This is a genomic window from Jannaschia seohaensis (assembly GCF_900116765.1).
GTDB lineage: Bacteria > Pseudomonadota > Alphaproteobacteria > Rhodobacterales > Rhodobacteraceae > Jannaschia > Jannaschia seohaensis.
In genome coordinates, this window is sequence record NZ_UETC01000022.1 from 1 (window position 1) to 40396 (window position 40396).

The 40396-nt window shown below is 63.7% G+C and carries 38 protein-coding genes, 4 pseudogenes and 1 other annotated feature; of the genes and pseudogenes, 22 read left to right on the forward strand and 20 right to left on the reverse strand.

Going from position 1 to position 40396, the window contains the following annotated elements; all coding sequences use genetic code 11:
• A partial coding sequence (locus DTQ71_RS21950) for an IS3 family transposase (RefSeq protein ID WP_109566462.1) occupies nucleotides 1-953 on the forward strand: 953 nt, incomplete at its 5' end.
• Nucleotides 6-122, forward strand: a sequence feature (AL1L pseudoknot). Its footprint overlaps the gene before it by 117 nt.
• Before the next feature lie 304 nt (nucleotides 954-1257).
• Here DTQ71_RS21950 and DTQ71_RS21955 read toward each other — a convergent pair.
• On the reverse strand, nucleotides 1258-1776 hold the full coding sequence (locus DTQ71_RS21955; protein WP_170125543.1) for a GNAT family N-acetyltransferase: 519 nt from the start codon (nucleotides 1774-1776) through the stop codon (nucleotides 1258-1260).
• Entirely contained in the window at nucleotides 1773-2978 is a 1206-nt protein-coding gene (locus DTQ71_RS21960; RefSeq protein ID WP_109566436.1) for a GntT/GntP/DsdX family permease, read from the reverse strand. Before DTQ71_RS21960 ends, DTQ71_RS21955 begins: the two co-directional genes overlap by 4 nt.
• A gap of 83 nt (nucleotides 2979-3061) precedes the next feature.
• On the opposite strand from DTQ71_RS21960, the gene DTQ71_RS21965 reads away from it, so the two are divergent.
• Nucleotides 3062-3946 carry a LysR substrate-binding domain-containing protein gene (locus DTQ71_RS21965; protein ID WP_109566437.1) on the forward strand — a complete coding sequence of 295 codons (885 nt, stop codon included), beginning with the start codon at nucleotides 3062-3064 and terminating at the stop codon, nucleotides 3944-3946.
• Between the two features lie 76 nt (nucleotides 3947-4022).
• Here DTQ71_RS21965 and DTQ71_RS21970 read toward each other — a convergent pair.
• Nucleotides 4023-4457 (reverse strand): annotated as a pseudogene (locus DTQ71_RS21970) (integrase core domain-containing protein); the annotation flags it as partial.
• On the opposite strand from DTQ71_RS21970, the gene DTQ71_RS23725 reads away from it, so the two are divergent.
• Entirely contained in the window at nucleotides 4420-4557 is a 138-nt protein-coding gene (locus tag DTQ71_RS23725; RefSeq protein ID WP_170125542.1) for a hypothetical protein, read from the forward strand. The pseudogene DTQ71_RS21970 and the gene DTQ71_RS23725 overlap by 38 nt on opposite strands.
• A gap of 39 nt (nucleotides 4558-4596) precedes the next feature.
• Here DTQ71_RS23725 and DTQ71_RS21975 read toward each other — a convergent pair whose 3' ends face one another.
• The gene (locus DTQ71_RS21975; RefSeq protein ID WP_109566438.1) at nucleotides 4597-4989 is read right to left on the reverse strand and encodes a hypothetical protein; all 393 of its coding nucleotides are present in this window, start codon (nucleotides 4987-4989) and stop codon (nucleotides 4597-4599) included.
• Nucleotides 4989-5498, reverse strand: a complete 510-nt coding sequence (locus tag DTQ71_RS21980; RefSeq protein WP_245947695.1) for a CPBP family intramembrane glutamic endopeptidase — start codon at nucleotides 5496-5498, stop codon at nucleotides 4989-4991. The genes DTQ71_RS21975 and DTQ71_RS21980 overlap by 1 nt, the downstream gene beginning before the upstream one ends.
• Before the next feature lie 253 nt (nucleotides 5499-5751).
• On the opposite strand from DTQ71_RS21980, the gene DTQ71_RS24485 reads away from it, so the two are divergent.
• From DTQ71_RS24485 to DTQ71_RS21990, 3 genes are read left to right on the forward strand one after another with little or no spacing between them, the layout of a single operon-like run.
• The gene (locus DTQ71_RS24485; RefSeq protein ID WP_245947696.1) at nucleotides 5752-6132 is read left to right on the forward strand and encodes a hypothetical protein; all 381 of its coding nucleotides are present in this window, start codon (nucleotides 5752-5754) and stop codon (nucleotides 6130-6132) included.
• A complete protein-coding gene (locus tag DTQ71_RS24490) occupies nucleotides 6045-6422 on the forward strand; it encodes a type I restriction-modification enzyme R subunit C-terminal domain-containing protein (RefSeq protein WP_342768150.1) in 378 nt (125 codons plus the stop codon). The genes DTQ71_RS24485 and DTQ71_RS24490 overlap by 88 nt, the downstream gene beginning before the upstream one ends.
• A 48-nt stretch (nucleotides 6423-6470) precedes the next feature.
• Entirely contained in the window at nucleotides 6471-18416 is an 11946-nt protein-coding gene (locus DTQ71_RS21990; protein ID WP_109566440.1) for a hypothetical protein, read from the forward strand.
• A 217-nt stretch (nucleotides 18417-18633) separates the two neighbouring features.
• Here DTQ71_RS21990 and DTQ71_RS24495 read toward each other — a convergent pair.
• The 6 genes and pseudogenes from DTQ71_RS24495 to DTQ71_RS22020 form a co-directional block, all read right to left on the reverse strand.
• Nucleotides 18634-18866, reverse strand: a pseudogene (locus DTQ71_RS24495) (hypothetical protein); the annotation flags it as partial.
• 14 nt (nucleotides 18867-18880) lie between these two features.
• Complete coding sequence (locus tag DTQ71_RS24725; RefSeq protein ID WP_109566441.1) at nucleotides 18881-19147, reverse strand: recombinase family protein; 267 nt, start codon at nucleotides 19145-19147, stop codon at nucleotides 18881-18883.
• A pseudogene (locus tag DTQ71_RS22005) lies at nucleotides 19146-19455 on the reverse strand (IS110 family transposase); the annotation flags it as partial. The pseudogene DTQ71_RS22005 and the gene DTQ71_RS24725, both read right to left, overlap by 2 nt.
• A gap of 150 nt (nucleotides 19456-19605) precedes the next feature.
• The gene (locus DTQ71_RS22010; protein ID WP_109566442.1) at nucleotides 19606-19914 is read right to left on the reverse strand and encodes a type II toxin-antitoxin system RelE/ParE family toxin; all 309 of its coding nucleotides are present in this window, start codon (nucleotides 19912-19914) and stop codon (nucleotides 19606-19608) included.
• Nucleotides 19915-19918: 4 nt separating this feature from the next.
• Complete coding sequence (locus DTQ71_RS22015; RefSeq protein ID WP_109566443.1) at nucleotides 19919-20173, reverse strand: ribbon-helix-helix domain-containing protein; 255 nt, start codon at nucleotides 20171-20173, stop codon at nucleotides 19919-19921.
• Between the two features lie 83 nt (nucleotides 20174-20256).
• Complete coding sequence (locus DTQ71_RS22020) at nucleotides 20257-20580, reverse strand: hypothetical protein (RefSeq protein ID WP_109566444.1); 324 nt, start codon at nucleotides 20578-20580, stop codon at nucleotides 20257-20259.
• A gap of 105 nt (nucleotides 20581-20685) precedes the next feature.
• Between DTQ71_RS22020 and DTQ71_RS22025 the strand changes: the two genes are divergently transcribed.
• The 4 genes from DTQ71_RS22025 to DTQ71_RS22040 are packed head-to-tail and all read left to right on the forward strand — an operon-like array spanning nucleotide 20686 to nucleotide 24295.
• Nucleotides 20686-20886, forward strand: a complete 201-nt coding sequence (locus tag DTQ71_RS22025) for a hypothetical protein (protein WP_245947697.1) — start codon at nucleotides 20686-20688, stop codon at nucleotides 20884-20886.
• 15 nt (nucleotides 20887-20901) lie between these two features.
• On the forward strand, nucleotides 20902-22473 hold the full coding sequence (locus DTQ71_RS22030) for a recombinase family protein (protein ID WP_109566446.1): 1572 nt from the start codon (nucleotides 20902-20904) through the stop codon (nucleotides 22471-22473).
• Entirely contained in the window at nucleotides 22473-23381 is a 909-nt protein-coding gene (locus tag DTQ71_RS22035; protein WP_109566447.1) for a plasmid partitioning protein RepB C-terminal domain-containing protein, read from the forward strand. Before DTQ71_RS22030 ends, DTQ71_RS22035 begins: the two co-directional genes overlap by 1 nt.
• On the forward strand, nucleotides 23378-24295 hold the full coding sequence (locus DTQ71_RS22040; protein WP_109566448.1) for a plasmid partitioning protein RepB C-terminal domain-containing protein: 918 nt from the start codon (nucleotides 23378-23380) through the stop codon (nucleotides 24293-24295). The genes DTQ71_RS22035 and DTQ71_RS22040 overlap by 4 nt, the downstream gene beginning before the upstream one ends.
• A 327-nt stretch (nucleotides 24296-24622) precedes the next feature.
• Here the strand turns inward: DTQ71_RS22040 and DTQ71_RS22045 are convergent, their stop codons facing one another.
• The 8 genes from DTQ71_RS22045 to DTQ71_RS22080 form a co-directional block, all read right to left on the reverse strand.
• Nucleotides 24623-25489 carry a transglutaminase family protein gene (locus tag DTQ71_RS22045; protein ID WP_109566449.1) on the reverse strand — a complete coding sequence of 289 codons (867 nt, stop codon included), beginning with the start codon at nucleotides 25487-25489 and terminating at the stop codon, nucleotides 24623-24625.
• A gap of 221 nt (nucleotides 25490-25710) precedes the next feature.
• Complete coding sequence (locus tag DTQ71_RS22050; RefSeq protein WP_109566450.1) at nucleotides 25711-26019, reverse strand: hypothetical protein; 309 nt, start codon at nucleotides 26017-26019, stop codon at nucleotides 25711-25713.
• A 55-nt stretch (nucleotides 26020-26074) separates the two neighbouring features.
• Nucleotides 26075-26566, reverse strand: coding sequence for a hypothetical protein (locus tag DTQ71_RS22055; RefSeq protein ID WP_174900367.1), 492 nt, complete (start codon nucleotides 26564-26566; stop codon nucleotides 26075-26077).
• 118 nt (nucleotides 26567-26684) lie between these two features.
• On the reverse strand, nucleotides 26685-27527 hold the full coding sequence (locus DTQ71_RS22060; RefSeq protein WP_170125546.1) for a transglutaminase-like domain-containing protein: 843 nt from the start codon (nucleotides 27525-27527) through the stop codon (nucleotides 26685-26687).
• A 34-nt stretch (nucleotides 27528-27561) separates the two neighbouring features.
• Nucleotides 27562-28566, reverse strand: coding sequence for a hypothetical protein (locus tag DTQ71_RS22065; RefSeq protein WP_170125545.1), 1005 nt, complete (start codon nucleotides 28564-28566; stop codon nucleotides 27562-27564).
• Nucleotides 28563-29036, reverse strand: coding sequence for a hypothetical protein (locus DTQ71_RS22070; protein WP_245947699.1), 474 nt, complete (start codon nucleotides 29034-29036; stop codon nucleotides 28563-28565). The genes DTQ71_RS22065 and DTQ71_RS22070 overlap by 4 nt, the downstream gene beginning before the upstream one ends.
• On the reverse strand, nucleotides 29033-29419 hold the full coding sequence (locus DTQ71_RS22075; RefSeq protein ID WP_109566453.1) for a hypothetical protein: 387 nt from the start codon (nucleotides 29417-29419) through the stop codon (nucleotides 29033-29035). Before DTQ71_RS22075 ends, DTQ71_RS22070 begins: the two co-directional genes overlap by 4 nt.
• Nucleotides 29416-29730 carry a hypothetical protein gene (locus DTQ71_RS22080; RefSeq protein WP_245947700.1) on the reverse strand — a complete coding sequence of 105 codons (315 nt, stop codon included), beginning with the start codon at nucleotides 29728-29730 and terminating at the stop codon, nucleotides 29416-29418. Before DTQ71_RS22080 ends, DTQ71_RS22075 begins: the two co-directional genes overlap by 4 nt.
• A 272-nt stretch (nucleotides 29731-30002) precedes the next feature.
• Between DTQ71_RS22080 and DTQ71_RS22085 the strand changes: the two genes are divergently transcribed.
• From DTQ71_RS22085 to DTQ71_RS22095, 3 genes are all read left to right on the forward strand, one after another.
• Nucleotides 30003-30428 (forward strand): hypothetical protein, encoded by a 426-nt coding sequence (locus DTQ71_RS22085; protein WP_109566454.1) that lies wholly within the window; start codon nucleotides 30003-30005, stop codon nucleotides 30426-30428.
• The gene (locus DTQ71_RS22090) at nucleotides 30425-30838 is read left to right on the forward strand and encodes a hypothetical protein (protein WP_245947701.1); all 414 of its coding nucleotides are present in this window, start codon (nucleotides 30425-30427) and stop codon (nucleotides 30836-30838) included. Before DTQ71_RS22085 ends, DTQ71_RS22090 begins: the two co-directional genes overlap by 4 nt.
• Before the next feature lie 211 nt (nucleotides 30839-31049).
• Entirely contained in the window at nucleotides 31050-31238 is a 189-nt protein-coding gene (locus tag DTQ71_RS22095; protein ID WP_109566455.1) for a hypothetical protein, read from the forward strand.
• A 56-nt stretch (nucleotides 31239-31294) separates the two neighbouring features.
• On the opposite strand, the gene DTQ71_RS22100 is transcribed toward DTQ71_RS22095, so the two are convergent.
• Nucleotides 31295-32029, reverse strand: coding sequence for a Crp/Fnr family transcriptional regulator (locus DTQ71_RS22100; protein ID WP_109566456.1), 735 nt, complete (start codon nucleotides 32027-32029; stop codon nucleotides 31295-31297).
• Nucleotides 32030-32179: 150 nt separating this feature from the next.
• On the opposite strand from DTQ71_RS22100, the gene DTQ71_RS22105 reads away from it, so the two are divergent.
• From DTQ71_RS22105 to DTQ71_RS22140, 9 genes and pseudogenes are all read left to right on the forward strand, one after another.
• Nucleotides 32180-32416: a hypothetical protein gene (locus DTQ71_RS22105; protein WP_109566457.1), complete on the forward strand. Its 237-nt coding sequence runs from the start codon at nucleotides 32180-32182 to the stop codon at nucleotides 32414-32416.
• A gap of 133 nt (nucleotides 32417-32549) precedes the next feature.
• Nucleotides 32550-32837 carry a co-chaperone GroES gene (locus DTQ71_RS22110; protein ID WP_062563235.1) on the forward strand — a complete coding sequence of 96 codons (288 nt, stop codon included), beginning with the start codon at nucleotides 32550-32552 and terminating at the stop codon, nucleotides 32835-32837.
• Between the two features lie 44 nt (nucleotides 32838-32881).
• Complete coding sequence (gene groL / locus DTQ71_RS22115; protein ID WP_109566458.1) at nucleotides 32882-34510, forward strand: chaperonin GroEL; 1629 nt, start codon at nucleotides 32882-32884, stop codon at nucleotides 34508-34510.
• 106 nt (nucleotides 34511-34616) lie between these two features.
• Nucleotides 34617-34751, forward strand: coding sequence for a hypothetical protein (locus DTQ71_RS24730; RefSeq protein ID WP_263720905.1), 135 nt, complete (start codon nucleotides 34617-34619; stop codon nucleotides 34749-34751).
• 287 nt (nucleotides 34752-35038) lie between these two features.
• On the forward strand, nucleotides 35039-36349 hold the full coding sequence (nhaA, locus tag DTQ71_RS22125; protein ID WP_109566459.1) for a Na+/H+ antiporter NhaA: 1311 nt from the start codon (nucleotides 35039-35041) through the stop codon (nucleotides 36347-36349).
• 395 nt (nucleotides 36350-36744) lie between these two features.
• The gene (locus tag DTQ71_RS24735; protein ID WP_281271267.1) at nucleotides 36745-36870 is read left to right on the forward strand and encodes a hypothetical protein; all 126 of its coding nucleotides are present in this window, start codon (nucleotides 36745-36747) and stop codon (nucleotides 36868-36870) included.
• A gap of 16 nt (nucleotides 36871-36886) precedes the next feature.
• Complete coding sequence (locus tag DTQ71_RS22130; protein ID WP_109566460.1) at nucleotides 36887-37273, forward strand: DUF302 domain-containing protein; 387 nt, start codon at nucleotides 36887-36889, stop codon at nucleotides 37271-37273.
• A gap of 1 nt (nucleotide 37274) precedes the next feature.
• Nucleotides 37275-37970 carry a TVP38/TMEM64 family protein gene (locus DTQ71_RS22135; RefSeq protein WP_109566461.1) on the forward strand — a complete coding sequence of 232 codons (696 nt, stop codon included), beginning with the start codon at nucleotides 37275-37277 and terminating at the stop codon, nucleotides 37968-37970.
• 56 nt (nucleotides 37971-38026) lie between these two features.
• A pseudogene (locus DTQ71_RS22140) lies at nucleotides 38027-40309 on the forward strand (heavy metal translocating P-type ATPase).
• Nucleotides 40310-40396 lie beyond the last annotated feature (87 nt).

Below are 40396 nucleotides of genomic sequence, written 5' to 3' on the forward strand. Positions count from 1 at the left end.
GCCTCGGCGTATTTTGCGATGGCGGAGCTCGACCGCCGGTCGAAGTGATGGTGGATTTCATCGAGGCGCATCGTGATGCGCATGGGGTCGAGGCGATCTGCGCGGCGCTGCCGATCGCCCCCTCGACCTACTATGATCACTTGGCGAAGCGGGCTGACCCGTCACGCCTGTCGGATCGTGTCCGCCGCGATGAGGCCCTGCGGCCCGAGATCCGGCGGGTTTTCGAAGAAAACTGGCGGGTCTATGGCGTCCGTAAGGTCTGGCGGCAGCTCGTCCGGGAGGGCTTCGACGTCGCACGTTGCACGGTGGCAAGGCTGATGAAGGACATGGGCATCCAAGGCATCATCCGCGGCAAACCGCACCGGACGACGATCCCGGACAAGAAGGTCCCCTGCCCGCTGGACAAGGTGAACCGCGAGTTTCGCGTGCCGGCGCCTAATATGCTCTGGGTCAGCGATTTCACCTATGTCGCCACCTGGAAGGGCTTCGTCTATGGAGCTGTCGTCATCGACGCCTATGCGCGCAAGATCGTCGGCTGGCGCGTCAGCACCTCGGCATACGCGGGCTTCGTTCTGGATGCCTTGGAGCAGGCTGTCCATGACCGGAAACCGACGAAAGCCATGGGGCTGGTCCATCATAGCGATCGCGGCTCGCAATACCTGTCCATTCGCTACACCGAGCGGCTGGCAGAGGCCGGCATCGAACCTTCGGTGGGCAGCGTCGGCGACAGCTATGACAACGCCCTGGCCGAAACCATCAACGGACTCTTCAAAGCGGAAGTCATCCATCGCCGCGGCCCCTGGCGCAGCTTCGAGGCGGTCGAATACGCGACGTTGGAATGGGTCGACTGGTTCAACAATCGCCGCCTCCTCGAGCCTATCGGGAATATCCCGCCTGCCGAAGCTGAGGCCAACTTTTACGCAGCTCTGGAAACTGAAGGCATGGCCGCGTAACTAACCGAAATCAGCCCCCGGCAAACCCGGCGCGGTTCAAAGGTCTTCCTCTCAGCCATCTGCAACAGTCATGGTCTGGTTATGAACCCTGGCCACTAGCAGACCTCTCTTCAAGCGAAACCGTCCCGCCGCCCTATCGAATGGCGCGGTCACTGAGCTGAACAAGGCGCTGTTCCACGGCCCCGTCGGAGACGAATTCAAATTGATCTACCAGCACCGTCAAGCCGCCAAATCCGCTCAGCCGAAGTCGTTGACCAGACATTACGCGGTTTAATAAGGCGTACCACGCTGAGTTTCGCCCCCGCTATCGACCAACCAAGTCGCTGCGGCGTTCCATCATTATGACGTCGCGCCATTGACCCGCACACGGGCCATAGCTCATCAGCCCCAGCATGGCCCTTCTGCCAACAACCGAGAATCCCATTTTCGAATGAAGTGCTAGGCTGGCAGTGTTTTCGGGAAAGACCTGAGCTACCAATGTCCAGTATCCCGCTTTCTCCGAAGTTGAAATCATCTCCTGCAAAAGCTGACGACCCAAACCGCTTCGACGTTGATCGTTCGACACGTAGACAGAGATTTCACCGACGCCCCTATAGGTCATCCGCGTGGATGTTGAAGCAACGCCCGCCCAAGCCGCCGGAACGTTCCTATCTTCCGTAATCAGCGCCAATCCGCACCCTTTCATGTAGCTTGCCGAGAAACTGGTCCAATCATGAGGCTTATCGCTGAATGATGCGTGGCCAGTAGCGAGGCCCTGCGCATGGATTTCCGAAATTGCTGCGGCATCTTCTGGGACCGGTGTCCTGATTACTTCCGAGCTCATGCCAGAAATGCCAGGCACGCCAGCAATAGCGCCATCCCGAAACATGCTTGTGCGACAGCTCCTCCGGTGAGGACCCAGATCGCGCGACCTTCTGCTTCCGTTGCCAGAGCATCCTTGCGCACAAGCCAGTAAAAGCTGTCATTCGGCAAGATAGCGATGAAGGAGCCAAGGCATATCGCGAAAACGGCGCCGACCTCGCTAACGTTGCTACTGGCAACGATCGGAGCCGCAACTGGCGAAATGGCGGCAAATGTCGCCATAGATGAGCCCTGCGTAAGCTTGAACAGAACAGTTAGAAAAAAAAGGGCCAAGAGCGTCGCCGCACCACTGCCTTGTGGGGCAAGGCGATCGAATTCTACCATTTCGGTCAATACAGCACCAAATGCACTGGCCGCCCCGATCAGCAAGAGCAGCGACCCGGTGCGCCTTACAGCGCTGTCGAGACAGGCGCGCCTTGCATCAGGTGACGTTTGAATCAACGCAACGATTGCCGCAGTGACCAATGCTCCTTTGGGCATCAGCAGAAAGTCGAGGACACCGAAACCCGTTTGCCCTATCATACTGCCCGAGACTAACAGTCCGGCCATCACAAAGAACGGCGTGAATGCTTTCAACAGCAGATCGGCTCTGGCAGTTTCAAGTTCAGAGCTGTCCGCATGCTCAACTGCGACAAGACGGGCCCAGATCGCCCCAACGGCCCAAACAGGTAGCGCGAGGCCAATTCCAATAAGCATTAATGCAAGCGGATTTATCTCGGGCGAACCGAGAACGCCCAGCCCTGTGGCTACAATCAGCGGTCCAGCCGGGTAAATTAACTTAAAACCGGCATACGCGCCGAATGCCATGGATAGTTTGTAGCGCCCCGCAGCTGATGAAAGCGCCGCATAGGCGGTATCAGGGCAAATCATGCCAGCACCTGCAATGGGCGATGCGAGCGCCGTGGCCCGACCTGCTGTATCGGAAGCGATGTTTTGACGGGAAAGCGCCGCCGCCAACGTGAACGAAGGCAGCAGGATTAACGCGAATTCTCCCAAGGCGCGCCCGAAGCCAGCGTTAAACCCAGAGATAACCTGCTCCGCGCTGGACCCGCCTACCAGCCCTAGCGTTAGTGCCAGACTGACCATCCAGATGACTAGCGGCAAGTCCGGCAAGTGGGATTTCAAGCCCAAGGTCGTGTTCTGGGAGATCTGGCTGTCCGTCATTTTTTGCCCGCAATTCTGTTTGACTTCATGTCATGTTAAAGTGAGATATGATTCTGACATAATGAGAAAATCCGGGGATCAGCATGCCTTCTACTCATGCAAAGCCGCCGCTGCGATCTTTGCAAGTCTTCGAGGCCGCAGCGCGCTGCGGTAGTTTCACTGCCGCAGGAGCAGAGCTCGGGATCACACAAAGCGGCGTGTCGCGGCAGGTGGCGGACCTTGAGGCCACTCTGGGCATTGCGCTCTTTCTTCGGAATGGCGCCCGGCTGAAGGTTACATCTGCAGGCGAGAGACTGGCGGCTCAACTGGCTGATGCCCTTTACCGTATAAGCAACGCCGTAGCAGAAGCAGGACGATCAGAGCAGGTTGTGACCTTGTCGATGCTCCCATCGGTCGCTGTCCGTTGGTTTGCACCTCGTTTAGGCCAATTTCTTGCCGCACACCCCGATGTCGATCTTCGAATTTCCGCGTCGCGGCACATAGTGAATTTCGACACCGAGGGCATTGACGTAGCGATCCGCTATAGCCCGCATCCTGCGGGTGATGTCGAAGCCATCAGACTTGCAACCGAGACAGTTCAACCCGTTTGCTCACCCGAGTATGCGCGCACGCATGCATTGGAAACGCCAGATGACTTGTACCGCGCTACGCTTCTCTATGGTGATATTCCAGAAGGCTGGTCCGCGTGGTTCGAAGCCACAGGATACAATTCGCCCCCGCCCTGCGGCCCACGTTTGGGAGATGACGGGGCGATCCTCCAGGCAACCGTCGACCATCAGGGCGTGGCATTGGGTCGGTCACTCTTGGTTTCTGACGATATCGCGGCAGGAAGACTGGTGGCGCCGTTCTCCCTGGCACTGGATGCGAGCTACGCATACTGGTTGGTGACGCCTAAAGACACACCAAAAACGCATGCCATAAGCGTCGTGAAGACATGGCTTGTCGATCAGTTCGGGCAGGAGCGCTAGGTTTATCGCGTCGCAAAATGATCGTGAGATGGGGCATGACCTTGACCTGCCCCAAGGAAGTGGTCCGGTTTCAGTCTTAGTGCATGACGGGTTTGGGAGCTACGGTTGGTGTGACCGTCGAAGCGGCTCCGGATGGCGGAGCCGGCCACTGGACCACCTCCGGCGCTGGCGGTCGATAGCCGTGGGATGAGTGCGGGCGCTTGGTGTTGTAGTGCTGGCGCCAGCTCTCGATCACGATCTTCGCCTCGGCCAGGCTGTAGAATATCTCGCCGTTGAGCAGCTCGCCCCTCAGCTTCGCGTTGAAGCTCTCGCAATAGCCGTTCTCCCATGGGCTTCCCGGCTCGATGTAGGCGGTTCGGGCGCCGACGGCGGCGATCCACTCTCTCACGGCCTTGGCAACGAACTCCGGACCATTGTCGGATCTGATATGTTCGGGAACGCCGCGCAGGATGAACGGATCCGACAGCACGTCGATGACGTCGGTTGATCTCAAGCGCCTGTCGATCCGGATCCCCGGCAATTACGCGCCCCTCGTCGAGAACGACGGAGAGGGACCCGGGCGTGTGCCCCGGCGGGTGCAGGGCGCGCGCCGGAAATCCTCGGGCTTTTGACGAGCACGAGCATGGTGGTTCTTTCGCTGGTCTGACCGGTCAAGCAAAGGCCGCCAGTGCAATCAGCACGAATACGATTGGCAGACGCGCTAGCCCGATCCGTCGCCAGCCCTTGTCGGTGTCGATCCCGGACACGGCCTTGCGCCCCTCGGGATTGAAGACCACCGCCGCCCCTTTCAGCGCCCAGCCAAGCGGCACGCCTGCAATCAGCGCCCATCCGGCCCAGTTTCGGTCCGACGCCGCGAAGTCCGCAGCCGCAAGCGCCCAGATAATAAGGAGCCCGGCCGCCGCGGCCCAAAACCAAATCGGTCGACGGGCGCCGCCGTAAGCGGACGCCTCGATCACTTGCCAGCGGCGACCGAGGACAATCATGCCCGCGCTGGTGGCCAGCGCGAGCGCGGCAAGACCGTAGCCGAAGATCGCTATCCACATCAGCTCTGCCTCATTCCGATGTGCCAAAGCCGGAAAGCCGCAACCATGGCGGTCACGGTCAGAAGCACTTGAAAGACGGCCTCGGCTTCAACCGGCATGGGGATCGCCTCGCCCGTGGCGTCGATCATGAAGTGGAAGACCACCATCACGAGGAGCGATCTGTCGGAGGCGAGATAGCCCCATGTCATCACGATGGACTTCATCAGGATCGACCACATGAACAGCCAGAGCACCGGCGGCCCTCCGAACGCGTCGTAATAGCCGGGGATCGCAAAGAGCGGGAGATGCCACGCGTCCCAGACAAGGCCCAGAACACCCGCCGCCGCAAGGGGCGAGACCGCCGTCAGCAGCGCATCGAGCCCGTAGCCGCGCCAGCCGATTTCCTCGGGCAGCGGACCGAGCAGAAACAGGAAGACAGCCAGACCAAGCAAAGCAGCCCATTTGTCCCCAGGGATGGCGAACACCGGTCCCGGCGCGCCGCCGAGCCAGAGCACGCCATGCGCGATCATCCGCGTCGCGGAGGAAGGCGACCCGGGCGCCGCATTCATACTGCCAGAGATCGGGGCCGATGGGCTCGAACCGCGAAGGCACCGGGCCGGCGTTGGTGGGCAGGATCAGTGCGCCGTCCTCCAACGGTGTGACCAAGAGAGGTCCGAGCGCCCTGAACACCTTCGCCCTACCGGCAAACGGTCGACGGTTGGTCAGGGAGAGACCGGCGACCTCCGCCGCCATTTCTTCAGCACCTGGCGGCGGAGTGGTCGTTTGGTCGAACTGATCAAGCCAACAGAGCGCAAGATCGTCATCACCGACTTCGAGGACGAGATCGGCCACGGTGCCGGTATCGACTTGCCCAACGTTGGCTCCGGTGTGGACAAAGGGCGGTTCAAGATGAAGGTCCGTCGCTTCATCGAAGCCCACAGGGACCACATCACGCTCATCAAGCTGCGCAAGGCCGAGCCGTTGGCTGCGCAGGATTTGGAGGAACTGGAGCGCTTCTTCTTGGAGCAGGCATCGCCGCCCCCGAAGATCTGGAGGCCATTAAGGCCGAACAGGGGCTGGGTCGCTTTCCGCGATCTCTCACCGGTCTGGATCGTGCCGCCGCGAAACAGGCGTTCAGCGGCTTCATCGCCGACCGTCGGCTAACCGCCGGTCAGCTTGAGTTTCTTGACCGGATCATCGACGCGCTGTCGGAAACAGGCTTCGTCGATCCAAAGAACTTCTATGTAAGCCCCTACACCGATATCGATAGTCAGGGCAACCGAGGCGATTTGGGTGCGTCCAGGCTCGTTTTCGTGTCGGACGCGAAAATATTGGGCAGGGACCGGCGCGATGTTCCGCAAAACCCGGTCTCAGGGAAGCGCAAGCTGAAATTGCCTCGATCAAATGTAGACAACTCAGATTCCCAGATGGTTCGGTTAATTATGTGTGCGTAAGTCGGTCAAAGAGATCGGGCCCACGACATCAATCCGGGGGACCGTCCGATGACCAACGTTACCACGAATTCCAAGCTGAGCTTCGAGACTCCGACCCAACTGCTGTTTGGCGGCGGCGACCCGATCAGCCTGAGCTATGCCAGCGGCGACGACTTCGTTCTTCGCATCGACGAGCAGTTCTCGATCGTCGATGAGGATCTGGGGCCGCTCGGGGCGCTGTCGGTGGATGGCAAGATCGAACTGACGCTCGGCCTCGTTTTCGAGGCCTCGCTGGGCTCGCTGCCCACGTTCAACACCAGCGCCGACATCCGCGTCAACGCGGCCTATGACAAGGTCCTGATCGGGTCGGATCCGGACGACGCCGTCCGCCGGGGCGACGACATATTCGCCAAGTTCGACTTCTCGGATTTCGAGGTTCTCGGCCTCACCAGCCGCTCGACCGGACTGGGCACCGCGGACACCTTGAACGCGGGCTCCGACGACGAGCAGGTGATCCCGCGCGGCGTTAAGCTGGACCTGATCGCCGGGGCCACGCTTGGGCTGCGCGACATTTACTACAGGTTCCCCTTGGCCCCCTTCGGCGAAGAAATCGACGATTTCGACCTATTCAACGTGCCCGAACAGGCAACGACCCTCTTCAAGATCGACGAGAACAACCAGAGGGTGAACTTCAGGCTGGGCGATTTCTTCGAACTCGACCTTCGCCTCCCGACCGGAGCGAACACGAAGGGGGAGTCGCAAGGCTCTACCCTGGTGTCCAACAAGGGGTTTTCCGACGTCACTTTCGCCGAACTTGTCGGCGATCTCGACCTGATGCTCACGCGCCTCTTGGGCAATATTCCCGGCGTCGGCGCCGTCGCCAAGGCGCTGGAGAAGTCGCTGTTCTTCAAGGACGAGCTCGATCTGGCGGACTTCGTCCCGTTTCTCGACGATAACCTTCTCACCTTCGAGCTGTCGTTCGTGGACGTCAACGGAAAGGCCGGACTGAAGGTCACCGAGGAAGTGACGGTCGATTACGGCGAGACGAACGGTATCGAAGGCGTCACCCTCGGCCTGAACAGCGACGACTTCCAGGAGGAGTTCAACGCCTTCCTGGGCCTTGGAAGCGACTTCGATCCCGGTGCGGGACAGACGCCGCAGGTGACGGTGACGCTGGTCTCCGACAGCGGCACACCGGACGACCTGGCCGACGACCGGGTCGTGCAAGGGTCACTCGGCGACGACGAGATCCTGGTTCCCCTGCCCGATCTTCTCGGCGAGGAAAGCCGCGACTTTGTCCGCATCATCGGCGTCGACGCCTTCTTCGACATCGACGAGGCCCTTGTCACCCATAGCGTCGGGTTGGGCGGCAGCTTCCAGGTCGATGTCACGGTTCTCAAGCTGGCCGTCAGGGGCGATCTGGGCGAGACGCTGGGCATCAGCTTCGGCCCGGCGGTCGAGGAGACCATCCCCGAAGGCGGGGTCAACTTCTCGCTCCTCGACTTCTTCGAGCAGAAATTCCTGCTGGAGGGCGGGACCTTCGACATCCCCGACGACGGGAAGCTTTCGAACCCGGGTGCCGGCCCGTCGCGGCTGGACCAGCTCGGCTACCGCCCGGGCGCCTTCGGGCCCGCCCCCGCGTCGGAGCGCTACGAGTTCATCTTCTCGGAGATCGAGCCCGAGGGGTTCGACCCGGATTCGCCCGACGCCTTCGCCGTGCTCAAGGCCTTCGGCGAGGCCGTACAGGAGCGGATCGACCTAGCCAACACCGTGATGGCGCCATTCCTGCCAGATGGCGCGCAGGAAGTGATCCTGACCGGATCGAACCTGTTGGTGGAGCAGGACAGAGGCCAAAGGCTGGAGGACCCGAACTACACCAACGAAAATCGGCTGGAGCGGCAATTCGGGATCTGGCCGGCGAGCGACGCGGGCAATGTGGCCAGGGTGCAGTTGCGCGTGCTCGGCGAGGAGGACCGCAACTTCGTGATCGCCGCGCCGACCTTCGAAGGGCAGACTTTCGACGAGGGGCTGCGCTTCAGGCTCGATATCCTCACGGACCCCGATGGCGGCGTTGACCCTCGAAGGTTCGTCGAGTTCGGAGCGGACGCCACGAATTCGGAACTTGGCGACTACTTCGCCGAACGCCTTTCCTTTGCTGTCAGAGCGGAAACACAGCTCCAGAATGTCGACGAATACCGTTATTCGATCGGCACACAACAGCTGCGTTCAACCGTCGACGAGCGCCCCAACGACGGGGATGCAGCCAATGTACGCGCGGCGCCGGACTTCCAGCCGCTCGCCATCAACGTCGTCGGCACCGACAAGGACGACGTGGTCGTCTACACCGGGTCGACTTCGCTGCGGCAGTTCCCGCGCACCGAGGCGCCGGTCTATCTCGATGGCAATGGCGTCAGCGATCCGCGCGTGGGTGAGCGGGACCTCTTCGTCGGCGACTTCCGCACCGCGCATCCCGACCAGCACATCATCTGGGACATCCGCGCGCAGCAGTTGCGCGAGCAGGTCGGGGGCACGACGACCGTCGCGAATCCGTTCGGCGACGTCTCGGGGGCGTTCGAGGACGTCGGCAAGACCGCGCCCGCCACCATCGAGGTCGGCGCCTTCGATAGCGGCCCGAACCTCTTTTTCTTCCGCGCGGACGGCACGCGCGACCACGCCACCAACGTGCGCGACATGGAACGGTTCGTGCTGCGGCTGGGCGATGGGCCGGACACATTGCGCACCGGCATCGACGACGAAGACTATATCGAGATGGGCGGCGGCGACGACGCGCTCGGGATCAGCGTCGACTTCTTTAACGGACGCGACCGCTGGTCGCTCGATGGCGGCAACGACACCGCGATCCTGTTTCGCACCGAGATAGGCCGGCTCGTCAACGCACCATTCGATTCGCTGTTCAGCGGCGTGCTCTCCGGCGGTCAGGGCATCGACGAGCTGCTGGTCACGAAGGATCCGGATATCGGCGAGCCTATCGTGGGCCAGACCGCGCTGCGGATCACGCAGCCGGGTGAAGACAGCTTCCCGACCGGGTTCACGCCGGACGATCTCGATCCCGTGGAGTTCGGCCTCCTCTTCTTCCAGGACGCGCTCAATTTTGCGACGGACCTGTCCGAGGTGCTCGGCGCCGGAGACCCTGACCGCGCGACGCGTGACGTCTGGAGCGGGATCACCCAGACCGACATCACGAGCACCCCGACCATCGACGTCTTCCTTGCCGGACCGCGCAGCAACTTCGTCCGCGTTGGGAGCGACGTCGAGGAGATCAGCGTGGTCGGCAACGACCGGGGCGCGGATGTCGTCTTCTATGCCGGCGGCGATGTCTACGCGGGCGGCACCTCCGACGAGTCCACCCAGCCGGTCGACGTCTTCGTGGCGCGCTTCACCGACTGGGAGGAGGTGAAAAGCGGCACGCGCACCCTGCCGGGCGGAACGACCGAGGTGGTGCGGCCGGGGGTCGTGCTGATCGGCGCCCCGACCGCTCAGTCGCCGGACGTCAACGCGACCGATGGTGTCTTTGCCGGCGCCAACGTTACCGATTTCGAACGCTTCATCGTCGAGGGCAGCAACCAGGCGGACATCCTCTTCGGCGGGGCCGAGGATGACGTGCTGATGGGCGCCGGCGGAAACGACCGGATCGACGGCGGCGAGGGGGCCGACACGATCGCTGGCGGCAGCGGCAACGACGTGATGTCGGTCACACCGGAGCTGGGCGGGTCCAATATCGTGTTCGGCGACACCCTGAACTCCCTTGCGCTCGTCGACATCCTGAATCCCGCTCGGGCCGGCCTCGACGACGACCTGCTGATCATTCGCGGCAACGAGGCCTTCGAGACATCTGACCTCGACCTGGGCATTCGGATCACCGCGGTGCTCGACGGTGAGGACGCGGAAAGGATTACGCTGGACGCGGATGCGTCGTTCGACGACGCGCAGCGCGTTCTGGACGAGAGCCGCTCGGGCCTGCGCGACGCCCAGAACCCGACGATCTACAGCTATGGCGACGCGGAGGCGGAGGTCCGGGCGATCGGCGTCGAGCGGGTGCATCTCGAAGGCACGGACCGCAACGACGACATGCTGCTGCATGACGGCGGCGTGTTCTACTCGGGCGGCGAGCGCGAAGGTGACGCCGACCTGTTCGTCGCCGACTTCTCGAACCAGTCGATCGGCATCTCGCTGGTGATCGAGGACGACGTGATCGAGGGCGACACCAACGCGGTGCGGCTCGAGAACGGGGTCTTCGTGGAGGGTCTAGACCGACTGATAACGATCCACGGCACCGGCGACGACACCATCGTCGGCGGGCGGCTCGACGACCGGATTGATGGCGGCGCCGGCGATGACGGGCTGACCGGCGGCGCGGGTGCGGACGAGCTGTTCGGCGGCAGCGGGGACGACACTGTCTATTGGGAGGCCGATGACGGGGCCGACCTGGCCGATGGCGGCGACGACTTCGACCGTCTCATCGTGTCCAACACCCGCGAGGACGGGCGAGCCTTCGCGCAGGCGGGGCTGGAGCAGAGCATCGTCGTCTCGAGCGGGAACGCCGTCGAGGGGAACCTCAGTTTCTCCCTGGAGACGCTGACGGCCGAGACCACCTCGAACGAGATTCGCGGCACCTTCGGTGACTCCTTGCTGGTGACGGCGGTCGACTTCTTCGGCGACGACGGTGGGTCCAGGATCGCTTTCGGGGCAGACCAGTCCATCAGGTACGGCGCCTTCGAGGGGGTCGACATCGCGGGCTCGGACGAGTTCGACGACATCCTGCTGTACCAGGGCGGGCTGGTCTATTCGGGCGGAGAGCGCGCGGGCGATGCCGACGTGTTCGCCGCTGACTTCTCGCGCGGCCGGTCGACCCTGTTCACGGATGGGCTTGGGCAGGAATTCGGCGGGCTCATCCTCGACACGCGCGATGCCGCGCCGGGCGAGGAGTCGGTGGTCGATATCGGCAACGGCGTCAACGTCGGAGGCATCGAGCGCCTCGTCGTCCGGCTCAACGAAGGCGACGACCAGGTCTTCGGCGGCGCGCTCGACGACATCATCGAGACCGAGGGCGGCCGCGACGTGGTCGCAGCATCGCTGGGCAACGACACGATCGATCTCGGCACGGGCGATGACCGGGTCGAGTATATCGGCGGCACGCAGCGGATCTCGGGCGGAGCGGACCTCGACCGCATCTCGATCGGCGCGCAGGAATCTGGCTATTCCATCCTGGAGATCGCGGCCGGATCCTCATCGATCACCATCGACGCTACCTCGGACGTGCCATTGTCGGACCGGCGCGATGACCTCTCGACGGTTGTGAACGCTGGGGCCGCGGCTGCGGCGTCGGCCGTGTTCACGATGATCCACGATTTCGGCTCCGTCACCTATGACGGGTTCGAAGCCGTAACCGCGTCGGGCGACGACGCGCGCGATGTCCTGATCGGATCCAGCGCGGAGGGCGTGCTGTCGTCCGACGGCGGCGACGACATCCTCATCTCGGGGGCTGGCGACGACCTGATGATCGGCGGTCTGGGCACCGACCGATATGTGCTGGGCCGCGACTTCGGCCGCGATATCATCGTCGGCGAGACCCAGGGCCGCACTGAGATCCACATTATCGGCCGCAAACTCGCGGATGCGACCCTCTTCTCCGACCAGACGCAAAGCGACCTGATCCTGATCTTCGAGGAAAACGCGCAGCTGACGATCCGCGACTATTTCGCAGTCAGCACGGTGCCGCAGAACTACGTCTTCTTCACCGATGACGAACAGGACGGCCGCACCCTGACCGCAGGCGAGTTGCCCTCATCGGTCACCGAACCATCGGGCCTGCCCGCACGGGGCAACCGGGTCTTCGGCACCGAAGCCGACGAGATCTTCGACCTCAATTCCGACGGGGCGGACGTGTTCTTCGGCTTCGGCGGCAACGATGCCTTCCTCGGCAGCCCCGGCGCCGACATCTTCGACGGGTCGAGCGGGCGCGACTTCGTAAGCTACGAGGACTCCGATGACGGCGTCATCATCGCGCTCGACAACAGGTTCCTCCAGCGACGCAGGAGCGACGATCCGGGCGACGACGAGGGCGATGTCTTCGTGAGCATCGAGGATGTCATCGGCTCGACGCAGGGCGACTTCCTGATCGGCAGCAGCGATGACAACTACATCTCCGCGCGTGGCGGCAACGACGTGCTGCGCGGCCTGGGCGGGCGCGACCTGCTGATCGGCGGCGCCGACAGCGACCGGCTGGACGGCGGGGAAGGCAACGACTCCCTGTTCGGCGGCGAAGGGGGCGATTTCTTCGCGGGCGGGCCGATCGGGCTCGATCCCCGCGCGCTCTTCATCGGGCGTGCGCGCGACGAGGACGAGGAACTGCTCGAGGAGGCACTGGCGCAGTTCGGCCTGGAGTTCGGCGCGGGCGACGACTTCCTTTCGGGTGACGGCGGCGACGACGTCTTCGATGACCGGTTCGGCGACAACACCATCGTCGGCGGGGCGGGCGACGACGACGCCTTTGCCGGCGCAGGGGCAGACAGATACGTCTATGACGATGCCACCGACGCCGCCGGCGCGGTGATCGAGGGCTCGGGCGGGCGCGACCTGTTCCACGCCCACGACCTCGGCTTCCGTTCGCCCGATGATAACACCGACCTTCGCGACTCCGTGGACACCGGCGGCGACACGATCGACCTGTCGGAGTTCACCGCCGCCGTGGCCATCGACCTCGACGATCCGGATGCCGACGTGCCGAACGCAGATGTTGGCACGGTGAAGGGCACGGTTAAGCGGGCGGCGGGCGCCTATGCCGACACCGTCACGGTCGGGGCCGACGGGAACGTCACGCTGGTCGATTTCGCGGGCGTGGAGAACGCCGTCGGCTCGGACCTGAGCGACGTCATCGATGGCTCGGACGCGGCCAACCTGCTGGAGGGCGGGGCCGGCGATGACCTGCTGAGCGGCGGCCGCGGATCGGACACGATCGATGGCGGGCTGGGCGAGGACACCGTCGATTACGGCGCCGAGGGGCTGAGCGCGGGCATCGAGGTCACGCTGGTCTCGAGCGGGCTGGAAGAAGTCCAGGACGATCTCGAGCCGGGGACGGCCGTCATAGCAGAGGGCGAGACCGACCGGCTGATCGACATCGAGGCCGTGATCGGAACGACCTTCGCCGATGTCATCGTGGGCGGCGACGGGAACGAGATCATCGCCGGAAATGGCGGCGACGACACGCTGGACGGCGGCGCCGGGACCGACACGCTGGACCTGTCGCGCGTGCCCGAGGGTGCCGATTTCGTGCAATTCTTCACCGGCCTCGAAACCCCGGACGACCCGGATGCGCTGGCCCCGTTCGAGGAATCTCAACTGTTCTTCGACGACGCGCGCGCCCCGCTGTCGATCCAGACGCGGAACTTCGAGAACCTGATCCTGGGCATCTACGACAGCTTCGTCATCCTCGCCGGAGACGTGAACCGCGAGGTCGATCTTGGCGGCGGCGAGAATTTCCTGAGCACGGGTCTTGGCGCAGACACGATCACGGGCGGCATCGGCAGCGACACCGTACAGTCCGGCGGCGGCGACGACGTCTATGTCTATGGCGGCGGCCGCGGCGATTTCGACGGAGAGGACGGGTTCGACACGCTGGATCTGAGCCAGCTTGTCGACGCGGAAGTCAGGATGTCTTCTGACGGCTCGGGAATTGCCTTTCTGCGGGGGACGTCCGACGTTCTGGTCAGCTTCAGGAACGTGGAGCGGGTCACCGGCTCGATCGGCGGCGACCTGTTCGTCGGCGATCCGGACGACGCCCGGAACGAGCAGGTCGAAGGCGGGGCGGGCAACGACACTCTGGTCGGCGGCAACGGCGCGGATCTTCTTCTCGGCGGCGCCGATGACGACTTCCTCCGGGGCGAGTCCGGCGACGACACGCTGGACGGCGGCGCAGGGACCGACACCATAGACGGCGGGACCGGCAACGACGTGCTGCTGGTTTCGGACGACGCCATCGGCACCGGCGTGAACGCCTTCGACGGCGGGGAAGACGACGACACGGTCGATCTGAGCGGCCTGAGCGGCCCGGCCACGATCGACGACGGGACGGTGTCTGCGCTCGACGCGGACGGCGCAGAGGTCGATCTGGTCACGTTCGAGAACGTCGAGGAGGTGATCGGCACCTCCGGCGACGACAGGCTGGACGAGAACGAAGCCACCGATGGGAGTAGGATCGTCGCCCGCTTCGATGGCGGCGCAGGGGACGACATCGCTGCTGATCCTCTGATCTTCAGCAACGAGACCGGGCTCCTGATTGACGATTTCTTCTTCCTCGGGGGGGTCGGCTTCGACATCATCGACTACCGCATCAACGACGCGCGGTTCCTCGGGGACGGCGTTCGCGTCGACCTGCGCGACGGGACGCTCGGATCGGAAGGTCTGGACCCGGGCACCGACGTGGCACGTTTCTCGCAGGTCGAGGGTGTCATCGGCACCGACGGTGACGACCGGTTCTTCGGCAGCGACGGGGATAACCTGTTCACGGGCGGCGAAGGCGAAGACCGGATCGAGGGCCGTCTCGGCTTCGATGTCGTCGATTACAGCCGCGAGGATGGCGAGCGTGCGATCGTAGCCCAACTCGAGGCGAGACCAGAGACCGGTCTCGGCTCGGCCCTCGACACCTTCGGCCAGACGGATGTTCTGGTCTCCATCGAGGGCGTCATCGGCACCGCGCAGGCCGACCTCATCAACGGCAGCACGCTCGCGAACCTGCTGGACGGGGGCGATGGCGACGACACGCTTGCGGGCCTCGATGGCGACGACACCATCGTCGACGGCGGCGGCAGCGACTCGGTGCTTGCGGGCGATGGCAACGATACCATCGTCCACGTGGCCGATGCGCTTCCCGACGATTTCGTGCCCGCCGATCCGTCCTTCTTCCTTGCGAGCTTCGACCAGTATGACGGCGGCGCGGGCGATGCGGACGTGCTCGACCTGTCCGGCGCGGTGGGCGGTCTCGTGGCGACCATCAACTTCACGGGCACGAGCTTCCTGCTGACCGATCCGGGTCTGGACATAAACCCGAACGAGGAACCCGACGAGAACGGCCTGACGCGGGTCGACTTCCTGCAGGGGCTCGCGACGTTCACCGGCATCGAACAGATTATCGGCTCCGATTTCGGTGACTTTCTCAACGGCAATGACGAGGACAACAACATCTCTGGCGGGCGCGGCGACGATACCGTCTCGGGCGGCGTCGGGCTCGACACGCTCGATGGCGGCACTGGCTTCGACATCCTGGCCATCACGGGCGGGACGCAGCGGGAAGACGGCACCAGAGGCGGCGCCTTCGTCGACCTGACGGCAGGCGTGCTGATCGACGGCGACGGCAATGTCGAGACGGCCACCAATTTCGAGGGAGTCGAGGGCGGTTCCAGCGACGATACCGTCCTGGGCTCGGCCGGTCAGGACACGATGAACGGCGGCCGCGGCGCGGACCTGCTGATCGGGGGCGACGGGGTCGACTTGCTCGACCTGTCGCGCTCCGACTTCGCCAACGGCCAGATCGGCGACACCTCGGGCGAATTCGACCCCCGCCGTGGCGAGGGCGCGATCGTCTTTCTCGACGCACGCCTGGCCGAGGGCCGGCTGCCCGACGGGGTCGAACCGCCGGAGAGCGGCGGTCTCGTGCGCGATACCTTCGACGGCCTCGACCGCGTGTTGGAGTTCGAGAATGTGCGAGGCTCCCGCTTCAACGATGTCATCGTCGGCGACGGCAACCGCAACGTGCTGGAAGGCCGGGCGGGCAACGACACGCTGGAAGGCGGGGGCGGCCGCGACATCCTGCTGGGCGGCGCGGGCGCGGACGTGTTCCGCCTGGCACCCGGCGGCGGCGAGGTCATCGTCGGCGATTTCGACGTGACCGAGGACGCGATCGACCTCACAGCCTTCGAGTTGTCGGATATCGAGCGTGCCATCGACCTGCGGCCGCGCGACCCCGAGCTTCTGGAGGAGGGCGCGATCCTGCGCCTGCGCGACGGGACCACGATCGTCATTGCCGATCTCGACCCCGGAGACCTGCCCGACCTGCGCCTGATCCTGCCCGACGGCGCCCCGGCGGAGTTGTTCGCGGGCGAAGAGGGCGGGACGCTCGAAGGCTCCGTGCGAGCTGAGCGCCTGTTCGGCCGCGCGGCCCCCGACCTGATCCTCGGCGGCGCCGGCAATGACGAGTTCGTCGGCAGCGGAGGCAACGACACCCTGGACGGCGGCGAGGGGCGCGACGTCGTCTTCTACACCGCCACGACGGCACCGGTTCTCGCCGATCTCGGACAGGGCCTCGTCCTCGCCGAGGAGGGCACCGACACCCTCGTGTCGATCGAGGGGATCGTGACGGGGGGCGCGGACGACCGGGTGCGCGGCTCCGGCGATGCCGACTCCATCGATCTGGGCGACGGGGCAGATGCCGTCGAGACGGGCTCGGGCGCCGACACGGTCACCACCGGCGCGGGCGCCGACACCGTATCGGGCGCACTGTCCGATCTCGACGGTGATCTCGTCACCGATTTCGGCGAAGGCGACAGCATCGTCATCGAGGGCGCCCGGCTGAACAGCCAGGATGTCTTGTTGACGGCCGGTTCTGCGGTGTTCGACATCGACGGAGATGGCGACGGGGTGATCGACGCCAACTTCCGCCTCAACGGCGATTTCACGAACGCGTTGTTCGGCGTGTCGCGGACGGAGTCGGGCGACACGGTCCTGACCAATATCGGTGTCGATCGCGCCAACGTGCTGCTCACGGGGTCGCGGGACACCTTCACGACGCTCACCCGAGAGTCGCTGATTGACGCGGCCGCGGGCGACGACACGGTCACCGCGACCGGCGAGGGCGCCACGCTGATCGGCGGTCGCGGAGATGACAGCCTGACCGGCGGCGACGGCGGACAGGTGCTGTTCGGCGGCCGCGGCTCGGACACGTTGGAGGGCGGCGCGGGCGACGACACCTATGTCTTCACCGCCTCGGACGCGGCACCGGGCCGCGCCACGCGCGACCTGCTGATCGGGCTCGGAGACGGACAGGATACGGTCGTCCTGGACGGGTTCGGGTTCGAGTCCGCGCGGGACGTGCCGTTGCGGTTCCTCGGCGACGGGCTGGAGGTGCTGCTGAGCCCGGACCTATCGATTGAGCTGACGGAAATCACGCTGGCCAACATCTCGCTGGACTTCGGCGCGGCGGACCTCCTCTCGCTGGCGTCGTTGTCGCAGACGGCGCTGACGACCAATGCGGGTGCGGCGGCGGGCGACCTGTTCCTCGACATTCGCGAGACCGGCGACAGTCTGTTCGGCGGCGATGGCAACGACACGATCGGCGGGGGCGGCGGCGGCGACTTCATCGATGGCGGCGCGCGGACCGACCTCCTCACCTACCGCACCGCCGGCGAGGGCATCGCCGTCAGCCTGGCAACGGGTCTCGGATCGGCAGGCGACGCCGACGGAGACCGCGTCGTCAACTTCGAGAACGTCGAAGGCTCAGATTTCGACGACGTGATCGAGGGCGATGCCCTCGCCAACGTGCTCGACGGGCAAGACGGCAACGACGATCTGTTCGGCGGGCGGGGCGCCGACATCCTCGACGGCGGAGCCGGACGCGACTTCCTGTTGGGCGAGAGCGGGGCGGATGTCATCAACGGCGGCGACGGGGCGGACATCCTGGCTGGGCAGGCCGGGAACGACGTCCTTAATGGCGGCGCGGGGCGCGACTTCTTCGTGTTGCTGGCAGGCGGGCCACAGGGCCTCGACGTGATCGAGGATTTCGACGAAGACGACGCGCTTCTGTTCGACGACCGTTTGTTCGCGGGCCTGGGCGATAGCTCCACGAACCTGCGGCCTTTCGGCTTCTCGGAGATCATCACGGTCATCCGTTCGGGTCAGCTGGCCTACGACCGGGCCAGCGGCACGGTCTCGATCGACGGCACCGCGGTCGCCGACCTGACCGACGGGCTGCGACTGGGGCTGGATGACGTGCTCCTGTTCTAACACATCGAGGCCGCCGGGGGCGCTTTGCGTCTTGGGCGGCCTCGATGGTGTGACCGCCCCTCGACGGCATCTGGTGTGCCAAGGTGGGTCAGCGACGATCCACAGAGAGGGAGGGTCGTGTCGGGGATTATGATGGTCGGGCTCGATCTGGCGAGGAATGTGTTTCTGCTGCACTGGACGGACGTGTCCGGTACTCGAGGCGCTGGCGGGGGTTCTGTCAAACGAGTCCAAATCGGTCTGAGCATGGACATGACGCTCTGCTGCATGTCGCGCAGGGCCCGCGCCACTCGATGAGAGCGGCGGTTCGGTAAGCCTTGAAAAGGGATCTGCTCGAGAGACTGCGCTCCTCGTTGAAATGGTTCGAGACAGAGGCGTGGAGGGCGGCGAAGTGACGAAGACTTCGCATGCGCCGAAGCGGAGCATCGCTCGCTGGCGTCGTCGGACGGGAAGTATGCATGAATTTCTCACCCGACCCCATTAATCCTTCGGAGGAGGTTCCGGACGGTCGAGACGTGCCATCTGCCTCCGCGCCTTGTCTGGATTCCTGAAGCGTTGAGTTGCCCCGCGAGCGCATGGAGCGCGAGGTGGCCCTCCGCTTGCAACGAACGGACGATGGGCGCCAGCGCCGCGGCGTGGGCATCGGCGTTGGTCCTGACTGCCGCCCTGAGCGCCCTGCCGCCTTTTCCAGCGCGCCTCAGGGCTTCGGCCCCGTTCGGGTTGCCGAGCTTCACGCCGCGGGCTTTCGCGGTTGGCCTCCGCGTCGGCCGCGTCGTTCTTCTGCCGCTTGATGAACGGCTTGACGTAGTGCGGTGCGATCAGTCGGGCCTCATGACCCTGCCGCGTCATCTGTCGCGCCCAAGTGATGCGCGCTGGCGCAGGCTTCCATCGCCACGCAGCGCGGCGGCTGTTCCGCCATGAAACGGATGAACTGCGGCCGTGACAGCTTTTTCCGGAACAGCACCGATCCGTCCGCCGCCGCACCGTGCACCTGGAACGCGTTCTTTGCGAGATCGACGCCGATGATGGTAACCTCTCCCATGGATGCCCTCTCCTTCAGCTTGTGCGTTGACACCGCAAGCTTGGCACATCGCGATGCCGTCAGGAGAGAGCGACATCCACCCCATCTCCAAGTCTGCCCCGCCGGCAGCAGCACTGGCATTGTCCAGAAAATTCACATCTGGACAGAGGCTTACCAAAAATCCCCCTTGAAGCGATCCATCTGATGCATCCGCTCGTGAAGGATCGTGACGATACCGATGTCGCCATTTGAGAGCCGTCGCCAGTACACGAAATGCCGCTCGTAGCGGAAGAAGTACCCTTCCACTCCGAACTCGGCCGGCACGGGCCTCGACGTGACGCCGCGTGTATCGATCTGCTCGAAGGCGGCGAACAGACCGGTGACGTAGATCTCGGCTTGCGCCTCGCCCCAGCGGTCGCGGGTGTATCGGTAGATCTCGTCGAGGCGCAGTGAGGTCGCCTCCTGGACCCGGATCGCCATGGGCTCAGGTCCGGTTCCGGGCGATCACCTCAGCAGCGGTCAGCGGCTTGTAGCTGTCCTCGGGCGCGGCGAAGGCACGATTCAGTTCGGCCTTCAGACGATCGAACGCTTCGCGCTCCGCACGTTCCTTGTCGCGACGGATCAGAGCGCGGATATACTCGCTCACGTTCTCGTAGGCGCCGTCCTCGCCGACATTGGTCGCAACGAACTCGCTGAGGGCGCCGCTCACGCGGACGGTCATGGTGATGGTGCGAGGCATGGCGCTCTCCCTGCTCCGTGTGTATTCAAGATAACCAAAATCGAACACGAGACAAGGGTAGCGAGGCCGCTCGACACCTCCCCCTATCGGCGCTCCCGGTCCTCGGCCTTCTCCACGATCAACCGGTCTGCCAACGCGAGCAGCGCGATCAGCACGGCATCGGAATGACGCGCGAGCGACACGAGGTGATCGCCGCTCGGCCCCCGCTCGCCCGCAAACCAGTATTTCACGGTCCGCTCGCTGGCGTCTGTCCACCGCATGGCGGACTTGATCGCCCGGTGGGTCGATCCGAGCTCGGCGTGCAATGCCATGGCCATGGCGGCGCGATAGTCGCCGGGGATCTTATCGAGGTGCACAACTGTGCCCTTCTTCGGCACAACTGTGCCCATCTTCACGCGCATCTTCATGTCTCTTTCCGCTAAATCTTTGGAGAGCCATGAAAACGGCAGAATCCATCTGTTTCCGCGGCGGTCCTGTTTGGCCGCCTGTGGGAACGGACCATTCACTTGAAGATGGCCGATATGAACCGCGAAACGGGACCGCAGATTATCGAGCGCGTGGGCGCCCGCGCGCCGCAGGCGATCCGCCACTGCGCCGGGCACGGAAAGGAATTGCCCTTTTCTGGAAACGACTTTCCGGCGCTCGCATGCTCCAATGGTCGCGGCAGCATGCACAACCGTCCGGACCGTCCCGACCGGATTGCTGCGACGTGAACCGGAGCCGGGCAGATGCGAGGGCGTGAGGCAAGCAGGGAGACTGGCGCCAGCCAATCAGAGCCCGACGTGCCCGCCGTCGCATACGTACGGATGTCGACCGATCACCAGAAGTATTCGACCGAGAACCAGCTGGACGTCATCCGCAGCTATGCCGCCGCCCGCGGCCTGCAGATCCTGAGCGTTTTCGAGGACTCTGGGCGCTCCGGCCTGCGGCTCGATGGCCGGGAGGCGTTGCAGAGCCTGATGGCCGAGGTTCAATCCGGCCAGGCCGACTTCAAGGCCATTCTCGTCTATGACGTCAGCCGCTGGGGTCGATTTCAGGACGCCGACGAGGGCGCCTATCATGAGCACGTCTGCTCCCGCGCTGGCATCCGGGTCCATTACTGCGGCGAGCAGTTCGAGAACGACGGCAGCATCGGCTCGAACCTCCTGAAGACCGTGAAGCGCGTGATGGCCGGCGAGTACAGCCGCGAGTTGTCGGTGAAGGTCTTTGCCGGGCAGTGCCGGCTCGTCGAACTGGGCTATCGCCAGGGCGGCGCGGCCGGATACGGGCTGCGGCGGGTGCTGATCGATGAGCACGGCAACCCCAAGGGCGAACTGTCCCGTGGCGAGCAGAAGAGCCTTCAGACCGACCGCGTGATCCTCGTCCCCGGCCCAGAGGAGGAACAGCGGGTCGTCCAGCGCATGTACGAGATGTTCGTGAACGAGGGGCGTGCCGAGCGCGAGATTGCGGAGCTCCTGAACGCCGAAGGACATCGCACCGATCTCGGCAGGATGTGGACTCGGGCAACCGTCCATCAGGTGCTGACCAACGAAAAATACATCGGAAACAATGTCTTCAACAAGGTGTCGTTCAAGCTGAAGCAGCGCCGCGTTGTGAACCCGCGGGAGATGTGGATCCGGGCCGAGGGTGCGTATCCCGCCATCGTCGATCAGGCGCTGTTCCTGCGTGCGCGGGAAATCGTGGATGCCCGTAGCCGCCATTTCTCCGACGAGGAACTTCTCGATGCCTTGCGCGCGGTCCTCAAGCGGCAAGGCATGCTGTCGGGCCTGATCATCGACGAGGAGGACGACCTGCCGTCCTCCAGTGCCTATCGCAGCCGCTTCGGCAGCCTTCTGCGCGCCTACCGTCTGATCGGCTACGAGCCGGACCGCGACTACAGCTACATCGAGATCAACCGGGCGCTGCGGCAGGCGCATCCGCAGGTGGTGGCCGAGATCATCGCCGGGGTCACGCGGCACGGCGGGCGGGCTGTCCAGGACCCGGATACCGACCTTGTTCGCGTCAACGACGAGTTCACCGTGTCCATCGTGCTGGCCCGGTGCACGGCGACGGCGGCCGGGTCGCTGCGCTGGCGCATCCGCCTCGACACCGGCCTGGTGCCGGACGTCACCATCGCCGTGCGCATGGACGAGGTGAATGAGGCGCCGCGCGACTACTACGCGCTGCCCAGCATCGACATGACCTTTTGTAAACTGAAATTCGCCGAGCAGAACGGGCTCGCGCTTGATGCGTACCGGTTCGACACGCTCGATTTCTTCTACGCGCTCGCCTCGCGGGCCAGGATCGCGGAGGTGGCGTGATGCCCGACGACATGGAGCCGACCGGCCAGAAGAAGGTGACCCTGATCCCGACCGAACGGATCCGGGTTCTTAATCCCCGCGTCCGCAACCGGCGCACCTTCGAGGCGATGGTGGAGAACATCGCGCGCATCGGCCTGAAGCGGCCGATCACCGTGGCGCCGCGCGCCGGGACCGACCCGCAGGAATACGACCTTGTCTGTGGACAGGGACGCCTCGAGGCCTTCATCGAACTGAAGCAGGACCGCATTCCGGCCATCGTGATCGAGGCCGACGAAAGCGATTGCCTCGTCATGAGCCTCGTCGAAAACTGCGCGCGACGCCAACACAACCCCATCGACCTGATGCGCGAGATCGGCGCGCTCCGCCAGCGCGGCTACAACGACCGCCAGATCGGGGAGAAGATCGGCGTGTCCACTGAATACGTGAACATGATCGCCGGCCTGCTTGAGAAGGGCGAGGAACGCCTGGTCTCAGCCGTGGAAACCGGAGTCCTTCCGCTGAACCTTGCGATCCAGATCTCCAAGACCGACGCGAAGGGTGCGCAGAAGGCGCTGATGGACGCCTACACTCAGAAAAAGCTGCGCGGCCGGAAACTGACGCTTGTGCGCCGCCTGATCCAGCAGCGCGAGCTCCGCGGGCCCCAGATCAAGAGCAATGCGCTCGGGCGGAGGGTGGCGAAACGCGCACTGACAAGCGAGGGACTTGTCCGGGCCTATCAGCAGGAAGCGGCACGCCAGAAGCTACTGATCAAGAAGGCTGAACTCGCGCAGAGCCGGCTCATGTTCGTGCGCGAAGCCTTCCGTAAGCTATGCGCGGACGAGCACTTCATGACGCTGCTGCGGGCCGAGGGTCTGGAGACAATGCCCGCCGATCTCGCCCAGGCGGTCACCAGTGGACCCTCGTCATGAAACGGCGTGCGGACAAACGCCCGGCAAGCGTCAGTCACGGCTTCGAGGATGACTGTGTCACCCTGCCAATCGACGTGATCCTACCCCTGCGAACCCTCGGCAAGAGCGCGAAATCCAGCCGAAAATACCGGCAGATCGTCGCCTCCATCGCCCAGATCGGGATCGTCGAACCGCCAGTGGTTGTTCCGAACCCCGACAAATCGGCCACCTGGTTGCTGCTCGACGGGCATCTGCGGATCGAGGCCTTGAAGGATGACGGCGTGCAGGAAGTGGAATGCCTCGTGTCCACCGATGACGAGGCTTTCACCTACAATCGGCAGGTCAGCCGCCTCGCGCCGATCCAAGAACACAAGATGATCCGCAAGGCGATCGAGCGCGGCGTGCCCGAGGAGAAGATCGCGCTCGCCCTCGACCTCAACATGAGCAGCATCCGGCGCAAGGCGCGCCTGCTCGACGGTATCTGCGAAGAAGCCGTCGCGATCCTGAAAGACAAGCCCGCTACGGGCGCCGTGTTCGATGCGCTGCGCAAGATGAAGACCATGCGCCAGATCGAGGCGGCCGAACTGCTGGTCAACGCCAACAACTATTCCGTCGCCTACGTGAACGCGATCCTGGCTGGAACGCCGCAGGCCCAACTGGTCGAGTCCTCCAAGCCGAAGAAGGTCAAGGGCATCACGCCCGAGGCGATGGCGCGCATGGAACAGGAACTGGCCCGTCTGCAGGAGGGCATCGCCTCCATCCAGGACACCTACGGGCAGGATCACCTGCACCTGACCGTGATCAAGGGCTATGTCGGCAAGTTGCTCGGGAACGCCCGGGTCGTGCGCTATCTGGCGCAGAGCCATCCAGAATTCCTCGGCGAATTCCAGACCATCACCGAGATCACGCCGGCAGAGGCCGCCGAGGCCGAGTAGCGGACCGCTGGTGCACTATGGGGACCCGGACCCGATAAGCGCGGGGACCGCAGGAGACGCCGGACTGTGGGCCGGATCGAGCGCGGTGGTGGGGATGGCGGCGAACCCGCTCGGGGCCCACCAGGCTGGCTTGAGTTTTCGCTGGCCGCGCAGCCGCGCATGCGGCTGCGTTCCATTCGGGGCGTGTCGGAGGCCGGGTCACTCCGGCACGTCCAAACTTCATCGCGCATTCTTGTCGTTCTGACGACCGGCTCCACCACCATGACCTGTGGCAGCAGTTCCAAGGCCGTCCCCCCTGACCGGAGGAGGATGCGAGCTCCCACCTATTCATATCTCTCGGACATCGACTGTGACATTCATGGAAAGCAGATCGGTGGGTCTCCCGTGGAAACTGCCGGTCACCGGGGCAACCTGCTGGATCCTCCTCGCAACGGCGACGGGAACGAGGTTGTTGGAGCCAACCGATCTGTTGGTCGGATCGAACGGGATCCAGCCCGCTCCAGGAACGAAGACCTCGACCCAGGCGTGCGTGGAACCGGAATCATCCGATCCAATCTCGTTTCCCGAGGGATTGAACAGATATCCGGATACAAGCCTGGCCCCGAACCCCAGCGTTCGGGTCGCCTCGGCGAACAGCACGGCGAAGTCCCGGCACGATCCCCATCCCCTGTCGAGGGTCTCTAGCGGCCCCTGCGTGCCCTCCGTCTCGCGGCTCTGGTAGGAAATCCCGGCCGTGATGCCGTTGCTGATGTCTTTCAGCAGGGAGAGCGTATCCGTTGGCCGTGCCATGACAAACCGTTCGACCCAATTCGACAGCCGGCCGGTTTCGTCCGCATATTGCGGCATCGCCAGATCGCCGAGGTCGGTCCAATCGTCGGGTGAATACACGAATGGGTATGAGGCCGCGGCGGCGGCAATCGGAAAAACTGGCCAAACGGGGGCGCGCAGTTCCACGCGCGCGCGAGACCGGATCGAAAGCCTCGTCGTGTTGGCGTCGAACTGTGCCGTCGCAACCGCATTGCCGGCAACATCGTGTGACCAGTCGATGCGGGCTTCCGGAGTGATATCGAGGTCGAAGGACGTCAGGATGAGATCCCGGGTTTCCCGCGGACGGAGCATCAGTCTGTGCGGTCCGAGAGGGACCTCGGTGCGGTAATGATAAACGGTCGCGTGTGTAATCGTGACGGATGGCATCGGTCAGACCTATGAAGACCGACCGCCCGAGCGCCGTCGGCCCTGTCCGCTGCCCTCATGAATGGCCGAGCGCCAAGCGACCGTTCCCTTGCAACGGGAACATATCCTTTCGCCAAACCCCTCGCTCCAGAAGGTCGACTTGCACCTAAGGCACGCCCGCGCGGCAGCAACGTCGGCCGTCGCCTTGATTGTCCCGAAATCGATCTCCGCAGATTTTATCGTCATTTCCGCTCCTCACGTTTTCTCAATCGTTCCATGTCGCCAAGCGCACGCTTGATGAGTTTCTGAATGCGTTCGTCTCCAGCCTCGGGCGTCTTAGCGTAACGGTCGAGAAGGAACCGCCACTTTTTCAGGACTTCGGCCCATGTCCGTGCCGGCTCCGCCAGCATCTGATCTTCGAGGCTTTCAAGGTGCAGTTGCTGCGGGTGTGCAAGTGGTGGCTGCCCGTTCGCGGCGCGCCGTCGCATTTCCGACGCACGCCGTTCGGCCGCCGACCTGTGGCCGTCGAGATTGACCGGGTCGTCGATCATCGCTCAATCCCTCCGATCCCACGGTGGAAGGCGAACGATCCGCCCGACACGGCTGTCATTCTCCGATGCCGGGACGCGCGCTTCCAGAGCGAGGGCCGGAAACATCTGTACCTATCCCTCGACGGGGCGGTTTCGTCTTGGAGGGGGTGTCTTCCGCGGCCTGCCGTCTTTCGGACTGAGGCGCGTAGAGATCGCGGAGCTCGGCCTCGCTCCACCCGTCAGCCTGCATGACAAGGCGGATCATCGGATCGGCCAGCATCTCCTCGAGGAAGAAATCCGTCAGAGCCTTGCCGGTCAGCTTGTCCTTGGCAACCGCATGCTCCAGTTCGGCGAGCGGCACGGTGAGCGTTCGGCTGAGTCCGGGATGCGAGGCGCGCGGATGCAGCCGGACGAGCACGGACGACGTCCATGTGCCCGGTTCGATCCAGTCCACAGGTTCCGGCAGTTGGGTCTCGATCTCGTATTCGCCCGGCGGAAGGGTCTCGTTGAGGCTCGGAAGCTGGAACGGTCGCAGGAATACCGCAGTCGTCTTGATCAAAGTGGTCATCTCGGTTCTCCAGGACGATTGGTGACTTGGGATGCCATGACGGGGAACCGGCAGAGCGGCCGGCCTCGCGAGCCGACGACGAAGGAACACACCCGTCCCGCGATGGGACGCTACCGGTTCAATTCCGAGACACAGGCACCGTCTCGGCGGGGTCATGTCTTGCGTCCCACGTCCAGACGTCGAACTGCGTCAGGGTACTCGGCCCGAAGGTCTGGGTCAGCGGCACATCGGCTGCGTCCCGGCCTCGGGCGATCAGGATCCGTCCCATGCGCCTCGAGTTGTTGCGCGGATCGAAAACCCACCAGCGGCCGTCGAGCCAGACCTCCATCCAGGCCGCGAAATCGTCGGGGGCGTGCGGCTCGGGTTCGCCGAATTCGCTCAGATAGCCGGTGCAATAGCGGGCGGGGATGTTCATGCAGCGGCACAAGGCGATCGCGAGATGGGCGAAGTCCCGGCAGACACCCTTCCGTCCGGCCAGCGTTTCGGACGCGGTGCGCGTTGCGCTGGCCTCCATGTAGTCGAATGAGACCGCGGAGTGCACGAAATCGCAGATCGCCTGCACCCGCGCCCATCCCGTCGGCGTATTCTCAAAAAGGCGCCACGCCTCTTCCGACAGAAGATCCGTGTCGCAGTAGCGACTGCCGAGAAGATAGACCAGCGTCTCGAAGGGCAGATCCTGGACAGCCGCTTGCGTGGCGTCAGGCGCGACCGGATCGGGCAGTCCGCAATCGCGGAAGATCCCGTCTGTGGACAACGCGAAATCGCCGGCGGGCGCAACCATCCGCGTGCACCAGTTTCCGAACCCGTCGCGATAGCTTTCGAGCGGCACACTAGGCGAGGTCACCAGATAATCGGCGCGCTCCAGGTCGCCGAAGCGCGAGTAGTGCACATTCAACATGGCGATGAGAGGCGTCGGTTGTGTCAGCCGGTACTTCAGCCGGCACCCGATCCGCATCCGGATGCCGGGGGCGCCGCCGTGGTCCGATCGTGGCGCTTTATCGTCCAAGAACGCACTCCCCATCCGCAAGTTGAAAGCCGCGATCGCAGCGCCATGGGTTTCCGGTTCGATCGAGATGCGCGTTTGCCGGAAGGTCGATCTCGACACAGGCGGTGTCCACCGCCTCAAATCCCCGATCACAGCGCCATCCCGGCCCGTAGGACGCCGTGTCCAGAAAGGCGTTCGCCGGAAGCGCGATGGGATCGCAACGGCCATCGATTTCAAAGAAGCCCCGTTCGCAAGCCCATTCGTCACCGTAGTCCGTATTGGTGAGATAGCCGTTCTCGGGGACCGCAATCGGAACGCAGGCGCCGGAACTGGCCGTGAAACCGCGTTCGCAGGCCCAACCGGAGCCTGAGGTATCGTCGGTAAGATAGGCGTTGTCTGGCAGGACGATTGGAACGCAGGCCTCGCGATCTTGCCGGTACCCGCGATCGCACTGCCAGTCATAGCCGGAGGATCGCAGGAACGCATTGTCGGGCACCGGGATCGCTGCGCAGGAGATCCCTCCCGCTTCCTCGTACCCGCGCCGACACGCCCAGCCCGAATCGTAGGACCGGCCGGTTGCATAGGCATTTTCCGGGATGTCGATGGCGACACACTCATCACCGTTCACCCGGTATCCGAGCGCGCAGTTCCAACCGCCGCCATAATTTCGTGCCTCCGCATTCTCGGGCATCGGTCCGTTGCCGTCCTGCGCGAGGACGGGAAAGGCAACCGATGCAATCACACCGGCCAGGGCCGCCATTCGCACGCCCAGCTTTTCCCGTGGGTGTCTCGTCGGTTTCTCGTGGAGGTGCGACTGCTCCTCATTTGCGGACCGGAGCCCCTCCGCAACCGCGAGTGTCTTCGATGGCCCAAGCTTGAGCCTTCCGGTCAGCCGTCGGGTGGGGGTGGGCGGTGGCGGGGAGCCCTTGGACTTCGATTGCGATGGCATTCCTTCGTTCTCGGCCACCTGGATCGCGAATTCCTGCGGGCTTGTCGGATGAGTGCTCCCGGTCATCGGGGCGACAACTTGTGCAAGGCCGCAGCGGCAAGGGCGTGTTCCTTCTGGTGGTAGTCGCCGCGGAACTTGCCATCGACCTGCACCTCCCAGATGCCGTTTCTTTCGCGCACCTGAACCCCACTGCGCTGCGTCGGCCGGTTCATGGAAGAATCTTGTGCTCCTCTGCTTTTCGGCGGCACGGGTTTCATGTCGGTCATTTGCGCCTCCTTCGCCTTTGGCACGCGCGCTTCTCCGAGGAGCATCACGGCGCGAATGAATTCTTCCGCGTAATCATCCGTTTCACGGTGGTCATGTTCGTGCCGGGCCATACTCATCGGCTCGACGAACCGTTCTCTCAAATGATCGATGAACCGCGGCTCCGTCCGGGCCATGTAGGCGATCAGAGCTTGCAGGATCCGTTCATGAGCCAGCACACGCCGTTCGAGTTCGGTGGTCTCTGGGGATGCTATCGGCATGGCACGGTTCATCCTTCATCGACCGCGCTTTCCGGGCGCTCCGGCAACGCGTCAACATCAAGGGCTGCCAGGCAGGCCTGAGCGATATCCCGATTAGGGGCATCGTTTCCGGGCATCGTTGCCCAGCCGGCCGCCATTAGCGCATCGCGCCTCTGGAAGGTCGAGGCGGCTCGGATCGTTGCCAGCTTGTCCGCCCGCGACGGATCGGATCGTGCCATGTCGAGGCAGACCGGTACCATGGAGGCGACGACATCCTCTCGGGACATCGTCATCGCCCTCTCGTGCGCCGTGCCGCCGGTCACCCAGCCGCCCCAGGTAAAACCGACCACGCCGACGAAAACCGCGCCGATCACGGCACCATAGATGCCGGGTGTGAGCCATTCGGGAGTATTCATTTCAAGTCCTCCTGCGGGGCAAGCGCCGCATCGCTGTGATTGTTTTTCTCAGTCGCGCCCCGATCCCGGCTCAGCGCCTCTTTCAGGTCGCTGTCGGAAATCGCCCGTAACTCTGTCCGTCCCGCATGACCGCCCCTTCCGCGCACCGTCAGGTAGGTCGCCGTCCGGCGATACGCCTCGAAGCTGAGCCCTTGGAGAAGTTCTTCTTCGACGAGAACCTCGTAGTCGCCCGCGGGCAGATCGCCCGGGTATCCCGGCAAGGTGAACGGGTTCGAAAACGTCACCGTCGATCTGGTCGACCGCATGTTCATCTCTGGTCTCCGCGATGTTGGCAGATCCGTCGCTCACCACTGTTGACTGCCCCTTGGAGTGCGGGACGGACCAGTCGAACGATTGAGTGTCTTGTACCTCGGGATCGTTCGGCTGGCGCTGACGCATGTTAGTCCCGGGCACCGAACCGGCTGCGACCTTCCTGAGGGCAGTCGCCGGTACTGACCTGTGTAAGGGCGGCGAGACCGACCTGTGCGTATCCTTTGAGAAACGGGGGCGATCTGCGTTCCTGCAACCCTTGAAAGGATTGGCAATGGCCGACCCCAGTGTACTCAACCCGCACCCGCCCGAGTTCGATCAGTTTCTCCAAGCGTCGGTCGGCGCAGATCAAAACGGATATGCCGTGACGGTCCTCTCGACTCTCGCGCGGCTAGGCCTCGATCCATGGAGAGAAACCGCCGAACTGGTCACGCTGGGGCGCGACGCCGCACCGGCGCGATTGGGCGCACTGCTTGCTCGATTTCGGGACGTTCCTGCGCTCGCCAGCGATCACGGTAAGGTCGCACGAGACTTGAGCCAGCTGCTCCCCGAAGACCGAGCGTCAGGTGCCCCACAGCGCGCTGCCTCGACGGTGGTCGATGGCCGCCCGGGAACAAGCGGAGCGATCTGGGCGGTGATCGCGATCATGTTTGTGCTGTTTCAGATGTTCATCGTTGGCGGGTCGGGGTCAGGCGAATGACCGTTTCAATCGAGACCGCGAAGAGCCCGGCCCATACGGCACGCAAGTCCGGGACGCTATCGCCGCGCGAACAGGGCGTTCTCTGGAACATGGAGGAACTCTTCTGGACCAGTGGCGCCGACAACGCACGCGCGACGACAGCGACCAACGCCATCATGGTCTTCCCCTATCCTCCCGGCATCCTCCAGGGCGACCAGATCTGGCCCCATCTTCGGCAGAACACCGGCTGGCGGTCCGTCGTCATGGCCGAACGGCGCGTGATGCGGTGTCATGACATCGCCATTCTCACCTATCGCGTCTCGGCAGAAAAACCCGATGTGCCGATCTACAAGGCCCTCTGCGCCTCGACCTATCTCAACGATGAGGACACCTGGCTGAGGATTTCCCACCAGCAAACCGCGATGGTTTGACAAGCGCATGGGCAACCGACCTGCTGCAGGCGTCGGGGCTAACCTGCGTCAGTGCGGCAGGGCGCCGAACCCGTTTAGATGAGACGTGCCGCCGAGTATTAGGTGGTTCATTTTTCCGAGTACCCGAGAAGCGTGTGGGCGTGTCGATCTCCAAAGGACGGCATGTCGACACGCTTCTTATTCTCGGAGCGTCCAGGAAAGGACAAGCTCAATGACTCCCGAACAAATCAAGACCGCCGACAAGATGAAATCCGTCAAGGCCGCCTGCGTGAACGCCCCCGCCGGATCCAAAAAGGATGCGGCGATGAAGCATTACCATGCAGCCGAGAAGGCCCATACGGCGAAGAACGACGCCGAGACCAACAAGGAACTCGATGCGGCGACCCACGCCCTCGCGTGACTTCCGGCGTCTGAAGTGATCACCGGGGCCGCCTGCCGAGCAAGAGGGCGGCCCTCTCACTTCAGGAGCGGCCCGGTCTGGTCCAGATATGCCGGATCGAACTCGGCAAGGTCCACCAGTCCGCCATAGTCGTGAAACGTCACGCGGCCGTCCCGAAAGGTCACAAGGCCGTGCTCGCGCAGCTGCCGCAGGACGCGGTTCACGTGGACCGCGCTCAAGCCCAGCGTATCGGCGAGGTGGTATTGCGTCAGAGGGCAGTCGAAACCCTCCCTGCTGCCGACGCCGACCAGCGCAAGCCTCGATCCCAGTTCCAGCAGGAAATGCGCCATGCGGGCGTCCGCATCACGCCGACCGATCCCGACGAGATGCTCCACGACCATCGCCTCGTCACGCGACGCCGCCCAGAGGATGGCGGTCGCAAGACGCGGCGTCCGTGCGAAAGCATCGAGAAGATCGCTCGCCAGCACTTCGGCGGCCTCGATGTCGACGATAGGTTCGAAGCTGTGATCCGACGTGCGCAACAGGACGCTGCGCAGTCCCAGAAAATCCCCCGGCACCTGGAAATCCACGATCTGCCGCGTCCCGTCGGCCTGGAGCTTGTAGGAACAGACCCAACCCGACGACAGAATGTACGCGGCGTGAGCCGACTGGCCCTGATGCACCATGTCACGCCCCGCGACGAATGAGCGGCGACGCTGGTGCAGTCGCTCAAGCACGGCCAGCTCGACCTCCGACAGAGCGACGAAGGCCGAGAGCTTGCGGGTCAAGGGGCTGTGTTCGGCTGATGTCATGAAGGCTCCCGACGTGCCGTAACGCAGGTGTGGAAATCTCTCCGGACACTGCTTTGGATCAGTCCAGCATAGAGCACTTCCTGCGAGAAGTACGGATGTATCTGAAACTCGCCTTCCACGGGGATCACGATGCCAAGGAAGGGACGCCAGATGTCGACCACGAGCGAACATGCAGGTCAGGCCGCCCTGTCAATCTGCGAAGCGCTCCTGCTTGCCATGAACGATCTCGGATTGCTGCCGGAGCACGAGATCGTGGGGGTTCTTCGCGACGCCGCGGCGACCCATGAGAATGCCGTTGGCACCGAACTCGAAATGGAAAGGCACCGGGCCGTCGCCAAAATGATCAATTCGATCATCGCTGGCGGAAACTATGTTCGACGCCCGTGATGCAATAGCGCGGCGGTCTTGATCCGCAATCTCGAAGAATAGCCCCACCAGGTCGTCGCCGCCTTGCGCGCATCGAAGTCGGGCATTCGAACAAGGTACTTACGCCCGACAATCCTCGACAAGGAGCACGTCGATGTCATTCACTCCCCTCCACGACCGGGTCCTCGTTCGCCGCATTGAAGGCGACGAGACGACCAAGGGCGGCCTCATCATTCCAGATACCGCCAAGGAGAAGCCTCAAGAAGGCGAAGTTGTCTCCGTCGGTGCTGGGGGAAGGCGCGAGGACGGCGAACGCATCCCGATGGACGTCAAAGCCGGCGACCGGATCCTGTTCGGAAAATGGTCCGGCTCAGAGATCAAACTCGATGGCGAAGACCTACTGATCATGAAGGAGAGCGACATTCTCGGCGTGATCGCCTGAGCCCGAAATCTTTCACATCAAACCCAGCCTCAGGAACTCACACCATGTCCGCCAAGGAAGTTCGCTTCAGTACCGATGCCCGCGACCGAATGCTGAAAGGCATCAACACGCTGGCAAATGCCGTCAAGATCACCCTCGGCCCCAAGGGCCGAAACGTCATTCTCGATAAGTCCTGGGGTGCGCCGCGCATCACCAAGGACGGTGTGACCGTCGCCAAGGAGATCGAGCTTTCGGACCATTTCGAGAATATGGGCGCCCAGATGGTCAAGGAGGTCGCGCAGCGCACGAACGACGAGGCTGGCGACGGAACCACCACGGCAACCGTACTCGCCCATGCGATTGTTCGGGAAGGCATGAAGTCGGTTGCGGCTGGCATGAACCCGATGGATCTCAAGCGCGGAATCGACAAAGCCGTCGCTGCAGTCGTGGCCGAGATCAAGACTATATCCCGACCTGTGGGCGACAGCGACGAGATTGCCAAGGTCGGCGCCATTTCGGCCAATGGAGAAGTCGAGATCGGTCGGCAGATCGCCGACGCGATGGCCAAGGTCGGCAAGGAAGGCGTGATCACCGTCGAGGAAAACAAAGGGTTGGAGACCGAGACCGAAGTGGTCGAAGGCATGCAGTTCGACCGCGGCTATCTGAGCCCCTATTTCGTCACGAACGCTCAGAAAATGGTCGTCGAGTTGGATGACTGCGTCGTCCTGCTTCACGAAAGAAAGCTGACCTCTCTCATATCCATGGTGCCGTTGCTGGAGGCTGTGATTCAGGCCGAGAAGCAACTGCTGATCGTGGCCGAGGATATCGAGGGCGAGGCGCTGGCGACGCTGGTCGTCAACAAGCTGCGCGGCGGATTGAAGGTGGCGGCAGTCAAGGCACCGGGCTTCGGGGATCGCCGCAAGGCGATCATGGAAGACATCGCCGTGCTGACGGGCGGTCAGGTGATTTCCGTGGAAATGGGCACCAAGCTGGAGAATGTCACCATGGACATGCTCGGGTCCGCCAGAAAGGTCACAATCACCAAGGATGACACGACGATCATTGACGGTGCCGGAGCCAAGGACGCGATCGCGGCGCGCGTCACCCAGATCCGGGCGCAGATCGAGGAGACCACTTCGGACTACGACAAGGAGAAGCTGCAGGAACGGCTCGCCAAGCTTGCCGGCGGCATTGCCGTGATCCGGGTCGGCGGGGCAACTGAGATCGAGGTGAAGGAGCGCAAGGACCGCGTCGACGACGCGCTGAACGCCACCCGCGCTGCGGTTCAGGAAGGTGTCGTGCCCGGCGGCGGCGTGGCCCTGGTTCATGCCGGCAAGGTGCTGGCGACGCTGAAGGGCGAGAACGGCGATCAGGATGCCGGGATCAAGATCGTCCGCCGCGCGATCCAGGCACCATTGCGCCAGATTGCGGAAAATGCCGGGGTCGACGGATCGGTCGTTGTTGGCAAGGTCATCGAGAACGACAGCCGGAGCTTCGGTTTCGACGCGCAAGCCGAGAAGTACGTCGACATGCTGAAGGCCGGCGTTATCGATCCGACGAAAGTCGTTCGGGTCGCCCTGGAAAATGCCGCGTCCATTGCCGGGCTATTGATCACGACTGAGGCGATGGTCGCGCAAAAGCCCAAGGAGGCTGCTGCCGGTAGCGAAATGTCCGACATGGGTGGGATGATGTGAATGTACGCGGCCTTTCACCAGGAGTCTCGGAACGAGAAACCACATTCCTGAAGGATGTGAACGCCAGTCTTTTCAGAAGAACAGTCCATAATCAGGAGAAACGGAAATGACCAAAGGCAACAAGCAACGCGGCAACCGTGAAGCGAAGAAGCCCAAGAAGGTGAAGGAAAAAGTCGTTGCGACAGCCGACTTCACGAAGGGCAAGACCTTGACCAATCTCGGCGAGCACAAGAAGAAATAGGTAGAGGGCCAAGTGATTGGCTATCATTGAATATTGGCTATCACTGAATACGGAGCCTGATGGCGGCGGGAGACGACGCGCATAACACTTTGGCAGAGCTTCCGCTGCGCAAGGCTGCACCTTTGGGACGAGACGCACCGGAGATTTCTTTCATTCGCTGGAGCGCGGACGTTTGCCGCCTGAGCCGTACGCGACGCGGCTGAGGCGCCGGCAACTGCTTCTCGTGGTCAACGCATCCGCGTTGCGATGGCACAACCTATCACGACCCGCTAAGGTATGCTTGACCCGTGATAGATTCTCATCAAGGCCTGCCCCATGAGGCCGCCGACAGCATAACGAAACCATTCGCACGCTTCCTGAAGATCGAAGCGGCAGCTGGTGGGCTCCTGATCCTGGCTGTTCTGCTGGCTTTGGGGCTGGCCAACTCGCCGTGGCAAGAAGGCTTTCTTCGTTTCTGGGAGACCCCCATAGGTCTCACATTCGGCTCGTTGGATTTCATCCGCTCTCTGCGGCACTGGATCAACGACGGTCTGATGACCGTTTTCTTCTTCGTGCTTTCTCTGGAACTCAAGCGCGAATTGGTGCTGGGCGAATTGCGAAACCCTCGACAGGCCGCCCTGCCCTTCGCAGGCGCCTTGGGTGGCATGGTCGTTCCGGTCTCTCTATATCTTGTGCTGATGTCCGGCCAGCCCGGTATGCACGGCTGGGGGACCGTGATGGCAACCGATACGGCCTTCGTGATCGGGTGCCTAGCGCTCTTCGGAAGCCGGATCCCGCCCACCTTGCGATTGTTCCTGCTTTCTCTGGCGATCTTTGACGACGTCGGTGCAATCCTCGTGGTCGCCTTCGGTTACGGTGAGGCGTTGAACTGGTCGGCTCTCGGATTGGGCTTTCTGGGGATCTGTATCGTCGCGGGCGCGTCGCGCCTAGGGATCAGAAGTGTACCAGTCTATTTCCTTCTGGGAGCGGCAGTCTGGTTATGCTTCGATGCTTCCGGCGTCCACGCGACCATTGCAGGTGTCATTCTGGGCCTGATGACGCCAACGCGCAAATGGGTGAGCGGTGCCCGCCTGCGTGCAATCCTTGGGCGAGTACTCGCCGTTCCGACCGGCGAACGTCGACAAGGAGATGCCGCACGCCAACGCGACCTGCGTCATGCCGGCAGAGCGGTCACTGAGTCGCTCTCACCAGTCGAACGGCTCGAGATGATGCTGCACCCCTGGGTCGGCTTTGCAATCATGCCGATCTTCGCACTGACAAATGCCGGCATCACGATTCAGGGTGTCGATTTCGTACAACCGGTCTCGCTTGCGATCATTGTCGGCCTCGTGTTGGGGAAACCGATCGGCGTCTTCGGGTTCAGCTGGATTGCTGTCCGATCCGGCCAGGCGCTACTCGCGCCGGGCTTGTCGTGGCCTTTCATTCTGGCCGGGTCGTTTCTAACGGGGATCGGTTTCACGATGTCGTTGTTCATCGCAGGCCTCGCATTCGACAGTTCTGCCCTCAATGCGGCAAAGTTGGGTATTCTCGGCGGATCGGCGCTCTCGGCGATACTCGGCATCTCGCTTCTGATTTGGTTCACATTGCGAATGAGGTGACGAAAACACATAGCCGGTGCGCTGCGCGACCTCGTTCATGTACCGTTACTGTCCATCGTCGATGTCGACGCCGATCAGTTCTGAGATGCTTTGCTGCCCAATGTTGCTGCAACAGCCGACGACGCAGCGCAACGTGCAGCAACTGCCCGTAAGGAAGGGACCACGAATTGGAACGACACGGGAACCGGTATGGGCCTTGGCTGGCTCCGCGGCCTGCTGAACCTCGTACTGGTGGTCTTGGCCATAGAGGCACCGATCAAACTTCTTCGACAATAGGCGGAAGCCGGAAAGGGCGCCCCGCCGTCCAGACACCGACCCTATGCTATACTGCGCATGCAGTAGTGAGGCCTATTTATTAGGCGCCCCTTAGGGGTGCAACCTAGGAGGACGAGAAGATGAGTTGGAACGACATGGGCTTCGGAATGGGTTTCGGGATGGGGTTTGGCTGGCTGTTCAGCCTGTTGATCCTTGTGCTGGTGGTTTTGGCCATAGCGGCGCTGATCAAATATCTTCGGAAATAGGAAGAAGGACTTCGCAATGACCTACACAATCAATCGCATGATCCCCGACACCGGGATCGACGACGTCGACGCGCGCGCGCGAAAGGCGCTTGCCGACCACGGCTTCGGCGTCCTGACCGAGATCGACGTCAAGGCGACGATGAAGAAGAAGCTCGATGTCGAGATGCCCGCCTATCGCATCCTCGGCGCCTGCAACCCGAAGATGGCGCATCAGGCCATCGGGATCGAACCGCGCGTGGGTGCGATGCTGCCCTGCAACGTCATCCTGCGCGAGGTGGGGGGCGGCGTGGAAGTCAGCGCCATCGATCCTGTGGCGTCGATGCAGGCGATCGAGAACGCCGAACTGACGGCCGTGGCGGGCGAAGTGCGCGACCTCCTGGCGAAGGCCGTCGCGGCGGTCTGAGATGAGCCCGCGCACCACCATTCTCGCGGGCCTTGCGATCCTCGGCATCGGACTGCTCGCTGTCTGGCAGTTCGCGCCTTCGGTATTCGCCGAGGCGCGGAGCCTTCTGGAGCCCGAGCGTCTGGAAATGCTGGTGGCGCGCGCGGGTCTCTGGGGGCCTGTCGTGATCGTCACGCTCATGACCCTCGCGGTCGTGGCCAGCCCGATCCCGAGCGCGCCCATCGCGCTGGCGGCGGGAGCGGCCTACGGGCATGTCTGGGGAACGGTGCAAGTCGTGATCGGCGCCGAACTCGGGGCGCTGATCGCCTTCGGTCTCGCGCGGGTGCTGGGGCATGATGTCTTGCGGCGGATCTTTGGTGACCGCGTCGATGCCGGGCTGCTCGGCTCGCAGACCGCGTTGACCGCGACAGTTTTCGCCAGCCGCCTGATGCCGTTCGTGTCTTTCGACATGATCAGCTACGCTGCGGGGCTCAGCCGCCTGCACGCCTGGCGGTTCGCCCTCGCCACGCTGGCCGGGATCATTCCGGCAAGCTTCCTGCTCGCGCATTTCGGAGGCGAGGCAGTCAGCGGAGACCTTGGCCGAGCGACCTGGGCAGTGCTCGGCCTCGGGCTCGTGACAGGCCTTCCGCTGCTTTGGGCCGCCATGCGGAGAACGCCTGAAGCTGGCGCTCGCGATCAACATCGAGAAGGGACTTGAGCTTCCAACAGCTGGTGGCCGCAAGCCGAAACGATAGACCGAAAGGCTGACAGACCGTGGAGCACGATCACCATCACACCACGCCCGACATCCCGGCTGGGACCGAGACGGCAAAGGACCCGGTCTGCGGGATGACGGTCGCAGTCAAGCCCGATGGGCGTCACGCCGAGTTCCAGGGAGAGCTCTTCCATTTCTGCTCTGAGAAGTGCCAGACGAAGTTCAAGGCGGATCCGTGGTTCTATGCCACGGGCCGCGCTGCCGGGCAGAAGAAGGCGGCCCCAGCCAAGGTCCAGTACACCTGCCCGATGCACCCCGAAATCGTGCGCGACGCGCCGGGATCCTGCCCGATCTGCGGCATGGCGCTGGAGCCGATGGTCCCCTCGGACGAGCCTAGCGAGGAACTGACTGACTTCACGCAGCGAATGTGGATCTCGGCTGCTGCCGCAGTGCCGCTCATCATCCTGACCATGGGCGAACTGGTCGCCCTGCCGGTGCGCGACTGGATCGGGCACCAGACCGCCAGCTATCTGGAGTTCCTGCTCGCGACACCGATCATCCTCTGAGCCGCCTTGCCGTTCTTCCGGCGGGGCTGGGACTCGATCGTGAACCGCAGCCCCAACATGTGGACGCTGATCAGCATCGGCGTGGCGGCGGCCTACCTCTACTCGATTGTCGCCACCTTCCTGCCCGGCGTCTTTCCGGAACAGTATCGGATGGGCCACGGCGTCGGCACCTACTTCGAAGCAGCGGTCGTGATCGTGGCGCTGGTTTTCGTGGGTCAGGTTCTCGAACTGCGGGCGCGCGAGCGCACCGGGGATGCGATCCGCGCGCTTTTGGATCTGGCGCCGAAGACCGCACGGCGCATCCTGCCGGACGGCACTGAGTATGACGCCCCGCTGGACAACATCATGGAGGGAGACCGGCTGCGCGTGCGCCCGGGCGACGCGGTCCCGGTCGACGGAACGGTGATCGAGGGCCGGTCTTCTCTAGACGAGAGTATGCTGACTGGTGGGTCGATGCCGGTCGAGAAGGGCCCCGGCGACGATGTGACCGGGGCCACGATCAACAAGAACGGCAGCTTGGTAATCGAGGCTGGCAAGGTTGGCGCGGATACGGTGCTCGCACAGATCGTGGCCATGGTGTCGAACGCGCGACGGTCCCGCGCTCCCATTCAGGGTCTGGCTGACCGGGTGTCGGCGGTCTTTGTGCCAATCGTCGTCGCCATCGCCATCGTCGCCTTCGTCGTCTGGCTGATCTTCGGCCCAGAACCCGCACTGGTCTTCGCCATAGCATCCGCCGTTTCCGTCCTTATCATTGCCTGCCCCTGCGCGCTTGGCCTTGCGACGCCGATCTCCATCACCACGGCAGCAGGGCGCGGCGCACAGGCGGGCGTCCTGATCAAGGACGCCGAGGCGCTGGAGCGCATGGCGGGTGTCGATACGCTCATTGTCGACAAGACCGGCACGCTAACCATGGGCAAGCCGAAGCTGACGGACGTTGTGGCGCTTGGCGACATCACCCAGACCGACCTTCTGTCGCTGGCCGCAGCGCTGGAGCGCGGTTCGGAACACCCGCTGGCTGGGGCGATCGTCGAGGGAGCCGAGGCGCAGGATGCGCCGCGTCAGAAGGCCACGGACTTCGACGCCGTCACCGGCAAGGGCGTGCAGGGCCGCGTCGGCGGGCGTGCGGTGGCGCTCGGCAACGCGGCGATGATGCGGGAGATGGACCTGGACACGGGCGCCGCCGAAGCGCACGCCGACAACCTGCGCGCCGAGGGCAAGACGGCGATGTTCGTCGCTCTTGACGGCGCGCTCGTCGGCATCGTGGCGGTCGCCGACCCGATCAAGAACAGCACCGCACAGGCCATCAGAGAACTCCACGCCCAGGGGGTGCGCGTGATCATGGCAACGGGCGACAACGAGCGCACGGCGCAGGCAGTGGCGGGCAAGCTGGGGATCGACGAGGTGCGCGCGGGCATCCTGCCCGAGGCGAAGAAGGACCTGCTCGACCAGCTGCGCCGCGATGGCCACAAGATCGCCATGGCGGGCGATGGGGTGAACGACGCGCCGGCGCTGGCCGCCGCCGATGTCGGCATCGCCATGGGCACCGGTGCGGATGTGGCGATGGAAAGTGCGGGGATCACCTTGCTGGGCGGCGACCTCATGGGGATCGTGCGGGCGCGCAAGCTGGCCCGCGCCACCCTGCGCAACATCAAGCAGAACCTGTTCTTCGCCTTCGCCTACAACGCCCTTGGCGTCCCCATCGCGGCCGGGCTGCTCTACCCTGTCACCGGACTTCTGCTCTCGCCGATGATCGCGGCGGCGGCGATGAGCCCGTGACCTGCCCCCACCGAGTGGTCCGATTTCAGTGTTAGTGCATGACGGGCCTCTGATCTATCGGGATGATGCTTTCCGGGGCTGGCGGGC

Bases quoted from the DNA above. Each gene is read 5' to 3' on its own strand.
- DTQ71_RS21955 (WP_170125543.1), bottom strand. From the start codon at position 1,776: ATGAGCTCGGAAGTAATCAGGACACCGGTCCCAGAAGATGCCGCAGCA.
- DTQ71_RS22135 (WP_109566461.1), top strand. From the start codon at position 37,275: ATGAGCCCGCGCACCACCATTCTCGCGGGCCTTGCGATCCTCGGCATC.
- DTQ71_RS21980 (WP_245947695.1), bottom strand. From the start codon at position 5,498: ATGATCGCGCATGGCGTGCTCTGGCTCGGCGGCGCGCCGGGACCGGTG.
- DTQ71_RS22080 (WP_245947700.1), bottom strand. From the start codon at position 29,730: ATGAACATGCGGTCGACCAGATCGACGGTGACGTTTTCGAACCCGTTC.
- DTQ71_RS21990 (WP_109566440.1), top strand. From the start codon at position 6,471: ATGACCAACGTTACCACGAATTCCAAGCTGAGCTTCGAGACTCCGACC.
- DTQ71_RS22095 (WP_109566455.1), top strand. From the start codon at position 31,050: ATGACTCCCGAACAAATCAAGACCGCCGACAAGATGAAATCCGTCAAG.
- DTQ71_RS22100 (WP_109566456.1), bottom strand. From the start codon at position 32,029: ATGACATCAGCCGAACACAGCCCCTTGACCCGCAAGCTCTCGGCCTTC.
- DTQ71_RS22015 (WP_109566443.1), bottom strand. From the start codon at position 20,173: ATGCCTCGCACCATCACCATGACCGTCCGCGTGAGCGGCGCCCTCAGC.
- DTQ71_RS22050 (WP_109566450.1), bottom strand. From the start codon at position 26,019: ATGATCGACGACCCGGTCAATCTCGACGGCCACAGGTCGGCGGCCGAA.
- DTQ71_RS23725 (WP_170125542.1), top strand. From the start codon at position 4,420: ATGACGTCGGTTGATCTCAAGCGCCTGTCGATCCGGATCCCCGGCAAT.
- DTQ71_RS22025 (WP_245947697.1), top strand. From the start codon at position 20,686: ATGGCCGATATGAACCGCGAAACGGGACCGCAGATTATCGAGCGCGTG.
- DTQ71_RS22130 (WP_109566460.1), top strand. From the start codon at position 36,887: ATGACCTACACAATCAATCGCATGATCCCCGACACCGGGATCGACGAC.
- DTQ71_RS22045 (WP_109566449.1), bottom strand. From the start codon at position 25,489: ATGCCATCCGTCACGATTACACACGCGACCGTTTATCATTACCGCACC.
- DTQ71_RS22010 (WP_109566442.1), bottom strand. From the start codon at position 19,914: ATGGCGATCCGGGTCCAGGAGGCGACCTCACTGCGCCTCGACGAGATC.
- DTQ71_RS21975 (WP_109566438.1), bottom strand. From the start codon at position 4,989: ATGTGGATAGCGATCTTCGGCTACGGTCTTGCCGCGCTCGCGCTGGCC.
- DTQ71_RS22105 (WP_109566457.1), top strand. From the start codon at position 32,180: ATGTCGACCACGAGCGAACATGCAGGTCAGGCCGCCCTGTCAATCTGC.
- DTQ71_RS21960 (WP_109566436.1), bottom strand. From the start codon at position 2,978: ATGACGGACAGCCAGATCTCCCAGAACACGACCTTGGGCTTGAAATCC.
- DTQ71_RS22085 (WP_109566454.1), top strand. From the start codon at position 30,003: ATGGCCGACCCCAGTGTACTCAACCCGCACCCGCCCGAGTTCGATCAG.
- DTQ71_RS21965 (WP_109566437.1), top strand. From the start codon at position 3,062: ATGCCTTCTACTCATGCAAAGCCGCCGCTGCGATCTTTGCAAGTCTTC.
- DTQ71_RS22065 (WP_170125545.1), bottom strand. From the start codon at position 28,566: ATGACCGGGAGCACTCATCCGACAAGCCCGCAGGAATTCGCGATCCAG.
- DTQ71_RS22090 (WP_245947701.1), top strand. From the start codon at position 30,425: ATGACCGTTTCAATCGAGACCGCGAAGAGCCCGGCCCATACGGCACGC.
- DTQ71_RS24735 (WP_281271267.1), top strand. From the start codon at position 36,745: ATGAGTTGGAACGACATGGGCTTCGGAATGGGTTTCGGGATGGGGTTT.
- DTQ71_RS24730 (WP_263720905.1), top strand. From the start codon at position 34,617: ATGACCAAAGGCAACAAGCAACGCGGCAACCGTGAAGCGAAGAAGCCC.
- DTQ71_RS22110 (WP_062563235.1), top strand. From the start codon at position 32,550: ATGTCATTCACTCCCCTCCACGACCGGGTCCTCGTTCGCCGCATTGAA.
- groL (WP_109566458.1), top strand. From the start codon at position 32,882: ATGTCCGCCAAGGAAGTTCGCTTCAGTACCGATGCCCGCGACCGAATG.
- DTQ71_RS22055 (WP_174900367.1), bottom strand. From the start codon at position 26,566: ATGACCACTTTGATCAAGACGACTGCGGTATTCCTGCGACCGTTCCAG.
- DTQ71_RS22030 (WP_109566446.1), top strand. From the start codon at position 20,902: ATGCGAGGGCGTGAGGCAAGCAGGGAGACTGGCGCCAGCCAATCAGAG.
- DTQ71_RS22075 (WP_109566453.1), bottom strand. From the start codon at position 29,419: ATGAATACTCCCGAATGGCTCACACCCGGCATCTATGGTGCCGTGATC.
- DTQ71_RS22070 (WP_245947699.1), bottom strand. From the start codon at position 29,036: ATGAACCGTGCCATGCCGATAGCATCCCCAGAGACCACCGAACTCGAA.
- DTQ71_RS22035 (WP_109566447.1), top strand. From the start codon at position 22,473: ATGCCCGACGACATGGAGCCGACCGGCCAGAAGAAGGTGACCCTGATC.
- DTQ71_RS22040 (WP_109566448.1), top strand. From the start codon at position 23,378: ATGAAACGGCGTGCGGACAAACGCCCGGCAAGCGTCAGTCACGGCTTC.
- DTQ71_RS22020 (WP_109566444.1), bottom strand. From the start codon at position 20,580: ATGAAGATGCGCGTGAAGATGGGCACAGTTGTGCCGAAGAAGGGCACA.